This window comes from Bartonella sp. AP88XZML (assembly GCF_042195565.1).
GTDB lineage: Bacteria > Pseudomonadota > Alphaproteobacteria > Rhizobiales > Rhizobiaceae > Bartonella.
On record NZ_JBHIOQ010000040.1, the window covers coordinates 230,687 to 288,357 of the forward strand.

Sequence of the window (57,671 nt, forward strand, 5' to 3'; positions counted from 1 at the left end):
AAGCTATTCTGAATAAGCTTATTCAGGCAGAGGGATTCGAACAGTTTTTAGACACTAAATATAAAGGCACAAAGCGTTTTGGACTCGATGGTGGTGAGGCGTTGATTCCCGCTCTTGAGCAGATTATCAAATGTGGTAGTGCTTTGGGGGTTAGGGAAGTTATTTTAGGGATGGCCCATCGTGGTCGTTTAAATGTTCTTTCACAAGTTCTTGCCAAACCGCATAGGGCTATTTTTCATGAATTCAAAGGGGGATCTTACAAGCCTGATGATGTGGAGGGATCCGGTGATGTCAAATATCATTTGGGAACTACCGCTGATCTGGACTTTGATGGTAAAAAAGTTCATTTATCGCTGTTGGCCAATCCATCTCATCTTGAGATTGTTGATCCGGTTGTTATGGGAAAAGCACGTGCTAAACAAGATCAACTTATGGGACATGCGCATACTGATTTACTCCCATTAAGTGAGCGTTCAAAAGTGATGCCATTGCTTATTCATGGTGATGCCGCTTTTGCAGGACAAGGCGTTATCCAAGAAACTTTTGGTCTTTCAGGTCTTAAAGGTTATCGTGTTGCAGGCTCACTTCATGTTATTATCAATAACCAGATTGGTTTTACAACATCTCCACGTTTTTCACGTTCTTCGCCTTATCCATCAGATGTCGCAAAAATGATTGACGCACCAATTTTCCATGTGAATGGTGATGATCCTGAGGCAGTTGTTTTTGTTGCCAAAATAGCAACAGAGTTTCGCCAGATTTTCCATAAACCAGTGGTTATTGATATGTTTTGTTATCGCCGTTATGGGCATAATGAAGGTGATGAACCTTCCTTTACGCAGCCGCTTATGTATAAAGCAATACGTAATCATAAAACAACACTTCAACTTTATAGTGACCAATTGGTAGCAGAAGGAATGGTTACTTCAGAAGAGATTGAGCAACAAAAAAAATTATGGCGCGATAAGCTTGAAGGTGAACTTGAAGCAAGTGCTTCTTATAAACCTAATAAGGCTGATTGGCTTGATGGAAGCTGGACGGGACTCAAAGCTTTTAGTAGTTCTGATGAGCAGCATTCTAGAACAACTGGTGTTGAATTAAAAACTTTAAAGGAAATTGGTCAGAAAATTGTTGAAATTCCGGCAGATTTTCACGTTCACAAAACCATTCAACGTTTTTTAAATAATCGTGCTAAAATTTTTGAAACCGGTGAGGGTGTTGACTGGGCAACTGCTGAAGCTTTAGCTTTTGGTTCACTTTGTTTGGAAGGAGCACCGGTTCGTCTTTCCGGTGAAGATGTTGAACGGGGAACTTTTTCACAACGTCATTCAGTTCTTTATGACCAAGAAAATGAGGCGCGTTATATTCCTTTGAATCATTTACAAAAGGGGCAAGCGCTTTATGATGTTGTTAATTCTATGCTTTCTGAAGAAGCTGTTCTTGGTTTTGAATATGGATATTCTCTTGCTGAACCACGAGGATTAACACTTTGGGAAGCACAATTTGGTGATTTTTCTAATGGTGCACAGGTCATTTTTGATCAATTTATTTCATCCGCAGAGCGTAAGTGGCTTCGTATGTCTGGTCTTGTGTGTTTATTGCCTCATGGTTTTGAAGGGCAAGGGCCGGAGCATTCTTCTGCACGTTTAGAACGGTTTCTTCAACTTTGTGCGGAAGATAATATGCAGGTTGCTAATTGTACAACCCCTGCAAATTATTTTCATATTTTGCGTCGACAAATTAAGCGTGATTTCCGGAAGCCATTGATTTTGATGACACCGAAATCACTTTTACGTCATAAGCGAGCTGTTTCTTTTCTCAATGAAATGGGGCCAGAAACAAGTTTTTGTCGTGTGTTGCTTGATGATGCAGAATGTCTCAAAGATTCTGTCATTAAGTTGCAAAAAGATAATAAGATTCGCCGTGTCGTTCTTTGTACTGGTAAGGTTTATTACGACCTTTATGAAGAACGTGAAAAAAGGGGTATTGATGATGTTTACCTCCTTCGTGTTGAACAGCTTTATCCTTTCCCTGCAAAAGTTTTGGTGAATGTATTATCGCGCTTTTTGCAGGCGGAAGTTTTTTGGTGCCAAGAGGAACCAAAAAACATGGGGGCTTGGTCATTTATTGAGCCTTATTTGGAATGGGTTTTGACGCATATTAATGCGCAATATTCACGTGCTCGTTATGCAGGACGTCCTGCGAGTGCGTCACCGGCCTCTGGGTTAATGGTGAAACACCTTGAACAACTGGCTGCGTTTCTTAAAGACGCGTTAGGTTCTTAATTTATTACTACTCTGATGTATGGAAAAATATTATGACTACTGAAATTCGTGTTCCTACTTTGGGCGAATCGGTTACCGAAGCAACGGTTGGCAAATGGTTTAAAAAACTTGGCGAAGCTGTCGCTATGGATGAGCCTTTGGTTGAATTAGAAACTGATAAGGTAACCGTTGAAGTTCCTTCTCCTGTTGCTGGGAAATTATCTGAAATCATTGCAAAAGAAGGCGATACGGTTGAAGTAAATGCTCTTTTAGGAGTGGTGAAGGCTGGAGAAGCTGGTATCTCCCAATCACTTTCACCTTCTGCTACACTTGTTCCAGCGGCTTCATCTGAATCGGAGAAGCCTGCTTTGAGCAGTGCAATGCCTCCTTCTCCTTCAGCAGCAAAATTGATGGCTGAAAATAATGTTGCAAAAAGCGATATTTCAGGTTCTGGAAAACGTGGACAAATTCTTAAAGAAGATGTTCTTGGTGGATTAAAACAAAGTACAAATGCTCCTACACCCTCTTCTTCTGCGACGAGTTCTTCGGCAACTCCTGTCCAAGAAACACGTGAAGAGCGGGTTCGTATGACGAAATTGCGTCAAACAATTGCTCGCCGTCTTAAAGATGCACAAAATGTAGCAGCAATGTTAACCACATTTAATGAGGTTGATATGTCAGCAGTGATGGATTTGCGCAAGCGTTATAAGGATCTTTTTGAAAAGAAACATGGTGTTAAACTTGGTTTTATGGGTTTTTTTACCAAGGCTGTTTGTCATGCATTAAAAGAACTTCCTGCTGTTAATGCAGAGATTGATGGGACAGATATTGTTTACAAAAACTATGTTAATGTTGGAATTGCTGTTGGAACGGATAAAGGGCTTGTTGTTCCAGTGGTGCGAGATGCAGATCAAATGTCATTGGCAGAGATTGAAAAAGAGATTGGTCGTTTGGGGCGTCTTGCGCGTGATGGAAAATTAGCCGTTTCTGATATGCAGGGCGGAACTTTTACCATTACCAATGGTGGTGTGTATGGATCGTTGATGTCAACACCGATTTTGAATGCACCACAATCTGGTATTTTGGGAATGCATGCGATTAAAGAGCGAGCAATGGTTGTTGAGGGTCAAGTTGTGATCCGCCCCATGATGTATTTAGCGCTTTCTTATGATCATCGTATTGTGGATGGGCAAGAAGCTGTGACTTTCCTTGTGCGTGTTAAGGAAAGCTTAGAAGATCCGGAACGCCTTGTTCTTGATTTGTAAAATACAGTTTTCAGGATGAAAGGAGAAACGGATGTCTTATGATGTGGCTGTGATCGGAGCGGGTCCAGGTGGTTATGTAGCAGCAATAAAAGCGGCGCAACTGGGACTTAAAGTAGCAATTATTGAAAAGCGTACAACATTAGGAGGAACATGTCTCAACGTTGGTTGTATTCCTTCTAAAGCGTTGCTGCATGCTTCAGAAGTGTTTTCTGAAACCCAGCATGGTTTTGAAACGCTTGGTATTTCTATTGGTAAATCTAAGCTTAATCTTGAACAAATGATGGTTCATAAGAAAGCTGTGGTGACAGCCAATACGAGTGGTGTTTCTTTTTTGATGAAAAAAAATAAAGTTGATACTTTTTTGGGGACAGCCAAAATTTTGAGTGCGGGTCATGTGGAAGTTGTTGCCAGAGATGGTAATAAACAAACAATTGAGACAAAAAATATTATTATTGCTACCGGTTCAGAGAGTTCAGGCATTCCAGGGGTGAATGTTGAAATTGATGAAAAGACTATTGTTTCTTCTACGGGAGCTCTTTCACTTGAAAAAGTACCAACGCATATGATTGTAGTAGGTGCTGGTGTCATTGGTTCAGAACTTGGATCAGTTTGGAGCCGTTTAGGTGCTAAGGTGACCATTATTGAGTATCTTAATAAAGTTTTGGGCTCAATGGATGGTGAAGTTTCACGGCAATTTCAGAAATTAATGGAAAAACAGGGGATTGAATATAAAACGGGTGCAAAGGTAACAGCTGTTACACAATCTGGCTCAACTGCTCAGGTGAGCTTTGAATCTGTCAAAGGTGGTGAATCTGAAACTTTAGAGGCTGATGTTGTGCTTATTGCTACTGGACGTTCTCCTTATACAGAGGGGCTTGGATTACAAGAGGCTGGTGTTCAGTTAGATGAACGCGGATTTATTGCAATTGATGCTCATTGGCAGACGAATGTTCCAGGAATTTATGCGATTGGTGATGTCGTAAAAGGGCCAATGCTAGCACATAAAGCAGAGGAAGAAGGCGTTGCTGTGGCAGAAATTTTGGCAGGTCAAAAAGGGCATGTTAATTTTGATGTTATTCCTAGTGTTGTTTATACACAGCCGGAAATTGCGAGTGTAGGAAGGACAGAAGAAGAGCTAAAAACTGCTGGTATTGAATATAATGTTGGCAAATTTCCTTTTATGGCTAATGGTCGTGCACGTGCAATGCAAAAGAGTGATGGGTTCGTTAAAATCCTTTCTGATAAAAAAACAGATCGGGTATTAGGGGGGCATATTCTTGGATTTGGTGCTGGTGAAATGATCCATGAAATTGCAGTTTTAATGGAATTTGGAGGTTCATCAGAAGATCTGGGACGTTGTTGCCATGCACATCCTACCTTATCAGAAGCCGTGCGTGAGGCAGCTTTGGCAACATTTGCTAAACCACTTCATATTTAAAAAGCTTTTAAAAAGTAAATTTTAAAAGGTACGGGGGGCAGAAAATATTTGTGAAGCATGCAACAACATTTTAAAACTTAAAAAAAGAATATAACCAATTGTATTGAAATGTTCCATTTGTTGTATGCTTTTCGATAGTTAATGTTTTAGATATCTGTTGTGCAGTTTTGATTGATTATTCTGTTGTGCACTATCGTTTAGAGCGGTGGTGTTTAGTCTATGTAAAGTTTTATATATGGGGTAGTTTTTATACTGTTATAAAATATTTAAGATAGGATTCTGAGCCTATCTGCGTGCTTTGTGTTAAGAAAACATCTCTCAAAATGCTTAAATCTACTTCGCGATGGTGTTCATGAATGGTATAGCTGTAAAGTTCCTCTTGAAATATATGAAATTCATTCAAACTGTTATAAGACCTATTGTGCACTATAATCTTTATGTTTAGTAAAAGTACACGCTGGTATTATAATACACTTTTTCAGTTCTCAATATTGCTAAAGCTCTTTATTATTTGAGAGTTTTCATAAGAGAATTTTTATTCTGTTCTTTTATCATTTTACCTCACACGCTCGTTTTGTTTGTGATGTGCAGACAAAAGATTTTAATTGCTTCAATGTGAGAGAGTTTGTGATTAAGAGAATTTTACAGTATTCAGCGTTATAAATCAACATGTTGTATATGATGGTGAATCATATGAAGAGAGAAGCCAAGAGGAATTCACCCAAAGAAATTGAATTGTTTAATGATTGGTGTGGGTTAAGGATCTTTGTCATTTAAGATGAAGAGGGGGGAGGGATTGAATATTCTACAAAATACCGCTCTTCTTTAAAAGAGCGGTATTTTTATATCTTTTGTTTATGACACTATCTTTTTGATGATAATGACAAGTTATACAGTGTGATTAAATTAGTTTTTCTTCTCTGTTTTTCTTGATCATTGCTCGCTATGTCTTAAAAAGATGCTATGTCTCTTCTTTAGGGTTGTTAAGAAATCGCAATTTTGCCAAAATATAACGAATAGCTAAAATTTTTTTGAAAACCATAATTACACGAGAATATTAAGTTTGTTTTCATTGGGCAGTTTTGTGATAACTTAAAAAATCAAGCATATGCTTTCTATAGGTATTAAAATTGTAATTTTTTATCCTCTTGTTGTTCTCTTATAAAAGTGGGAAGCCCCATATGATCAAGATATTTAAGGAAAGGGTGGGGTGGTAATTCTTCCACATTGACCATAGTTTTAACATCCCATTCACCTGTGGCAATAAGAAGAGCTGTTGCGGCTGCTGGTACGCCAGCCGTATAGGAAATGCCTTGTGCCCCAGTTTCATGAAAAGCTTGTTTGTGATCGGCTATATTATAGATAAAAATTTCTCTCGGGTTTCCATCTTTTTCGCCTTTAATAAGATCTCCAATACAGGTTTTTCCTGTATAGTCTGGGGCGAGAGAGGAAGGGTTGGGTAAGACGGCCTTTACGACTTTCAAGGGCACGACTTCTTGTCCTTCTGCTGTCTTAATGGGCTGTTCAGATAAGAGACCAAGATTTTTCAGAACCGTAAAAACAGTGATATAACGATCACCAAATCCCATCCAGAAACGGACATTCTCTACATCAAGATTTTTGGAAAGTGAATGAATTTCATCATGTCCTGTCATATAGGCTTTTTGTTTTCCCACAACGGGAAGATCCCATTCATGGCTGACTTCAAACATTTTATTGGAAGTCCATTTTTTATTTTGCCATGACCATACTTGTCCTGTAAATTCACGGAAGTTAATTTCTGGATCAAAATTTGTAGCAAACCAACGTCCATGATTTCCGGCATTAATATCAATAATATCAATATCTGTGATTTTATCAAAATAATCATCGCGCGCTAATGCTGCATAAGCATTCACTACACCTGGGTCAAAACCTGCTCCTAAAATAGCGGTTATACCAGCTTTTTCACATTCTGGACGCCGAGGCCATTCATAATTGCCATACCAAGGAGGTGTTTCACAAATTTTCAATGGGTCTTCATGAATCGCTGTATCGATATAAGCGCATTTTGTTTCAATACAAGCTGAAAGAACAGACATATTAAGAAAGGCAGAACCAACATTAATGACAATTTCACATTTGGTCTTTTGGATGAGCTTTATAGTTTCTTCTACATTCATGGCATTGAGCGAATGGCTTTTGAGAACACCTTGCTCTTTCATTGTGTTTTTTTCTTTAATAGAAGCAATGATGGCTTCACATTTTTTGAGTGTTCGTGAAGCAATATGAATTTCACCAAGAATATCGTTGTTTTGAGCACATTTGTGTGCAACAACTTGTGCAACACCTCCAGCACCAATAATGAGAACATTTTTTTTCATTGTAGGTCCATCTCCCTTTTTAATACTGTTGTATGACGTTTTTTATGGTTTATCTTTATGAAAGGCTTTCCTGATAGTCGTTATAGCTGAATTGGCGTTGAAGTGTTAATGTACCATCGCACTCTTTGAGAACAATAGCAGGCATTGTAACGCCATTAAACCAGTTTTTCTTGACCATTGTATAACCTGCTGCATCCTGAAAAGACAGTCTATCGCCTATTTTAAGAGGTTTTTGAAATTGAAATGTTCCAAAAATATCGCCGGCAAGACAAGATTTTCCACAAATCATAATTTCGTGTGGTCCTAGATTGGGTTCTAATTTGGCATTTTCACGATAAATGAGAAGATCAAGCATATGTGCTTCAATTGAGCTATCAACGATGGCTAGATTCTTTTCATTATACAATGTGTCAAGAACACTGACTTCTAATGTGGTGCTTTTGGTAATAGCAGCTTCTCCTGGTTCTAGAAAAAGAGTGACACCATGAGTTTTAGAAAATTGTTTTAAGCGTTTTGCGAAAGCTTCTAGAGGATAATTTTCAGCCGTAAAATGGATTCCGCCGCCAAGGCTTATCCAGTCAACAGCAGAAAAAAGTTCTGCAAATTTTTCTTCCATATATCCAAGCATTTGGTTAAAAAGATTAAAGTCAGCATTTTCACAATTGTTATGGATCATCAATCCGTTGATAAGAGGCAGAACTTCTTTGATAGTGCTTTGGTTTGTTTCTCCTAAGCGGCTAAAAGGGCGAGAGGGGTTGGCAAGATCAAAATTTGATGCGCTGATTCCTGGGTTTAACCTTAAACCTCTTTGAATGGTTTTTGTTGCATCAGAAAAGCGTTGAAGCTGTTGGATGGAATTAAAGATGATTTTATCTGCATAACCACAGGCTTCATCAATTTCATCATCTGCCCAAGCCACTGAATAAGCATGGGTTTCTTTGCCAAATTTTTCTCTTCCTAAACGTAGTTCATAAAGGGATGATGATGTGGTTCCATCCATGAACTCAGACATTAAATCAAAAACACTCCATGTGGCAAAACATTTTAAAGCAAGTAAAATTTTAGCTCCGGACATTTCCCGTAAACGAGAAATTGTTTGCATGTTTTTGATGAGTTTCGATTTGTCTATAAGATAGTAGGGGGTTTTTATCATCATTTATTCATTCTTTTTTGAAGGATCTTATTGCCAAGATCAACGTTTAGTACAAAGAGTAACAGAATGTCTCAAGAAAAAAGAATCTTAAGAAAAGAATCTGTTTCTGTCTAGCAAGAGAAAGGCTTTCTGTAATTACTGTTGTTTATTATGTTGAGTTTTTTGTTATGAGTATGAAAAAAAAATTATATTATGCTTTAGCTTTTGTATTTGTTAGCAGTTTTTTCATTATAACAACCACTCTTGTTAATTGGGGGCAAAATAGAAGTGACGCTAAAGCCAAACTGGTTACTCAGACTTCTGTCCTAGATAGTTCGGTGCCTCTGATTTTTACGGGGCGTAGAGAACTTAATGGTTTCAAAGGTTATCGTCATTATCGGCGTGGTTATCGTAAATACAGTGATAATTGGTGGTATCCTGAAGTGGCATTTGTTACATCACCGCACTTAAGCACAAAAGGCGCATCATTAAAAGTTGTACCAGATGCTAAAAAAGTGTTTTTAACGTTTTCTTCGGAAAAATTAGAAAAAAAAGAGCCATGGATGCTTAAACAACATATTGAATCTTGCCGTGCGCGTTATCGCTCTTATAATAAAAATGATAATAGTTTTCAGCCTTTTCATGGGGGGCGTAGGCAGTGTTTATCCCGCTTTTTTAAAGGATAGAAATTAAATAAAATTTTAATTGCTTCTTGTCGTGGGCGTTATTGTTCTTACAATAAAGAGAAGACTTGTGTGGTGCGCAGTATTTTCATGCAAGCATTGTTTTTTTTAAAAATTTAAATGCTTTTAAGTTTTATTAAATCTTATTATCATTAAGTGTGGAATGGGGGGTGAGAATATAAGTTTTTGTTTTGTCGATGACAAAATATTAAGGTAAAATGGAGTTTAAAGAATGACAACACGGGAAGCAATGTTGGTATTGCTCGTTTTGCTTCCCTTTGGTGGAAGTGCTGTCATTGGCTTTTTTCGTTCGACAGCAAAAAATAATGAAGCGTGGTTTGCTGGGGTCGTCGCACTTTTCTGTCTTATTTTTACAATAATGCTTTATCCGGAAGTTCGCGGAAACCACATAGTGCGTTTAGATATTTCTTGGCTTCCAGAATGGGGAAGCGATTTGATTCTCCGCATAGATGGTTTGTCGTGGCTTTTTTGCTTGCTTATTACAGGGATTGGGCTGCTTGTTGTCATTTATTCACGTTATTACATAGATCCAGCGGATTCTGTACCGCGTTTTTTTTCCTTTTTTTTGGCCTTTATGGGATCAATGATAGGAATAGTTTTATCAGGTAATCTCGTCTTTTTGGTTGTTTTCTGGGAACTCACCAGTATTTTTTCTTTTTTGCTGATCGGCTATTGGTACCATAATGCAAGTGCGCGTGAGGGTGCGCGTATGGCTCTAACGATCACAGGTTTTGGCGGCTTTGCTCTTTTTATTGGAGTTTTATTGATTGGGTATACTGTTGGCAGTTTTGATTTGGATAAGGTGCTACAGTCTGGAGATATGATCCGGTCAAGTTCTCTTTATAGTCCTATCCTTATTTGCATTTTATTGGGAGGGTTAACAAAAAGTGCGCAATTTCCCTTTCATTTTTGGCTACCCAACGCGATGGCTGCTCCAACCCCTGTATCGGCTTATTTGCATTCGGCAACAATGGTAAAAGCGGGATTGTTTTTGCTTGTTCGTTTATGGCCTGTGCTCTCTGGAACAGAATCTTGGTTTTGGCTGGTTGGCTTTTCAGGACTCTCAACTCTTCTTCTAGGTGCTTATTTTTCCATGTTTCAGCAAGACTTGAAAGGACTGCTTGCGTACTCGACTATTAGTCATCTTGGATTAATTACAACACTTTTAAGTCTTGGTAGTTCACTTGCATGTGTTGCGGCAATCTTTCATATGGCTAATCATGCTACTTTTAAAGCTTCTTTATTTATGGCTGCTGGCATTATTGATCACGAGACGGGAACACGTGATATGCGTAAACTGTCAGGGCTTTATCGTTCTATGCCTATCACAGCAACTCTTGCTTTAGTTGCGAGTGCAGCGATGGCTGGGGTTCCTTTGTTGAATGGTTTTTTATCGAAAGAGATGTTTTTTGCTGAAGCTGTTGAAACGCATATGGAATCATGGCTCGATTGGATTGCGCCTTATGTGGCAACGCTAGCTAGTCTGTTTAGTGTGACCTATTCTATACGCTTTATTCATGGCGTTTTTTTAGGACAAAAGCCTGACAATTTACCCAAGACTCCCCATGAACCACCGCATTTCATGCGTTTACCAATGGAGCTTTTGGTGTTTATTTGTTTAGCGGTTGGTATTTTTCCTAATTTAACAATAGGACCTATTTTAGATAATGCGGTCGTGTCTGTTTTAGGAACAATGACAATTCCTTATAGTTTGGCTGTTTGGCATGGGTTTAACACTCCATTAGTGATGAGTTTTGTTGCATTATTAGGGGGCGGATTGCTCTATGCTGTCGGGCATCGTTATTTTTTATCCTGTGATGATGGGGCTCCTTTTTTCCGTCACTTAAAAGGACCGCGTATTTTTGAACGCATTCTCGTAATTATTTCTTGGAAATGGGCCCGTGCGGTGGAATCTGCTTTGTCAACACGCCGTTTGCAGATCCAATTGCATTGGATTTTTTGGGTCTGTTTTGCCTTTGTTGGTCTTTTACTTTGGTGCGATGGTTTCATTCCAGTGGGGACATTACCGCTTTTTCCACTTGATATTCCTTTTCTCGCTCTTTGGCTGGTTGGCGGATTATGTGCGCTTTTAGTTGCTTGGCGAGCAAAGTTTCATCGTCTTGCTTCACTTATGCTTTTAGGGGGAGCTGGTTTGATGACTTGTGCAACCTTTTTATGGCTTTCTGCTCCTGATTTAGCAATAACACAATTGGTTGTTGAGGTTGTTACAGTCGTTTTATTATTGCTTGGTTTACGGTGGTTGCCTAAACGTTTGCATGACCCTGGGCCGGCTGATGTTCGTTTTTGGGTTCGCTTGCGTCGTTTCCGTGATTTCATCATATCCCTTGTAGGAGGTGCTGGTGTAGCATGGCTTTCTTTTGCAGTGATGACACGTCCCCAAGGTACAACGATTTCTGATTTTTTTCTAACGCATGCTTACTCAGATGCTGGTGGTCGCAATGTTGTGAATGTGTTATTGGTTGATTTCCGTGGTTTTGATACCATGGGAGAAATTGTGGTTTTGGGTGTTGTTTCCCTTACTGTTTTTGCCCTATTACGACGTTTTCGTCCTGCGCCTGAGAGTATTGATGCGCCTTTTCAACAACGTATCCAGAAAGCCTTTGATATAGCACAGCCTAATCGAAATGTGGGAGATACAGTATTGAATTATTTAGCTGTTCCTGCTGTTATTATGGGTTGGCTCTTTCCGATTATTATCGCTTTTGCTATTTATTTATTCATGCGAGGGCATGATCTGCCAGGAGGTGGATTTGTCGGTGGTATTACTTTGGCAATAGGATTTATTTTACAATATCTTGCACGCGATATTCGGTGGGTGGAAACGCATTTGAGAGTTTTACCTTTGCGTTGGATAGGCTTTGGCTTATTGTTGTCAGTCGTAACGGGGATGGGCTCTTGGTTTTTTGGATATCCTTTTTTAACATCCTTTTTTCGATATATTCATCTTCCGTTAATTGGGAAAGTTTCCATGGCATCCGCTTTTTTGTTTGATTTTGGTGTGCTTTCTCTTGTGTTAGGAGCAACTGTTCTCATTTTAATTGCACTTGCACACCAGTCAATTCGGAGTTACCGAATCGGTAAGAAACCTATTTTAAAAGAGAAGGAAAATTAATGGAAATTGTTCTTTCTTTGGGTATCGGTGTTTTTGTCGGATCAGGTATTTGGCTTGTTTTGCGTCCACGTACTTTTCAAGTCATTCTTGGTTTGTCCTTGATCTCCTATGGTGTTAATCTTTTTATATTTTCAATGAGTAGACCGCGTAGTAATGCTGCTCCAATTGTTGATCCTACCCCTGTTATTAATCCAGCTAATTATGTCGATCCTCTCCCACAAGCCTTGGTTTTAACTGCAATTGTGATTGGTTTTGCAACAACAGCTTTATTTTTAGTTATCTTGTTGGTTTCACGTGGTTTAACGGGTTCTGATCACGTTGATGGACGTGAGGTGCAATAATGGAAATAGGAGTGCATCATCTCCTTATTTTGCCTATTCTTTTGCCGTTAATCACTGGAGCACTTCTTCTTTTTTATGATGAACGTCGTGCAAGACTTAAATCATTCATCAGTCTTTCTTCTGCGGGACTGTTGGTCGTTACTGCCATTTTATTGATTATACGTACTCTTGAAATAGCACCGGCTTGCGATGTTTATCGACTTGGTAATTGGCCGTCTTCTTTTGGAATTGTTTTAGTCCTTGATCGCTTAAGCGCTATGATGCTTTTACTTTCCAGCTTGTTGGTGACTAGCGTGTTGGTTTTTGCGCGGGCTCATTGGTACAAAGCTGGTTCTCATTTTCAGTCACTAATGCAATTTTTTATGGTGGGGATAAATGGTGCTTTTTTGACTGGTGATTTATTTAATTTATTTGTGTTTTTTGAAGTTATGTTAACAGCTTCCTATGGGCTTGCTTTGCATGGTTCTGGTCAGACACGCGTGCGCGCAGGGTTGCATTATGTCGTGGTTAATCTTATTGCTTCATTATTTTTTTTAGTTGGTATAGCGCTCATTTATGGAGTCGTTGGTACTCTTAATATGGCCGATTTGGCTGTTAAAATAAAATATATATCTTCTACAGATATTGTTTTGTTCGAAATAGGTGTTGCACTTTTAGGTATTGCTTTTTTGCTTAAAGCGGGTATGTGGCCGCTTAATTTTTGGTTGGTGCCAACTTACAGTGCAGCAGTAGCGCCAGTTGGAGCTTCTTTTGCACTTTTGAGCAAGGTGGGTATTTATATTATTTTACGTTTAACGTTGCTATGGTTTGGTTCTGAAAGTGAATATTTTAACCATTTTGGTCATACGGTTTTGTTTTATGGTGGGCTTGCCACTATGATTGTTGGTTTTATTGGGGTATTGGCAAGCCAAGTTTTGGTGCGTTTGGCAGCTTATAGTGTCCTTGTCTCTTCTGGTACATTGTTGGCCGCGATCGGGATCGGCAATGCAGCACTGACAGCAGGTGCACTTTTTTATATTGTTTCTTCAACTTTAGCACTGGGAGCTTTTTTTCTTTTGGTAGAGTTGGTTGAACGCTGTCAAGATGTGGCTGCAAATGTTCTTGCTGTCACAATGGAGGTGTATGGTGACGATGAAGAGGAGGAAGAAGATGAAGTTGGCATCTATTTTCCGGTAACCTTGGCAATTCTTGGAGCTTGTTTTGGTATTTGTGCCATTTTGATTATTGGATTGCCGCCTTTTTCTGGTTTTGTTGCTAAATTTATGATGTTCATGGCAATTTTAAATCACAGTAGAGAGGATTTTTCTGTCTCTCTACCGGTTTACCAAGATTGGCTTTTTGTAGTTTTTGTCACTCTCTCTGGTTTTGCGGCTTTGATTGCATTGACACGAACGGGTATCCGAACTTTTTGGGTTTCTCTTGAAGGGCGTATTCCCCGTGTGCAAGTGATAGAATTTGCGCCTATTGCCGTTCTCCTTGCTTTGTGTTTTCTTATAACAATTGTAGCCAGTCCTGTTAGTCATTATATGTCTGAAACTGCTAAGACTTTGTATGAACCTCAAAACTATATTGGGAGCGTTTTAACGGATTTTTCTCTCGAAAATAGGGAGGTGAGTAAATGAATCGTTTTTGTCCTTCCCCTTTTTTCAGTGGTGTCATTGTCCTTATGTGGCTTATTTTAAATGGTTTTAGTTTAGGGCAATTTCTTTTAGGGATTTTAACCGCTTTGTTTTGTGGTTGGATGATACGGCTTCTGGAGCCGGAGAAGGCTGTTATTAAAAGCTGGAGTGCGGTTTTTCGTCTCGTTTTTCGAGTATTTATAGATTCTATATTCTCAAATGTTTCGGTGACTTGGTTTGTTTTAACAAAAAGGTCTCGAGAGCAGAAATCTGGTTTTATTGTAGTACCTCTTCTGCTTCATAATCGCACTGCTTTGGCTATTTTAGCATGCATCCTTTCGGCAACCCCTGGAACTGCTTGGGTTGCCTATAATAGTAAAAAGGGTGAACTTTTGCTTCATGTTTTAAATTTTAAAAATGGATATGATTACAAACAGTTGATCAAACAACGGTATGAGCAATTGCTTTTGGAGATTTTTTTATGAGTATGGTGATTCTTTATTGGGGGCTTTTCTTTTCACAGTTTTTTTTAAGTTTAGCGGTGATTTTCGCGCTGTTTCGGTTGATTTGTGGTCCACGGGCGCAGGATAGAATTGTTGGTTTGGATGCCCTTTATATAACTACTATTCTTTTGTTTCTTACATTCGATATTCGTTCAGGAACAACCGCTTATTTTGTCGCAGCTCTCATTATTGGATTGTTGGGATCTGTCTCAAGCATCGCTTTGGCGAAATTTCTTATGCGGGGGGAGATTATTGAATGAAAGATGATATATCGCTTGTGGTTGCTATTGCTATCACAGTTTTCTTAATATTAGGGTCTGGATTGACATTGATCGCAACGATAGGTTTGGTGCGTTTTTCCAATTTTTATAAGCGTTTGCATATGCTTTCAGTATGTACGAGTTGGGGCGTTGGTAGTATTCTTATTTCTTCATTTCTTTATTCAATATTTGTGGACCATTATTTTGTTTTTCATGAAGTGTTGCTAATGTTTTTTTTATTTTTAACAGCGCCGGTAGCTTCTATGTTGCTCTCACATACAGCAGCTTATCGACACCATTCAGAAGAACAGTCAGAAAAACCGCTGGCTCTTTTATTACACCAGACGGAGGAAAAGTTACCCACGTCAGAAGGAACATCAAGAGATGAGAGCCAGCGCGGTTCTTGAAATGTAAGAACCTTCTTTATTCTGTGCTTTTTTCTTCTACACAGTGGATGGGCTTTTCTTCTTTTGGATCATTAATAAGATCGTAAAATATGGCTTCATTTTTAGTTATCCACCAAATGTATTGACCACCCACATATTTTCCTCCAGAAGCGGCAATTACATTAGAACCAACGATGCGCTTACCGTTCCATTTTAAATCAACAAGCGCAATATTGCCAGCATTATGATAAGTTGCCTCAACATGCTCTTTGCTTGTTCCCATGTCGCATTGATAGGAGATGGTCTCTGTTGTTGGTTCTGGATCATTTGGTACTTCAATGACTAAAGAACTTGCTAATGCATTAATTGAACCGAGAAGGAACACACTTAAAGTAATGAAAAATTGTTTAGTAAAAGAAATTTTTTTCATAATATTTCCCGTGTTATTTAAAATAATAATGTTGACTCATCTTTACATAGGATAGGTTTTTTTTCTTCTGGATCCTGAGCAAGGTCATAAAGCGTGACTTCTTTGTTCTTCTCCCACCAGATGTACTGAGCTCCTGCAAATTTTGCTCCTGTTGCCGCGATGACATTAGCAGCAATGACACGATCACCGTTCCATTTGAAATCAACCAACGAAATATTGTCAGCATTAAGATAAACTGCCTCTACGCGCTCTTTACCTGTTTCAGTATCACACTGATAGGTAATGGTCTCTGTTTTGGGCTCTGGATTGTCTGGTACTTCAATGATTAAAGAACCAGCTAAGCTATTGTTTGAGCTGAAGAGTGATAAACTTAAAGCGGTGAAAAATCCTAAAATGTGCAAAGTTTTTTTCATGATGCTTCCCTATATTCCTAATATTGTGCACAAAGAATAATTTGACTGATACGATGGTGTCTACGGCAGGATTCGAACCTGCGACCCCAGGATTCATACCACTTCGATTTTCACCGCCAGCCTTATCGGCTGTTTGTGGTCTGGACTGTCTCTTCACCTTAAAGCTTTTGCTCTTTAGGTGCTGCCCGTTCAGTCTCTACACCTTTCTCTCATTTGAAAAGAGACTTGGCTCGGGATTGGCATATAGTCGCCCATGAAGCTTTCCCCGAATTTGAGCAGATTCACTTTGAGGATTTCTCCTCAAAGTGCCCAATTTCTTTAGGAATCCTGTGCTCTATCCTACTGAGCTACGCAGACATCATCATATTTAATCTTTAATAGAAGTATAAAAACGAATCAATTATATTCAATATGAATTAACGAATTTCTGTTAATTTTTGTTCCAAAAAGGATAAAACTGCATCTGGTGAAACATTTTTTGCAATAAATGATTGGCCAAGTCCGCGTGTTAAGATGAAAGTCAAATTGTTTTGCGAAACTTTTTTATCTTGGGCAATGAGAGTCATTAAAGTTTCAGCATCTGGTAGACCCCCTGGGATATCCTTTAATTGTGTAGGCAATCCTATAAATTTGAAGTGCGCTTCAATGCGTTGTGTAAGCGTGGGGCTTATTAAATTTAATTGAGCAGAGAATTGATGAGCTAGAATCATCCCAATTGCTACGCTTTCGCCATGGATTAAACGGTTGGAGTCATAAGCGGTTGCTGTTTCAAGCATGTGTCCAAATGTATGGCCAAGATTTAAGAGTGCACGCTCTCCCGTTTCGTACTCATCGCGTGCTACAATGTCAGCTTTAAATTGGCATGAGCGAACAATGGCCTCTGTTCGCATAGGGCCATTAGAGAAAATTTTCTGCCCATTTTTTTCAAGCCACTCAAAAAAGTCAGGTTGGTTAATGAGACCGTATTTTACTATTTCTGCGTAACCAGCGCGAAATTCGCGCGGCGGCAGGGTATCAAGAAGACACGTATCAGCAATAACGCATTGTGGTTGATAAAAAGCACCGATAAGATTTTTGCCATATTGGCTATTGATTCCAGTTTTTCCACCAACAGAGGAATCAATTTGTGCAAGAAGCGTTGTGGGCATTTGAATGAAGTTCATACCACGGCGGATTATACTTGCCGCAAATCCTGCTAGATCGCCAATGACACCACCGCCAAAAGCAATAACACAGTCGCCTCTTTCTAAACGCGCAGCAAGAATTTGATCGATGACAACTTGCAGGGTTGAAAATGATTTTGATTGTTCTCCCGCTTCTACAATAATAGGGACAGTATGAATTTTATTTTTTGTTAATTCTGCTTGCAATATCTCCAAATGAAGGGAAGCAACATTTGTATCTGTAACAAGCGCCAAGCGCGTTTGATGAGGATCTTTTTTATTAAGAGCATGTTTAATTTGTGAAGCAGCTTGTGTAATCAGACCCGGACCAATGATGATATCGTAACAGTGTTTGTCCAGTTTAACAGTAACGGTTTTGGTTTGCATGCTGGTTATCCCTATTGTTAATTTCTGTGTATAGGTAGTGCTGTACGGATCGTATAACATTTTGTGCTACGGTATGACGGCTTTCTTTATGACTGTTAATTGTTAAGTTTGCCTTTGCATAGATAGGATAACGCTGTTCCATGAGTTTTTGCATGGTTTCTTTAGGATTGGCTGTTTGAAGCAAGGGACGTGTCGGGTGCTTTGAGACACGTTGCATGAGGATATCAAGATCGACTTTTAGCCATATGGATATACCATTTTTGTGAATGGCTTTTCGGATATTTTCATTTATATAGGCACCACCACCTGTTGCTAAAACAAGGGGATTTTTTTTCATGAGGTTTAGAATAACACGCTGTTCAAGAGCACGAAATTCGGATTCACCATAAATTTCAAAGATTTCCGTAATTGTCATTTGTGCAGCTTTTTCAATTTCTTGGTCAGAATCATAAAAAGGTAAACGGAGCATGGTGGCGACGCGTTTTCCGATCACTGATTTGCCTGCCCCCATAAGACCAACAAGGACAAGTGCTCTTTTATCAAGGGACGATAAGAGCTGATTCTTTATTTGTGTTATGGGGACGCGTTTTGGTCGATTGCTTTTCATAACTTTATTTCGGCATTTATCCATCTTAAAGTCAATTCCTGTTAATCTTTGTGAGGCATAATACGAGATAGAATATTTTTGGGTAGGTTATTGTCTTATGCCAACATTGACTAGATTTTTGATGATTCTTTTCATTTTGCTTTCTGTTCTTTTCATTATAATGGGTGCTCTTGTGGTTTGGGTTGAACCAGTAACTGTGGATATGTACATTGATGTTCCCTTGGATTCATGGAATCTTTCTACGGAAGCGAATCAATGAAATGAAAAGTGGTGCTGTGATAGATCATTTTCTTGAGATGATGAGTGCGGAGAGAGGGGCTTCGTCTCATACGCTTGCGGCTTATCAGCATGATTTGCAGTGGGCACAAGACGAATTGTCTTCACACTCTGTTTCGCTTTTTTCAGCACAAAAAGAAGATTTAATTACCCTTTTGTCGCTTATGCATACTTTTGGTTTTGCGGCATCGTCGCAAGCGCGCCGTTTATCAACTTTGCGTCAGTTTTATCAATTCCTTTATGCTGAAGGGTTGAGAGCAGATGATCCCTCTCATGATATTGATGCACCTCGTCAGAGGCGTCCTTTGCCCAGAATCATGAGTGAAGATGCAGTGATAAAATTGCTTGATTTTGCGGAGTTAGAAGTCAATCAAGCAGACTATGGGTCCAAAGGTTATTTCCGTGCACTGCGTCTTCAGCTATTGATTGAAATGCTTTATGCAACAGGGTTACGTATTAGTGAGTTGGTGAGTCTGCCGGTTCAGTCTGTTCGAAGGAAGGAATACAGCGTTTTGGTTCGTGGTAAAGGCAAAAAAGAACGAATGGTGCTGTTATCAAAAAAAGCATGTCAAGTTCTTTCACAGTGGTTAAACTTGCGTGATCAGGGAAAGGATGCTACGAGTTCTTATCTTTTTCCTGCGCATTCCGAGACAGGATATATTGCTCGTCAAGTCGTTGCACGAGAGTTGAAAAATCTCGCTAGAAGAGCAGGGATAGGAAGTGATAGCTTTTCTCCCCATGTGTTGCGTCATGCTTTTGCTAGTCATCTTTTGCAAAATGGTGCTGATTTGCGTGCCGTTCAACATTTGTTAGGTCATTCTGATATTGCTACCACTCAGATTTATACCCATGTGTTGGAAGAGGGACTTTATCGTTTAGTCAATGAGCATCATCCACTTGCCGATGAGCAAAAGGCTCGTTAAAGAAAAGGTGATGTTTTTGAAAAAGACTTTATAAAGCAAATTATAAGTGTATAAGTGACACTGAATGAGTTGATACAAATGTATAATTATCTTGATTTTGAAAAACCAGTTGCTGATCTTGATGGGAAAATTCTTGAATTAAAAAAAATTTCTCAGGAAAAAGGCAGTCTTGATATGAGTGACGAGATTGCTCGTCTTGAAACGCGTTCCCAAACAGCGTTGCGCGATATTTATAAAAAATTATCGCCGTGGCAAAAAACACAAGTCGCTCGTCATCCGGATCGTCCCCATTTTATGGACTATTCTAAACGCCTATTGAGTGATGTTACGCCTTTGGCCGGAGATCGCAAGTTTGCTGAAGATGAGGCTATTCAAGCGGGGTTTGCACGCTTTAAAGGTGAGGCCATTGCTTATATCGGTCAAGAGAAAGGTCACGATACGGAAACACGTTTGCGCTATAATTTTGGTTCTGCACGTCCAGAAGGCTATCGTAAAGCTGTACGTATTATGGAAATGGCTGACCGCTTTGGTTTGCCACTCCTCACTTTTATTGATACAGCAGGTGCTTATCCTGGGGTAAGCGCTGAAGAACGTGGGCAAGCGGAAGCAATTGCTCAATCAACAGCTACAACTTTGCGTTTGAAAGTTCCTGTGGTTTCCGTTGTTATTGGAGAAGGCGGTTCTGGAGGGGCGATAGCAATCGCGGCTGCCAACAAAGTTTATATGTTGGAGCACGCAATTTACTCTGTTATTTCACCAGAAGGAGCAGCTTCTATCTTATGGCGTGATCCAGCTCGTGCAAAAGATGCTGCAATGAATATGCGTATTACCGCTCAAGATTTGTATCGCTTAAAGATTATTGATGGCATTATTTCGGAACCTTTAGGGGGAGCGCATCGTGGCAAAGAGATTGTCATTGATGCAACGGGTGATGTTATTTCAGAGGCTTTAAAAGCTATGGCTGGAAAAGATGGTCAAGTGCTTAAACAAGAGCGAAGGGAAAAATACCTTCAAATTGGTCGATCTCTAACATAGATTATTTTTTGTGAGGGGTGTTGGATTGGAGTTTTATTCGATGACATTTAGCAGATTCCTCGCTGTGTGTGTGTTGTTTGTAATGGGACTATTGACAGCATGTGAAGGAAGATTACCAGCCTCTATTCGCGCTAAAGTTGAGCAGCCGTTGCCGCAAGAAATCAAAAATAGAATGGTTCTGTATGATATAGATCCCTATGCACCGATTATGATGCGGTTTTTTAAGGAAGAAAATCTTGCTGAAGTTTGGAAGCAATCTCGTTCAGGACCTTTTATCTTGGTTGCTCGCTATGGCATTTGCAAATGGTCTGGTAAGCTTGGACCTAAATATAAAGAAGGGGATCTTCAGACACCAGAGGGTTTTTATACTATTAGCGCAAACCAAATGAATCCTTATTCAAAATATTATCTCTCTTTTAATATAGGATTTCCTAACCTTTATGATCAGGAAAATGGTCGCACAGGAAGCAATCTTATGGTTCATGGTTCTTGCTTTTCCGCAGGTTGTTATTCTATGAGTGATAAGAACATGGCTCAGATTTATGCGTTTGCACGGGATGCTTTTAAAGGAGGACAAAGAGAGTTTCAGTTGCAGGCTTTTCCTTTCCGCATGACCGAGGATAATATGTCACGTCATAGCAAGAATCCTCATTATCAATTCTGGATTATGCTTAAGAAAGGTTATGATTTTTTTGAAAAAAATCGTCAACCTCCAACTGTTGAGGTTTATGGAAAACGTTACGTTTTTAATCGCGATATTGATACAAATTCAGTTTCTCTAATGCAGTGAGTGGTATTGTATCCTACTGCACCGTAAACACTATCACTTAATAATGGTGATACAGGATATGCAAAAACTTTGCACATAAGATGTTTAAGTGAGTGGTCAATATTTTAAAGTGCAGAGTTTTTTCATAGAGCTTTATGTAAGTAAATCATATGAAGTGGGAAGCCAAGAGGAATTTTCTCAAAGAAGTTGGATTGTTTGCACATCGTTACTGGTATCAATCTTCGTTTTTAGTGAAGAGTAAGTTAATATAAAATGTACCTCTCTTTTTATTTCTTTCAAAGAGTTTTATTCTTTTATGCTGTGAAATATTGTCTTGTCGTGCTGTTATATAAGATACATTCACATATTTTAAAATGCGATATTGCCTCTGTCTAATTTTGGTTTTTTTCTTAACAGGGATTTTGATTTCAATTAGCTTGAATAAATATAGAGTTGAGCAGAATATTTTAGAACCAAGAATTTGGCCAATCGGTCTGTGAAATGAATCACATGAAATGGTTTGCAGATGAAGCGCATTTAGAGAGAAAACAATCTATTTGCAGATTGATGGGTATTAAATTTTGTATCATAACAATTTGATTTATAATGATAATTTAGTTTTTAAGTCAAATTAGAACCCTGAATACCGTAAGCTTCTCTCATTTCAAAGCCGTTCCATGTTGAATAAATTAAAACCATTTGCTTGCACGTTACAAGCGGGGATAGCCGCGTGGGTGAAACTGTGCAAGAAAGACTAAAATGCTTTTTACAAACCGTCTCAAGTACCAAGAGCTGTTTCAACATTGGGAATTAGCAAAGTGTGTAATGGTGCCGGTTTGCTCCTTTAAAAGCATAAAGATGGTGGTGCTAATGAATTTAATGTTATATCATTGAAGGGGAGAAAAAATTAAAATTTTATTCCTGGAATGACCAGGGGATTTTCTAAGAGAGCTGTTTTGTCTGCAGTATCTATTGCTGGTTTATTAAAAAAAGCATTGAGGAGCTTTTGTATTGCGTCTTTTTCAACACCATCGGCAATGATGACGAAACGTGTTTGTTTTATTCCTTTTGGCCATGCTGGCAATCTTATGGGAGGATGAAAAAATGTTTGTACGCCATGTAATACAAGTGGGCGATAAGGGTCATCACGTAATGCGATAATTGCTTTAATACGTAATAATTTTGTACCATAACGCTCTTGTAGGAGATCTAAAAAAGCCTCAATTGTGGCGTAATCAACAGGACCCTCACAGTTTAGTGAAAAGGTACGAATGGTTTTATGGGGGCTATGATCATGTGGGGTAGTCGTAAGATTTTGTTTAAGTTTTGTATTTTCTACTTTTTCATCCCATAATGTGTTATTTATTAATAGATTTGAACAGAAATCTTTAGAATGGGCGTCAATGATTTGTGCTGTAGGATTCATTGTTTTAAGTGTGCTAAGGAGTGCATCTGAAAGCGTTTGTGGGTCTCTAAGATCTGTTTTGGTGAGAATGATTTTATCAGCAAATATTAATTGTTTATATATTTCAGGATAGCGCTCACATATGGAAAGTGGGCTTAATGTATCAAATGTTGCAAGAACAGCATTTATGGACAATGTTTGAATAAACAATGGGTGGCTTAAAAGTATTTGTAAAATAGGGGCGGGATCAGCCATCCCTGTGGTTTCAATGATAATATGATGGAGTTGTTTGATCTGTCCTGTCTGAACGCGATTTATTAAATCAATTAATGTGTCGATGAGATCACTGCGTAAATTGCAGCATAAGCAACCATTGGCAAGCTCAATAATTCCTTCTGTTGTTTTTTCAACCAGAAGGTGGTCAATACTGATTTCGCCGAATTCATTGATGATAACAGCACATTCTGTTAGAAGAGGGTCTTGTAGCATACGGTTGAGCAAAGTTGTTTTGCCAGAGCCTAAAAAACCCGTAATAAGCGTGAGAGGGATGCGCTTTATTTTCATGTTAATCATCAATCATAGTTTTGTTTTTAAAAAATATATCTCAGTATGTCTAACCAATTTATAATGATGTCCGTGAGGGATGTAATGGTTAATCCCTCATGAGATCCATTGTACCACTATCTTTACGCTTATAAAGGTAGGTGCACGTGGGTATATTATACACTTTTTAGCGTCAATGTTATGATAATTCTTGGTTCTTGAAAGGACTTATAGGAAGGATTTTTATTCCTTGTTTTAATTATTTTATCTACATGTTCATCCACCTTGTGGCGCGCAAGAGACTGGTTTTATTGATTCAACAAATACAGATTTGAAATGAGAGAATCTTACAATACTTGTGGTTTTGACATAAGGTACAAAATAATTAATTATCATTATAAATCAAAGTATTATAATTAATTGTAGATTATGATTTATGGCTTTTTATAGAATGGTTTGCGTGCCTTTTATACGGAATATAGGGTTTTCTTAGTGGTTTTACTGTCATTTTAGGTGTTTGTGGCGTACGAATGAGGTGTACTGATAAAGGATGAGAAAAAGAAGGTGGAGCAATGATAAAAGGTGAGGTGAGAATAATATTTCCTTGATCATCATATGATTTTGCATGCATTTTTATGGCTTCAGGTGTGCATGTTTGTTGTCTCATATTGTTGGCTTTTGTTATGTTGCTCCCATAAGGTTTTAATGTTGCTAGTGTTAATTGGGGGTTTCCTTGGTGCAAAAATCCTATTTCAAGAAGTTGTGCAGCTTTTTCTTCTCTTTCACTTATGTTGTTAGCACCTAGAATGACAGCAATAATTGTACGTTTATTGCGGGTGGCTGAGGCAACAAGATTAAAACCAGAGGCACAAATAAAGCCTGTTTTCATACCGTCTATCCCATAAAAACGGCCAATGAGGTTGTTTGAGTTATGTTGGATTTTTCGATTATTACCAAAATCAATGGCTGGAATAGAAAAATAATGAGCATATTGTGGAAATTCTCTACGTATTTGAACGGCTAAAAGAGCAATATCGCGTGCCGTGGAATAGTTTTGAGGATCTGGTAAACCACTTGCGTTCGCAAAATGGGTGCCAAACATGCCTAAACGTTTAGCTTCGCTATTCATTTTATGTACAAAATCTTTCTGTGAACCCGCAACAGCTTCACTCATGGCAATGGCTAAATCATTGGTAGATTTAACCATGGTGATACTTAAGGCTGTATCAAGTGTGAGTACAGAACCAGCTTTATAGCCTGAACGATATGAGGGAGCTTTTGCGGCGTATTCGCTGATGGTGATATGTTTGTTTGGTGAAACTTCTCCTCGGCTCATGGCACGAAAAATAACATAAGCGGTCATTAATTTTGTCAAGGAAGCAGGATACCAACGCTCAAAAGCTTGATTATGTTTTAAGATACGCCTCGTTGTAACATCAACAGAAATAAAAGGCTGCGCTAAAGCAACAGCGCTGGATAAACTCAAAATCACAGAAAAAAATAAATTATAGAAGAGACGTTGCATTAATTTAAATCTAGTTCCCTCTTATTCGTTATTTAGAATTGTTTTAATGTAGCACACAAAGCTTTTAAGTCTAGGATAGGGAGGAAAGATGGTTAATTGCTGTATCCGTTGTGTCTGTGGGATAAAAACCAACACTCATTTTTATTTTCCCCTTGAATTTGGTTTGATGACTTAAGTATCTCAAGAAATACTTTTTAAATAATGAAGATTGTACAAGATTTCATGTTCTTGGAGGGATTGAATTTCTCAGAAAGGAATGAATCTGTATAATCATGCATTTTTCTTGCTCTCCTGTTAGGATAGCCCTTGGCACTTGAGACGGTTCGTAAAAAGCATTTTAATCTTTTCTTGTATCGTTTTATTCACACAGATATCCCCGCTTGTAATGTGTAAGAAAATGATTCTAATTGATTCAACCTAGAATAGATTTGAAATGAGAGAATCTTACGGTATTCAGGGTTCTCATTCAAGTTGAATAACGCTAAAACATCCTTATAAGTCAATGAGATGTATGTTATTTAAATGATTTTAAAGAGAGGAAGAATTCTTTTTCAAAAAAATTTACACATTGATTATTTCTTATCATGTACATGTGTTTTATAATTTTGAATTAGAAAGTTTGAAGTATCTTTCTTATATTTTTGTTCCCTATACTCCGCTCAATATACAAAGTTATGCATTATTCTTATCAATTAGTGCATTGTTTCATGATGATTTAGTTTTTGAAGTTTCTGAACAGCGTATGGTGGCATAGGAGGAGGGGTAGGATCTTGAGCTGCTAAGAGAAGCAGTTCATCACACGCTTTTTCAGTTTTTTGGACAAGTTGATCTAGAAAATCACGTTTGCTTAAACCCGCTTCTATCGGGGGAAGAATACGGACACGAATTGTTCCGGGATAGCGGCGAAAATTATTGCGTGGCCAATATAAACCCGCATTGTGTGCAATAGGGACAACTTGAAGTCCTAATTCATTATAGAGCGCGACAATTCCTGACTTATAATCTGGTTCTTGACCGGGTTGTCGGCGTGTTCCTTCGGGAAAAATCAAGATTTGGCGCCCTTGTTTTACTTTCTCTTTTGCTTTTTGTATAATCATTTTTAAAGCTTTGATGGGTGTTGTGCGGTTAATGGGGATAATTTGCGTTTTTGCCATATACCAGCCAAACAATGGAATCCACATCAATTCACGTTTTAAAATGAGAGTGGGATCATCAAAATAAGGAACAAGACTGAAAGTTTCCCAAGCTGATTGATGCTTTGGAGCAATGATATAGGGGCCTTTGGGAAGATTTTCTAAACCTTCAATCTCATAACTTGTGCCTGCGATGTATTTTTGCAAAAAGAGTGTAACGCGTGCCCATGTTTTAGGGACAATCCATGCCTTTTTGCGGGGCATTAAAAAATAAACGGGAGCGTAAAGAATCATTTGTATGAAAGTTGTTGTATAAAAAGCGAACGTAAAAAGAATAGAACGAAGGATAAGCACTACATTTTCCATTTTATATCTATAAGAAGACTTCATATATAATATAATTCACATGAGAAAACATCTTCTTTATGTTTTCTCAAGCATCTATTTTTTCGGTAACTCATTTTCCGATATTTAAAAACAGAAGGAAAGAGGTTAATGGAATTACAAAAAGATAAACTTTTTATTCCACGGATTTTATCTATTGCGGGAACAGATCCTTCTGGTGGCGCTGGAATGCAGGCGGATTTGAAGGTTTTTTCAGCTATGAAAACTTATGGTATGAGTGTGGTTACAGCTGTTGTTGCACAAAATACTCAGGGTGTGCGTTCTTTTCAGGCATTAGATGCTTCTTTTGTTGCAGATCAAATTGATTCTGTTTTTGAGGATATCCATGTTGATGCCGTTAAAATTGGTATGGTTGCAAATGCTCAGATTGCACAGGTTATTGCAGAACGTCTTGCTTATCATAAAGTGCGTTTCATTGTTTTTGATCCGGTTATGGTTGCAAAAAGTGGTGATGTTCTTTTAAAGTCTGATGCAATTGAAATTATGCGTGATGTTCTTGTGCCGATGTCAACTTTGATCACGCCAAATTTGCCTGAAGCTGCACTGTTATTGGGGGGTGAAGTGCAATGGTCTTTAGAGACTATGTATCAATATGCTCCACGACTCTTGGCGCTAGGGTGTCATGCAGTTTTGTTAAAAGGGGGACATTTGAATACGCTTACCAAAAATAGCACAGAAAATTACGATTGTTCTAGTCCAGACCTTTATTGTGATTGTGAAAACCTTTTTATACTTGAAGCTTCTCGTCTTTCAACTACTCATGATCATGGGACAGGGTGTACCATTTCTGCTGCCATTGCAGCTCTGTTACCTACTCAACCTTTGGATTGCGCTGTTAAACAAGCAAAAGATTATTTGCATGGCGCTTTAACTGCTTCAGATGCTTTAAAAGTAGGGAAAGGGCGAGGGCCGCTTCATCATTTTTATGCATTATGGAAAGATTAATACAACGATTGATTGTGAAAAATCTTCACTCTATGAATTTGTTTTGTCATTATATGATGTTTTGGACTTATGACTGATAAGTGTTAGCGCATTGTAGCTTAACAGTTATTTTGTATTAAGAAGGATAAGAAAAAATGTTATAATTTGCTTCTTTTATATATTTTTTACGATTAATCTATCCTGTTTCAGAGGCAATTTTGAGTATAAAAAAGAGAGCAAGGAATTGTAAAATCAGGATTTGATAGCAAAAAGAGTAGAGGGAAAGACCTTTTACAAGGCGATATTAAAGCTGGCGGATCCTGCTATATTCGCTGTTTCTTATATTGGTGGCAAAACAGGGTGAGTCAAAATCGTCATCAAAATTATTATATATCTAACATTTACATAGTTTTTGTCAGCATGGATAGGGTTTTCTAAATAGAAATTGATACTTCCTGATGGAATTATTAATGATCTTTCAGGTGATGTGGTAAATTTTTTTCGGATATTACAACGTCATTATCCTTTTTTATGGAACTGCTTTATAGAATTATTGGCGTTTCAGATGAGTAGCTATGAGGAGTTTCAACATTTAATACAGCAAGATCTAGAAACTTTTACGAATTTAGAGCGGATTTTAAGGTTTTTATATTTATAGTGATTCAGTTTTAGCGAGAAGGTAGTCGATTGCACAATCGGAGTTTCAATAGACCTGTAGCGTATGGTTTAATCTTTTCAAAATTGAATTTTTATTCTGTTGTTTAGCTGATGTTACCATTAAACATTTAAAATGGTCTGATTTTATTGTGCACTATGACGGTTTCAATACTTTATGTTACCTTATCTTGATTTGAAGTTATGTTCCTCATGTAAAATAGAATGCACTTAATATTGTTAATTCACATGTCTATTTTAAAGAGATTTCTCTCAAAGTGTGTCACATCCATTTTATAATAACGTTCGTGAATGGTCTAAAGCCTTTATGAAGTGTATAAAGCTATTATGCTTCCCATTTTTACGTTTTCAAGGTGAAAGGGGTACCTCCCTATACTATTTTAGCTCCCAATGTTGCGATAATCTTTGGTATTTCAGAGCGTTCAGAAGAAGAGTTTTTATTCCTTTCTTCAAGTGAATTTTATTGATGCCTCAATTTTTCCTGTTATGCGTGAGTAGATGATTGTGAGTGATTTTAATGTATAGAGATTTGAAATGAGATAATCCTATGATATTTGAGACGCTTGCTCAATATGAATAATGATAAATTATCTTTATAAATCAAGTTATTAATTTATTTTTGTGTTGAAGATTATTCTGGATAAGAATTTGTTCAAGAAAGAGGATTATCAAATGATGTGCCAGAAATCCCAAAAACTTAATTTACTCTAAATAATAGGTGAAAACAGTTTATTTCGTTTGAAAATAATTACAATTAGCGTGAGGGATTTTTCATCATCAACTGTGACATAGAAAAAGAAACAATACACATAAAGGACCTTTAAATGATCTTTGAAAGATTTTTTAAGCTCCTTTGGTTATTTTATAAAGCGAAAATTTTTTCTATTAATTAACTAACAGACTAACCATCTAACAAATTATGATGCAACTGTCGTTTTAAATGTTTGCTTTCGAGCTCTTCATAAATATCAGTAACAGACAGTAGATTATCGATCATATAAAAAAATTACATTTGTTCAACTTAGATTTGTGATAGATATATTTATTTAAGACAAAGTAAAAAATAAGAAAATTTGAGTGAGCCATTTGAAACAATTATGTTTATAAAACTGATTTTAGCTTTTCACTATCAGTATTAAAGGCGATTGGCCAAGCTTTCTTGGTTATATCGATTGCTTGATCATATTTGAGTTCTGCTGAAAATAATAAATTCTTTTAATTGATGAGCAAAAAAGAATTCAGAGCTAAACCACTATGTGTTTATTGGAATAAATTTTAAATTCACCAAAGTTTGTAAAGCCCAATTTTTTATAAATGCTAATTCCCTCGTGAGAGGCTTGCATACCAATAACATGATATCTCTTTCTTTTTAAATGCTCAATAGCAATTTTTGTCATGAATGTCCCAATACCTTTTTTCTGAAAATCTGGCTTGGTGACAATATCATACAATCCACCAATCCCATCCGCTTTAATACAAAAACATATTGCTATAGGATTGTTATTTATATAACCAACGAACATCTCTACATCAGAGTCTTTTTTATAACAACGCCCTATTGTTTCATAAAATATAACTGCTTCTTCATTAAAAGGCTCGAAGACTGATGCCATAACATTTCCATAATCTCTAAAATCTTGAAGTGATTCAACTTCCTTGATTTTGAAGCTATCTGGCATAGAAGTAACATGTGAGTCTATATCTTGCGCTAAAGCTGCCATTCCTACCTCTGTTTCAACATGCTCTAAGCCAATAGATAAGAGAACTTCATCAACTTTATAATGAGATGAATGAGGTCCAACCCACTAAACTAAAGGTAGTTTCTGCGCATTAAAGGAAGCGATTATAGATTTTGCCTGCTCTACAGGTATAGTTTCTTGTAAATTTTTAGAAGAGATAATATTGAATGTATCTGAAGCGAATGTTGAATTAATAGAAGACACGCCATTTGAAAAATCAACAACCTTCATTTTAGGGCACAATTTTGGTAAAAAACGTACTTTTGAACAAAAATTATTCATCTAATGATAAGTCAATTTTTGATTTGTTTAACATTTGTTTTTCTTGTCATTGCTCATCATTTCTAATTAATCTTTTATACGGGGGCTGTAAAAAATCCGTCTAAGTTAAAAATTATTATCTTAAATCTAAGCCCCCAATCCAATAGATGCTTCATAAGAAATTACGAATCTTAGAAAAACTTTGAAAAAAAATAAATTGATACAAGATCGAGTGGAAAAATATACAAAACCTGCTGGCAAGCTACATACAGCTACAACAACCGATGACAAGCTATAACTCCACACAAGAACGAATAAATACAAAATTCAATGGAGCGGGCGATGGGATTCGAACCCACGACCCCAACCTTGGCAAGGTTGTGCTCTACCCCTGAGCTACACCCGCTTACCGATTCGATATATGTCTTGTCTGTATGGCGTAGGCTTCTACGAATTGCAACAAAAAAATATCATTTTAGTTTGATTTATTTTGTCCATGTTTAAATAAAATGAAATAAAGATTGATTTTAGAAAATTCTTCAGTAATAGATTATTCTTTTTTTAATTTTTGCATGGAGAGGGGTGGAATATAATGTTGAAGAGAATAAATATATTAGGGATTATCATTGCAACTGTTTTTATGATGAACAGTGTTGCAAAGGCAGATGACCAAGTTAAACGCGTTAAAGTTGCAATAACGCAAATTATGGTCCATCCTGCTGCGGATGCCGTTCGTAAAGGTGTGGAAGATGTTCTTACAGAAAATGGTTATAAGCAAGGTGAAAATTTTCAACTTACCTTTTTATCAGCGCAGGGTAATATTTCAACAGCAACGCAAATTGCACGTAAATTTGTTGGTGATAAACCCGATGTTATTGTAGCAATTACCACGCCTTCAGCACAAACGATGCTTGCGGCAACAAAAACAATTCCTATCGTTTTTGCGGCGATTTCTGATCCTATCGGAGCTAAAATCGTTTCTTCGCTTACCAAACCTGGCGGTAATATGACGGGGAGTTCTGATCGTATAGATGTTGCAGAAAGTGTTAAACTTTTACAAGAAGTAAAACCAGATTTGAAAAAAATTGGTTATCTCTATAATGCTTCTGAAGCAAATTCTGTTTCAACACTTAAGGTGTTAAAAGATGCGGCAAAAAAAGTTGGAATTGAAATCATTCCTTCATCAGCACCAAAACCTTCAGATGTTCAGGCGGCAACACGGGCTTTAATAGGTAAGGTAGATATCATTTTTATTCCCGCTGATAATACGGTTCTTTCTGTTTTAGAGGGGGCAGTAAAGGTCTCACAGGAAGCAAATGTTCCTGTATTTACTGTTGATGCTAATTCTATTGGACGCGGTCCCTTTATGACGCAAGGTGTGAATTTCTATGATGTAGGGGTTGATGCTGGGAAGTTGGTTGTGCGTATTCTAAAGGGTGAAAAGCCTGGTGATATTGATGTTGTGCAGGCGGCTAATAATGACATTCGAATTGATATGAAAGCAGCAAAAAAAGCGGGGATTGTTATTCCGCAGGCAGTTATTGATCGTGCAACAAAAGTGATTCAATGACTTTCATTGATAGGATGTTGATACAATAAAATACGTTAAGTTTTCATGGGGATTGTCTTTACATGAATATATTTGCGTTTTCTGGCGCTGTAGAATTAGGTCTTATTTATGCGTTTGTGGCTATAGGGGTTTATCTCTCTTTTCGCGTTTTGGACTTTCCTGATTTAACAGTTGATGGCTCATTTCTTCTTGGGTCTTGTGTCTGTGGCGTCTTGATTCTTTTAGGTTTTAATGCATGGACAGCTATGGCATGTGCTTTTTGTGCAGGCATGGTAGCTGGTTTATTAACCGCTCTGTTGAGTTTGCATTTTGGTATTTTGAATCTTTTAGCTTCTATTTTAACAATGTCGGCACTTTATACGGTTAATCTTCGTATTATGGGAATTATGGGAGGGTCTAATGTTAATTTAGCTCTTGCTGATACGGCGTTAACGCCCTTTTATAATCTGTTTGGTTTGTCTGATATTTTTGTGCGTCCTCTTTTCGTTGGTATTGTGTTGCTCGTTATGGCGTTTTTGATTTGGCGCTTTTTGGAAAGTGAGATTGGTCTTGCTATGCGTGCAATGGGCGCTAATCCACGCATGGCGACGGCGCAAGGTGTTCATACATCAGCATTGATATATTTTGGAATGGGGCTTTCCAATGCGTGTGTGGCACTTGGTGGTTCTCTTTATATTCAAACTGCGATTGCAACAGATATTACCGGTGGAATTGGAACAATTGTTTTTGGATTGGCAGCCGTGATTATTGGTGAAACTCTCTTTCGTACGCGCAATATTTTTTGGATTATAATCAGCTGTATTGTAGGGTCTGTACTTTATCGTGTGGCGGTGCAATTTGCATTTGAAGCAAATGGCATTGGTATTGATACGTCGACAGATCTTCAGTTTATTACTTCGTTGTTGGTTGTTTTAACCCTTATTGTGCCACGCTATTGGAGGAGGCATAAACGTGATTGAATTTTTTCATGTTGGGGTCACATTTAAACCGCAAACACCTTTGGAAAAACAGGCTTTAATTGATATTAACCTGAAAATTGATCAGGGTAGTTTTGTTACGGTTATTGGTTCAAATGGTGCTGGTAAATCAACTTTGCTCAGTGTTTTAGCGGGTGCAACGCTTCCCTCAACGGGGAAAGTGGTTATCAATGGACAAAATGTTTCTAGGCAATCAGTCAGTGAACGCGCTGGAAAGATTGCTTGTGTTTTTCAAGATTCTTTAGAGGGAAGTTGTGGTTCTTTAACAATTGAAGAAAATTTGGCTCTTGCTGCTCTTCGAGGAAGTCGTCGTGGTTTACGTGCGGCTTTAAATCATGAGAAACGGCAATTTTTTCGAGAGAAAATTGCTCAATTAGGCATTGGTCTTGAAGCATATATTCATAATCCTATGGATAGTTTGTCAGGTGGGCAACGCCAAGCAGTTTGTCTTGTGATGGCAACATTAGCACATGCGGATGTTTTATTGCTTGATGAACATACCTCAGCGCTTGATCCTGGAATGGCTGATTTTGTGATGCGGTTGACTGAAAAAATCGTTGAAGAGAAAAAATTAACGACTATCATGGTGACTCATTCTATGCGTCAGGCTCTTGATTATGGCGATCGTACCTTGATGTTGCATGGTGGAAAAGTGATTTTGGATGTCTGTCATGAAGAGCGTAAGGGCTTGGATGTAAATGATTTAATTGGCATGTTTCAGAAAGTTCGCGGGGAAGTTCTTGATGATGATGAACTGTTAATGGATTAATAGTGTGGCTCAGAAAAAAGCACATGAAGTTGATCAGTTTCTAATGCGCTTTTCACGTGCTTTTCCTATTGTTCTCATTTATGGGCCAGATCGTGGTCTTATTTGTGAGCGTGCACAATGTTTTGCAAAACTTACACGGGTAGCAATAGAAGATCCATTTTCGACAATTCGTTTGGATGCTGCTGAAATTGATAAAGATCCTGCACGTTTAGAAAATGAAGCGCGTACGTTATCGCTTTTTGGGGGAGATCGTTTGATATGGATCTCTAATGCTGCTAACCAAAAAGGTTTTCTTGCTGCCTTAAAGCTTTTAATTGAGAAACCACCAGAAGCTTGTTTTATTCTCATTGAGGCAGGGGATTTAAAAAAAGGAACAGGGTTGCGCAATGCTGTTGAAACAGCATCAAAAGCGATGGCTTTGCCCTGTTTTGCCGATGATATGCGTTCTCTTGACGGTTTGATTGATGAGGTTTTAGGACAGTTTAAGAAGACTCTTTCTTTAGATGCACGTAGATGGTTGCATGAATGTTTAGGGGCGGATCGCCTTGTATCACGAGGTGAATTAGAAAAGCTTTGTCTTTATGCTGCAAATGTTCGTATTACTCTTGAAGATGTGAAAGCTGTTGTAAGCGATGTCAGTGCTCTTTCTCAAGATGAAGTCATTGATGCTCTTTTATTGGGCGATATATCAGGCTTTGAAGCGCATTTTAACCGACATGCAGCAGTGCAGGGGGCACTTTTTTTAATTTTGAGTACAGCTCAAAGGCATTTTCAGCAATTACAGCTATTGCGTTATCAGGTAGAGGTTGAAGGAAATTCACCTTTTACGGTGGTTTCTCAGGCACGTCCTCCCATTTTTTTTCAACGGAAAAAGATCGTTGAACAAGCTTTAAAATATTGGAAGTTAGAACAAATTTCTTATGCAATGGAAAGAATTCAGAGTGCTGTTTTAGACAGTCGTAAAAATCCACTTTTGGGCGAAGCTATCATTCGTCAAGTTTTGTTAGGGCTTACAATTATTGCACGACGCCAGATGGCAGCTTAACAGCCTAGAAATATAATGATTTTTTATTTTTGGTATACCACAGAGGTATTTTCAGTAATTAAAACTGTTATGCTATCAAGTAGAGGTTGAGGGAACTTGTATTTTTGAGGATGTATTTTAGGAGCTTGAAAGCTTGATAGAAATTTTTCTTCAAAAGAAATAGTTTATTTTCAAAAGGCCATTTTGAAACAGTTTTATTATTTTGTTGTGTCGTAAAATACTGTTTTTTAGGGTAGTGATACGAGGCCCATATCAAATTTTATGTGTTCGATGTTTTTTTGTGTGGGTATTTGGTGAATATTAGGTTGGTTCATAGAGTCTTAATGGAGTAACACCCCCGTGTAAAAAAGAGTATCTCAAACAACAGAAGACACTTGTATGGTAGATTCATACGCTTTCTTAGAAATATTTTTCAATGCGCGTCATATCTATTTTGCGGCGGTGTTTATGAATGGTGTAGAAGTAAAGTTCCTTGTGAAGAATATAAAACCCATAGAGCAACTCTATCTTTATGCTTAATAAAAGTGCAAGTCGACACTCATTATATACTTTGCTAGCCTCTAATGTTGCTACAGTTTTTAGCATTAGAAAGCGTTTTTCATCATTTTTGCTCACATGTCTTCTTGTGATGTGTAGACAAGAGATTTTAATTGATAAGAGGGTTTGTGATGGAAGAATTTTACAGTATTCGAAGTTATGATTCAAATTGAAAAAAGTATTATTTTTATAAATCAATGTATTATAGATTAATTGAATCACATAAAATAGTGAGCCAGAGGAATCTTTTAGACAAGAAAATGAATTATTTGCAGATTGGTATGAATTAAGAATCTTCGTGGGATGAGGAGAAAGTCAAAATAGATTATGATGAAAATGACAACACCTATGGGGAAACTTTTATGTTTGATATAGAGATGATTATCTTAGCAATGAATGTGTCTCATAAACAGAGCTAGCCATTGTTTATTATTAATAATTTATTATTTTTCATATTGAATCAATCAGAACAATGTCTTTTGCACGTCATAAGTGGGGGCGTGTGGATAAAAATTGTGCAAGAAAGCACTAAAATGCCTCTTATGAATGCTCTCAAATTCCAAGGTTTTTTGCAACATTGGGGGTAGGAAAATATAATGATAGTGTTTTATTAAGTGTGAAGAGGGTCGTGCTTAATAGATTTATAGTTATAACATTTACGAACACTGTCGTGAGATAGGCTAGAGAGCGAGATGCCTTTTTAAAACAAACGCATGAATTTGTAATCCAAATCTATTCTATTTAGGGCGTTCTGTTTTACGTGAGGGGTGTGATTCCATTAAAGGGATATTCGGTGTTTTTATTATCAAACTTTTTCTTTATTGAGAGGTCGTGTTTTTCTCATATTTATTTGATTTATGGTATCCGGAATCTGGAGAGGAAAATGTTTTTAATGGTATCTTTTGGTATGCGTTGTTTTACGGTGTTTTCAATATTCGCGAAACTTATGTTGTTGTTGTAGGTGGAGGCTTAATACGTTTTTATATAGGTCTGATGTACAAATTAATGAACGTATCGGGATAATTGGAGAAGAGCTAGTGTCTGCTTACGCTTTTGATGTGTTTTTTTGTGAGTAAAATTAGTAAGATAAAGTAAACTGATGGGATTTTATGTAGAGTCGTTGTTATCCTCATTGAGAGTGCATTTTATTTTGTTTCGGTGATGCGCTTTGATCAGTAATTAAGAGGGAGTTTTAGAGCGTGATGTTAGATTTCTCGTCATTTATTTTTTATGTGTTTTCTAGGTAAAGTGATCTGTTGTCAGCTTGCGCAGGTGATAATTGGTAAACTGCGTTATTCTTTATTCCCTAGTTGTCATTTTTTAATGTTTTACGCATAACTCTTGAACAAACAAACAAGAAAATTGTGATTTTACAATTAGTCTTTATTGCCATTTGCAAAGAATCTTTGAAGGTGAAAGATGCTCCATATTCAGTTTGAAAAAATAGCACTCATTGGGATCGGTCTGATTGGGTCTTCTTTAGCAAGAGTGATTAAAAAGAAAAATCTTGCGGCTCAGATTTCTATTGCAACACGTCGTCCAGAAACCCTGAAAAGAGCGCGTGAATTGGAGCTTGGGGACTTTTATACGACAGATAATACAAAAGCTGTTGAAGGAGCAGATTTGGTTATTCTTTCTGTTCCTGTTGGGGCTAGTGCAGAAGTGGCAAAAACCATTCGTGATCATTTAAAACTTGGAGCGATTGTGAGTGATGTTGGTTCTACGAAAGCGTTGGTTATTGCGGAAATGGCACCTTTATTGCCAAAAACGGTTCATTTTATTCCAGGGCATCCAATTGCTGGAACGGAATATTCAGGACCGGATGCTGGTTTTGCTGATTTATTTATGAATCGTTGGTGTATTTTAACGCCTTTTGCGGATAGCGATGCTGCTGCTGTCGCACAATTAACAGCGTTTTGGGAAGCTTGTGGTGCGCGTGTCGAAAAGATGGAACCTAAGCATCATGATCTTGTTTTGGCTATTGTTTCACATTTACCCCATTTGATTGCGTATAATACTGTTGGGACAGCGAGTGATTTAGAAAAAGTAACAAATTCGGAAGTAATTGCTTATTCCGCTTCCGGTTTTCGTGATTTTACGCGTTTAGCATCTTCTGATCCCGTTATGTGGCGAGATATTTGTTTGCATAATAAGGATGCTATTTTAGAAATGTTGAGCCGTTTTAGTGAGGGGCTTGCTTTTTTAGAACGGGCAATTCATTTAGGAGATGGTGAGACACTGTTTAACTTTTTTACACGTACGCGTGCTGTACGTCGCAATATTATTGATGCTGGACAGGAAATTGATGCTCCTGATTTTGGACGTCAGAGTGTTTCTAAAAAAGGGTGAATAAAAGCAAGGGGTTTTTGTTGAATTTCGTTGGTTTTTTCTAGAAATCGATAAGAAGTTTTTTCTTTATTCAGTCATAGATTGCAATAAAAAAGAGTGACGATTGCTCCGATACAGATAACCATGACTTTAAAAGGTTTTATGTGTGCACGATCATCTTGCTTAGCTCTCTATAGGGCATATAATGTACAGAAGAGGTTACTGATCTGTAGAAGTAACAAAAAAATGAGGTTGTTGTAGAACTTCATAGAGTGGGTTATTGTTTTTGTTTTGGTATAAAGTCGGGCTTGACCGTATTGATTATTGACCGTTATATTGCAACATTGCAAAATGTTTATTTGCAGAGCTTTGATGATTTTTATAAAACTTGAAATAGACTGAGGAAGAGTTTTACCAGAAAGTATTGAGTTTTGTTAAAAAATATCTTTTGGTATAGCTATCGTATTTTGGGTGACGCAGTAAGTCATTATTGGCGTGATAATGGGAGTGCTTTTGCAAGCCATGTTGCGCTATCGGGGCTTTTAGCATTTTTCCCTTTTTTTATTTTTGGAACATCGTTTGCTCGTTTTCTAGGTGCTTTTACCTATACACCGCAAAAAATTAAAGCACTGGTGCAGTTATTGCCTGATGTTATCGCAGAGCCTTTATCTCAGGAAATTGTCAATGTTTTAACCATTCATCGAGGAGGTGTGTTGACGCTTTCTGTCATTGGAGCGGCTTATTTTGCTTCTAATGGGATAGAGGCTTTGCGTACGGCTTTAAATAAAGCTTACCGTGTTACTGATCGACGGAGTTTGTTGTTTTGTCGTTTTCAAAGTCTGTTTTTTGTAATCCTTGGAGCTGTTGGTCTTGTTGTGATTAGCTTTTTATTGATTCTGGCGCCTTTGTTGATCAAAATTATGCAAAATCATTCTTTTTTTATGACTGAATATATTGCTGCTATTCGTGTATGGCGTTATACAGTTGCAATCATTATTTTGTTTATCAGTCTTTTGATTGTTCATAAATGGCTTCCAGCAGGGCGGCGGAAATTTATAGATATTTTACCAGGAATAGTGGTGACAATGTTTATATGGTTTATGGCTTCTATCGCTTTTGCGCAATATTTAACGATGTTTGATTATATTTCTACCTATGCAGGGTTGGCATCTATTATGGTTGCTATTATTTTTCTCTACATATTGAGTGCAATTTTTATTTTGGGAGGAGAAATAAACGCGGCGATAATGTTTTATCGCAAGGATTTGCAACATTCAGATGAATGAAAGAGTTTATTATTACTTGAAAGCCAAGGTATGAGTATCCCAATAAAGCCTGCTATCACTTTGTTGATTGATGCAGATGCTTGTCCCGTAAAAGATGAAGTTTATCGTGTGATGAATCGTTATCAGCTTAAGACATTTGTTGTGGCAAATCGTTCTTTGTCCCTTCCAGATGAAGCACTCATTGAAAGAGTGGTCGTTGCTGGTGAATTCAATGGTGCTGATGATTGGATCGTAGAACATGTGCATGAGGCAAGTATCGTTATTACCAGTGATATTCCTTTAGCAGCGCGGGTTGTGCAAGCTGGGGGTTTTTGTCTTTCGCCAACGGGGCGTATTTTTGATGTAAATTCAATTGGTCAGGCTTTGGCGATGCGCAATTTGATGGAAGATTTGCGTGGACAGGGTAGTATAATAGGTGGTCCCCGTCCTTTTTCTCGTAAAGACCGTTCTGCTTTTTTGTCAGCACTGGATATTGTTATACAACGTTTAAAAAGACGCGGTTATTAAAGTTATAGGGCTTCTTTAATGATTGCTTTTATAAGTGCTTTGGCATCGTCATTGGCCCATGGAGCTGCACCATTGAAAGAAGCAATGAGATATCCTTCTTTATCAATGAGCAATGTAATGGGGAGTCCTAAAGCGAGCCCCTGTTTTCTAACATTGTTGAAAATATCCATTGTTTCATCGCGATAGTAAAGCAAATTGTCTGAATGAAGATTCTGTAAAAATTGCTGAATTTTTTCAGGAGAAGCAGTTTTATCGATATTAATAGCTATGACATCAAAGTTTTCTCCACCTAATTCACGTTTTAATTGCGCAAGTTCAGGCATTTCTGTGCGGCAAGGTGCACACCAAATAGCCCATAGATTGACCAGCATTGGTTTTCCGGTAAATTCGCTGAGTGTGCGCTCTTTTCCTTGAATATCCTTGAAAGAGAGTTTGTTCATATCTGAGAGCGTATCAGCAAATCGTATGTGGCTAAAAAAGCCTTTTGCTGCTTTTCGTATCGCCATCATTTTTTCTGCTCGTGCTTTATTAATGTTTATTTCTTGTGCTTGTGCTGCTGAAATGAAATTGAAAAGAAAAAACTCTCTTTTGGTATCGTAGTTTATGGTTGCGTATAAACTCAGTGCAATGATAAAGAATGCAAGGGAGAGTTGCCTTTTTTTATTGTTTTTTTCGCTGATGAAAATTTGAAAAATCATAATTTTGTCCTTTGGATGGGTGTTTTCAGAATATGACAGATGAGAAGTTAAAGAACCAAATGTGGGGTGGTCGGTTTGCGGCAGGTCCTGCTGCAATTATGGAAGAAATTAATGCCTCTATTGATTTTGATCAAAAACTTTATCGACAAGATATTGAAGGTTCTCTTTCTCATGCAGCTATGTTAGCGCAAACGAAAATCATTTCACAATCAGATTATGAAAAAATTGTTCATGGTTTGAAACTTATTCGCCAAGAAATTGAAGACGGTAAATTTGTTTTTTCACGAAAGCTTGAAGATATTCATATGAATATTGAAGCGCGGTTGAGTGCGTTGATTGGTCCTGCAGCAGGACGTTTGCATACGGCGCGTTCACGCAATGATCAAGTTGCTGTTGATTTTCGCTTGTGGGTACGTGAAGCAACGCAAAAAATAGCACAAGCTTTAAAAGGATTGATAGAGCAATTACTTATTCGCGCAGAACAACATGTTGATACCTTTATGCCAGGCTTTACGCATTTACAATTGGCTCAACCCGTAACATTGGGTCATTATATGATGGCTTATGTTGAAATGTTTGGTCGAGATTTATCGCGGATGCGTGATGCTGTTGAGCGAATGAATGAATCGCCTTTAGGGGCGGCTGCTTTAGCGGGGACAGGCTTTCCAATTGACCGTTTTATGACAGCAAAAGCGCTAGGCTTTCGGGAACCTACACGCAATTCAATTGATAGTGTTTCAGATCGTGACTTTGCATTGGAATTTTTAAGCGCTGGCGCTCTTTGTGCAACACATCTTTCGCGATTGGCGGAAGAAATTGTTCTTTGGTCAAGTGCACAGTTTTGTTTTATTCATTTATCAGATGCTTTTTCAACAGGGTCTTCCATTATGCCACAAAAGAGAAATCCTGATGCGGCAGAGTTAGTACGAGCGAAAGCAGGTCGATTGAATGGTGCACTTATGGGATTGTTAACGGTGATGAAAGGATTACCGCTTGCTTATTCAAAGGATATGCAAGAAGATAAGGAATATGTGTTTGATGGGGCTTTGAGTTTGGAATTATCACTAGCAGCAATGACAGGGATGATTGCTGATTTGAAAGTGAGTAAAAAAGCCATGAAACAAGCAGCGGATTTAGGGTATGCAACAGCTACAGATTTTGCGGATTGGCTTGTACGCAATTTAGGGATTCCTTTTCGCAAAGCACATCACATCACAGGGTGTGCTGTGGCATTGGCAGAAAAAAAACAGTGTCGCCTTCATGATTTATCATTAGATGAACTTCAAGCAATTTGTCCTGATATCAATGCGACACTTTTTGATGTTTTGACCGTTGAAAAATCTGTTGAAAGTCGTAAAAGCTTTGGAGGAACAGCGCCTTCAGAGGTTCTTCGGCAAATTGCGTATTGGAAAAAGCGTCTCGTGAGCGCTTGAGTGATTGTATTTTAAAGGTAAAAAAGAAATCGAGATGAGGAAAGAGGACAAATGAAAATTATATTAAAGGGGTTGGTGATTGTCCTTTTGGGGGGCTTGGGTATTGTTGGGTGTGGGCGTAAAGGGTCATTAGAGTTACCTCCTTCAACAGGAGTGAATTCTTCACAAGGAACTTTTGTTTCTCAAGGCAAAACAGATAAACCTTTTATTCTTGATCGGTTAATACAATAGGAATTTTTATGCGTTTTTTTTCTTATCATCAGGGTGTGCTTCACGCTGAAGGTCTTTCTCTTTTGGAACTTGCGCGGGAAGTTGGAACACCTTTCTATTGTTATTCAGCTAGCGCAATCGTTGCACATTTTAAAGATTATCAGAATGCATTTCATGATATGCCGAGTTTAATTGCTTATGCGGTTAAAGCGAATTCCAATCAAGCAGTTTTACAACTTTTAGCTAACAATGGAGCGGGAGCTGATGTGGTCTCAGAAGGGGAATTACGGCGTGCACTTGCTGTTGGTATTCCTGCGCAGAATATTGTTTATTCTGGTGTTGGTAAAACAGTGAGAGAAATAGATTTTGCTCTTGCACAAGATATTTATTGTTTTAACGTTGAATCAGAGCCAGAACTTGAACAATTATCGGCGCGGGCTGCTGCGCTTTCAAAAACGGCTCGTATTTCTTTACGCATTAATCCTGATGTGGATGCTAAGACTCACAAGAAAATTACAACAGGTAAGTCTGAGAATAAATTTGGTATTCCACTGTCTTTGGCGGGTGATGCATATAAAAAAGCAGCCCAATTGCCCGGTCTTCATGTGTGTGGTGTTGATCTCCATATTGGCAGTCAAATTTGTGATTTAAAACCGTTTGAAGATGCATTTGTTATTGTTGCAGATTTTGTGCGTCAATTATGGAATAATGGTTATGCGATAACCCATATCGATATTGGGGGTGGGCTTGGTATTCCTTATGGTTATGAGCAGCATCCAGTACCTTCTCCTTTTGAGTATGCAGCACTGGTAAAGAAACATATTGCGCCTTTAGGGATCAATATTATCCTAGAACCTGGGCGTAGTATTGTTGGTGAAGCCGGTGTATTGGTAACATCGGTTGTGTATTTAAAAAAGGGGGAAGGACGAAATTTTGTTATTGTTGATGCGGCGATGAATGATTTCATGCGTCCAACGCTTTATGATGCGTGGCAAAATGTAATGCCAGTGAAAAAAACACCAGTAGATGCCCCTCTGATTAATGCTGATATTGTTGGTCCTATTTGTGAAACTGGTGATTATTTAGGCTTGGAACGTTCTTTACCAGTGTTGAAAGCGGGTGATGTTTTGATGTTAACAGGAGCAGGGGCTTATGGCGCAGTGATGGCAAGCACTTATAATAGTCGACTTTTGGTGCCGGAAGTTCTGGTTCAGGATACGCGTTATGCAGTCATTCGTCCACGCCTTGATTATGCACAATTGATAGGCTGTGATCATATTCCAGATTGGATTGAGCCCAAATTAGATTGAGCATTATTAAATATTTTGGGTCTTATTTTTACTAAACTTTGATGAAACAATTTATTTTCTAGAAATTGTTTTGTATGGGGTTTATGATCTTAATGCACCACGATAAAAGGGGATAAATGCTTGTTTATGAAAAATAAAAACATCAAAGGTTTTGCAATGAAGCTTTTGTGTGTGCGCATTTTGATGTGGGGGATCCTTTCATTTGAACGGATGTGGGTACGGTTGTTGCCATTTTTCCTCGTTCTTAGTCTCTTTTGTTCGTTTAGCTGGTTGGGACTTTTTGGTATTTGGGGCTATTGGTCACATTTGCTCTTACTTGGGGTTATACTTATTTGTGCTGGGGCGAGTTTATTTTTTCTTATTCGTTTTCGGTTTCCCACAATGCGGGAAGTAAATTGCCGCCTTGAACGCGTCAATGATCTTAGACATCAGCCTTTGAATATTCAGACAGATCGTTTATGTTCTGAAAATGATGAAGATTTTAGTGCTGTTATTTGGCGTGAACATCAACGCCGAATGGCAAAGCAATTATACCATTTAAAAACGGGATTTATCTCTCTTAATAGTGCGGATTATGATCCTTTGGCTTTGAGGGCTTTGTGTGCTCTTCTTTTTGTGTGCGCTTTTAGTTTTTCTTTTGGTTCACAAGGGGGGCGTTTGGCTGATGCCTTTGATTTTCGTCCTGTCGTTGATGAAAAACTCATGCGGATTGATGCTTGGGTAACACCACCTGCTTATACCGGTGTGGCACCGATTTATTTGACAAAAGATGAGAAAACACAACTAGAAATCCCTGAAGGGAGTAATGTTGTTGTGCGTGTTGTCAATGGGGCTGGCATTACAGTAAAAGCAAAATCTGTAGAAGATGGGAGGGAAGTTTCGTTTTCAGAGAAAACGGAACAAACAGCTTTGAATGATCCAATTGTTCATTTTGAAACACATTTAAAGCATTCAATAAATTTATTTGTATCATCACGTCGTAAAAAACAGCAATGGCACTTGCAGATAATTAAGGACACGCTTCCAACAATTCATTGGTTGGAAAAACCAGGGAGGATTTTAACAGGATCATTGGAGTTACGATATGTGGTGGATGATGATTATGGTGTGACAAAGGCTTTTGTTGAAATAGAGCCTTTTCTTCCTCAGAATAAAAGTGCTTCTTCTCTTTATAATGCTCCGGAAATAGAGCTTCTTCTTCCGCGTGGTGGAAAGGGGAAAATGCGAATGGTGCAGGATATATCAGCGCATCCATGGGCGGGTTCGCAAGTCAAAATTACTTTGGTGGCAGAAGATGGTGCGGGGCAGAAAGGGCGTAGCAAAACTTTTGTTATGATATTACCACAGTGTGTTTTTTCGAATCCTGTTGCACGCGCAGTGGTTGAACTGCGTCGTTTATTAGCTCTTAATCCTTTAGCGCGAGAGCGGGTACTTGATATGCTTTCTGCTTTGCTTGTGCGTCCAGAAAAGGGGTTGCAAAATGCATCGCATTTTATTGTTCTACAAAGTGCGTGGACAAGACTTTCTTTAGCACAAACAGACGAGGATTTGCGCGATGTGGTGGATTATTTATGGCAAATTGCTTTGGGTATTGAAGGCAATCAACTTGAATCCGTGCAAAAAAAGTTAAAACAAGCACAAGCTGCTTTACGTGATGCATTGCGTTACGGTGCTTCAGCGGCAGAAATTGAACGGCTTATGGCAGATTTACGTCAAGCTATGGATGAGTATATTCGTGCTTTGGCTGAAAAAGCACCGGATAGTCAAGTTTCTAAAAATTCTAAAAGCTCAAAAAGTCCTAATCTTTCTGAAGCTACATTACAAGAAAAGCTAAATTTAATTGAGGAAATGGCTAAAACAGGCTCTTCTTTAGCAGCTGAACAACTCTTGGCGGAAGTTGAACAGACGCTTGATCATTTGCATGTGCAAAAAGGCAATCAAAATGAGGGAGAAAAAAGCCAATCTGCACAAATGAAAGAAAAGATGGACCAGCTTGGAGATTTAATGCGTCGTCAGCAAGAAATTCTCAATGAAACACATCAGTTAGAGATGGAACAAAAACGCGGAGAAAATATACCGGAAACACAAAAAAAATCTTTAAAAAAACGTCAAGCTGAATTGCAATCTGAATTATCAACATTAGAAAAAGAATTATCAGAACGAGGATTTGAAACAGGGGGCGCATTGAAAAGGGCAGAAGAAAAAATGAATTCTGCGGAAAATGCGCTTGATAATGGAAATCATCAGGTATCTATACAAAATCAGTCTGATGCTTTGGAATCTTTGAGGCAAGGTGCACAAAATGTTTTGAAAAAAATGCGCGAAACACTTAAAGAAACGGGAGATGAGCAAAATGCTGATTCTGGTCCTAAAGATCCGTTAGGACGTCCACTTTCTTCAAAAACAGATGAAGAACAAGAAGGCGAGGCACTACCACAAGAAAGTGATCAAATGCGTACGCGGCAGATTTTGGATGAAATTCGCAAACGTCTTGGTAAAGAGCATCTTTCAGAAGAAGAAAAAAACTATCTTGAAAGATTGCTTCATTTTAATTAACCAGTGTTGTTTTTTTTCTTAATTGATGTCAAAAACAGTGTATGAAGAATCTCTATGGGGTTTATCTCCAAAAAAATGATTAAAGTGCTTGTAAGGCAATAATCATCCTGTTGTACTGATTTTTTAATCATTTAAGTTTAAAATATGCAATATTGAAATGTTCGCTATTGCGGAAAAAAAGCAGAAGTCCATATAGGTTTGGTATATGAAAATCTGTAATGTTTGAAATTTGTTTCTACATGGTATGTTGAGTTGGATATCGTTACGCTGAAAGATTTTTATGCTTCTGCACTTGGACTACGTGTGCAAAAGACGCTGTGTGACCAATTGAATTTATGGTGGCCTGATCTTACGGATAAACGGATTATGGGATTGGGTTATGCACTTCCTTATCTTTCTACATTGCGTGAACGTGCCCAACAATGTTTTGCTTTTATGCCTGCTGCTCAGGGTGTTTCGCCTTGGCCTTGTTCTGAGCAAGTTGCTACAGCGCTTGTTTTTGAAGAAGATTTGCCGCTTCCTGATGCGTCAGTTGACTGTATTTTATTAGTACATGCATTAGAATATACAGAAAATTCATTTGAAACGTTGAATGAAATATGGCGTGTTTTAGCACCTAATGGCCACTTGATCGTTATTGTACCTAATCGCTCTGGCTTTTGGGCGCGCAATATTACTACACCCTTTGGTTATGGCGAACCCTATAGTCGGCAACAAATTACTCGTTTGTTCGAAAAAACAAATTTTGTTTCTGGGCCAATACAAGAAATTGTACACTATATGCCCTCTACGGGGTATTTTTCGCGGTTGTTCTCATTTTTTTACGAGCCATTTGCTCGCTATCTTTTGCCTTATTTTGGTGGACTCTTAATGTGTCAGGCACAAAAACGTGTTTATCAGGGTTTGCTCGTACAGCGTCGTCAGTCGCGACGTATTTTTATTCCTGCTTTATCGCCACAGACAAGAAATATTTTAATTTATAAAGATAATTAATCATTTTGTCATTGTCATAAGAACCGCAAGTATAGAAGGATTCTCTTATTTCAATTTTTTGCATTTACAGTTTAAAAATATTCTTTTGTACATTAATATGTGGAATTGGTATGTGAATAAAAATCTCAAGTATCTATATACCGAACCATATTTCATGAATAGTGGAAACATTTTAAAAGAAAAAAATACTGGTATCTTCGTAAAAATAGCAGAGATCCAAGGGATCTTGCATAATATGGTTTATGGTGGTTAAAAACTGTACAAGGAAGGATTAAAATGCTTCTTATGAACCATCTCAAGTATCAAGGGCTCCTCTGCAACATCTAGATCTAACATAAGTGTGTGATGGTGCTGGCTTATTCTTTGTATAAACGTAAAGATGGTGGTGCTCAGTGGCTTTATCGTTAGGATAAACATTTAGCGTTATATCATTAATTATATAACCTCTTAAGAGGAGATAAAATCATAAAGAATAGAAGAAAATTATAAAGATAAAAAACATCTCTCAATTTAGGCTAGTGAATGTGAGATAAAGCAGTGCGTGGAGCGGTTTTTCTGAAAAAATAATCATAAATAGCACTCATCTAAAGATGATAGTTATGATCAAGAATGTTGCTAAAAGATATCACGATTATTTATATGCGAAACATATTAAAAACTTTAGAAAGAACAAAAGCATGTGAAACAGAAGTTACAAAGTATATCGTGAGGGTTGAAAGCATTTTTGTTTTTGGTTCTCATGTTGGAATATTTCGTTTTTTATTCATAATGTTATATATTTTGTCATAAGAGTACAGATAAGAGTAAGTTCTATGTATATGTAATAGCATTCGAATTATACGTGAAGTTTTTTCATCTCGTTTCTGTTTTCATTTAGGATATTAAAATTATTTTTGAAACAGAAAATCTCGAATTAAAGATTTAAACGGTAACCATTTTGATCTGTTATGAGAATTTGCGCATTGGACGGATCGTTTTCGATTTTTTGTCGCAAACGATAGATATGGGTTTCTAAAGTATGGGTGATAATATTTTCATTATATCCCCAAACTTGTTCTAACAATGTTTCACGGCTGACAATTTTATCATTGGCATGATAGAGACATTTAAGGATTGCTGCTTCTTTTTCTGTGAGACAGATTTTATTGTTGCATTGATCAAGAAGAAGTTTTTGTCTTAGTTTAAAAGTATAGGGACCAATATGAAAGGTTGCGTCTTCATTTTGTTCATATTGGCGCAACTGTGCCCGAATTCTCGCTAATAGCACCGCAAAGCGAAAGGGTTTTGTTACATAATCATTGGCGCCTGTTTCAAGATCTAAAATATTATCACAGTCTGTATCATAATTTGTTATCATGATAATGGGGGCACGAAATCCTTGGGTGCGTAATTGTTTAACGGCTTTGTAGCCATCAAGATCAGGAAGTTGAAATCCCAAAATAGTGAGATCAATATTTTCTTCTTGGATTATTCTCATTCCCGCTTCTGCTGTTTTTGCTTGGAAAATTTTAAACTCTTGATGCATTTGAAATTGTTCTACTAAAATGGGGCGTAGATCATCGTCTTCAACGATTAAAAGAGTATAGTGGTTCATGTTTTTCCTTATAGGCATGTTGATGCACTGATTGATATAGTTTCATGAAAAATGAGATTTCATGCAAGAAAAATTAAAAGAGGAAAATTAAAAAAGAACGCTTCTAAAAAATAAACTTTTATAATTTCTAATGGTTGCTTGCTGAAAAGAAGGTATTCCGTCTGCAGAGTATTTTACGTATTGGTTGGAAGCGTTTTTTATGTTCTAGAAGGTGTTTTAGCTATTGAGTGTCATCATCTTTACGCTTATGGAGAAACAAGCTGGCACTATCATTCACTTTGCCAGCTCGTGGGTGTTGCGGACAGTCCTTGGCATTTGAGACGATTCATAGGAGGAATTTTTAGTGCTTTCTTTCACGTTTTTTATCTATATGGGACTTTCTCCGCTTAGAATGTGCAAGCCAATAGCTTTTGATTGATTCAATATAAAACAGGTTGGGAATGAGAGAATCCTGCGGTATGAGGTGCACTCGTCCAACATGCAAAACAATAAACACGCAATATGATGCGTTTTTTAAGCGTGAAGAGAATTGTGCAACACTTAGCACATATGCACTGTTTAGGAGAACTTCACGATCGTTTTTATTGTTTTTATCCACGTTCAGTTTTGTTTTTTTGTTGCATTTGTGTGCGAAGGGGATTGTGTGTTATGTTCGTGGTGTTGCTTATTATAATCGTTGAGCAAGCTTTGCCTTTAGCAATGCCGAAAAGATGCATCATAAAGAGGTTTTTTGTGTAATTTGGAAGGAGACTGTATTGAGAAAGAGTGCAGGATAAAAAATGACAAAGAAAAATATCATATTTATGCATTTAGCATGAGAATACCTCAACAGAAGGATGTGTTGAGCTTATTCTTCTGCGCTATGAAGCATCTTTTTATATGAGTTAATGAATAAAAATTATTGTTTTAAGATAAAAGCATTTCCTCCTTAAGGTTGCCCATTAAACAGACTTCTTTCCATTCATCTTCTGTTACGGGTTGCACTGATAAGCGGCTGGCTTTGACCAGCACCATATTTGCTAGTTTGGGATTGGCTTTAATTTGTTTTAATGAAACAGGTGTTGGCATGTCACAAAGTGCACGGATGTCCACACATTCCCAGCGTGGATCAGAGCTTGTAGAATCAGGGTGCGCTTCAGCACATATTTCTACAATTCCTACAATTTCTAAACCTTTATTTGAATGATAAAAAAAACCTTTATCACCATATTTCATAGCGCGCATATTGTTACGGGCTTGATAATTGCGTACACCATCCCATTGTTCGCCATCAGCTCCTTTTTTCTTTTGCATCTCCCATGACCATTTATGGGGTTCAGATTTAAAAAGCCAATAAGCCATGAGTTCTCCTTTTTCATAGACTGTTATGCATTTTTATAAGCATCTTTGTAATACCATCAACGATGATTTTTAAAATGGGGTAAAGAACGACTATTATCTATTTTTTCTTGTTTCAAAATAATGTGTAGTAGAGAGACACGCTCCATTGATATTTCATGTTGTATAAAAGTATTTTGCTCTTTGCTTATCTTTTCAGCTATGGTTTGAAATGCGGTTACTATAAGAGTTTGTTGGAAAAAATTAAGAAAATTGGTTCTAAAAAGCTTTAAGATTACAATGACAATGAAACGAATAAATGATCAAAGATGATGAGGTCAACGAATGGCATTCATATCTATGCTTCGTGGGAGAGAGTAGATCTTATTATGCTGTAAAATACCGTCATTTGAAGTGTAATGATATAAGGTAGTTTTTTGAAACATGAAGTTTTTAAGAATGTGTGGTGAATATTTAGGTTTACGTGTCGATCTTTGGGTTAAGTGAATTGTGTTAGTGGGAAGCAGGTGGAATCTGCTCGATAGAGAATTCGGACTATCTATAGACCGGATTGAGTAGAAATCTTCGTTCTTTAAGATGTGTGTAGGACGTCAATTTTATTATGCTTTTGTTCCACGGCGTCCCATCCCGATCAAGGGCGGGGCTTTTTCATCTAATGGCCAGCGTGAGCGGGGTGCAATGTCAAGAGAGTTTGTTTCTCCTCGTACGAGTTTTTGTGCACCGGCAAAAGCAATCATTGCAGCATTATCGGTACACAAGGAAAGAGGAGGGGCTATAAATTCAAAACCATGTTGATGGGCAAGTTTTTGCAACGTAGAGCGAATGGCTTGGTTTGCGGCAACACCGCCTGCGACAACCAAAGCAGGAGAACGCTTTTCTTGATCATGAGAGAGAGGATATTGGTGGGCAAAGTGCTGTAGAGCGAGGTGAACGCGATCACGTACTGTATCGGTTACGGCGGCTTGAAAACTTGCGGCAATGTCAGCAATATCATTTTCTGTAAGAGGAGCTATGGCTGTTGCGGCTTGTCGAACAGCAGTTTTGAGTCCTGAAAAAGAAAAATCTAATCGTTTTTCACCTTTTAAAGGACGTGGAAGAGGGATGCGATTTTTATCACCAAATAAAGCTGCTTTTTCAAGTGCTGGTCCACCAGGATAAGGAAGACCTAAAAGTTTTGCTGTTTTATCAAAGGCTTCTCCTAATGCATCATCAATAGTGGTTCCTAAACGTTGGTAGTTGCCTACTCCATGAACAATGATTGTTTGTGTATGACCCCCTGAAACTAAAAGTAATAAATAAGGGAAGCTGACGTTGTGCGTTAACACAGCTGTTAAAGCATGTCCCTCTAAGTGATTTACCGCAATAAATGGTTTGCCAGTGGCAAGAGAGAGTGCTTTTGCGCTCATAACGCCTACCAACAATCCTCCTATCAAACCAGGTCCACTGGTGGCTGCAATGCCATCAATATCTTTTAATTTTGTGTTTGCTTCTGTTAGTGCTTGCAGAATTAAATGATCAAGAACTTCAACATGGGCACGAGCAGCAATTTCAGGAACAACACCGCCGTAAGGTGCATGGTGATCAATTTGACTCCAAACAACATTGGAAAGAATTTGGCTGTTTGATTCATTGTTATACTCAATGACAGCTGCTGCCGTTTCATCACAACTTGTTTCTATTCCCAGCAGACGCATTTTAAACAAAACCTTATATTGAAGCTTCTTTCCTGCGTGCGTACCATGAACAGAAAAAGATGCAAAGTATTTCTCTTAGAATTGATTTTTCTATGAAAAATATGTGTTTTGGCATTTTCTTTGAATTTTATGATATCATGGATTAAAAAATAAAGCTGTATTTTCGAGTATAAAATGCAAATGTTTTTTTTAAAACTTGTCTATTAAAGGCGATAATTGTAAATATTATTGAGAAAAGCTGCGTTTTTAAAACTTTTTTCATTTTATTATTTTATCATTAAAAAAAGTGTGCACGAAAAGTGACAGAGATGGTCGATTCTTCAAAACCAAAAGTTAAACCACATTATGCTGGTACGCGCCGTAAGAAACCAGTTATTGAACATGAAGCTGTTCCCCATGATTCAGAGGAAAAAATCCATAATTCTGTAGAATCTCATGCGCGAGAAAAACAGAATATGCAAGGTCAGGATAAAAGTATCTCTAGTACAACTTGGCTTTTCTTGTCCCTTTCTGGGATTTTGGGAGGATTCATTGCTTTGGGAGTTTTTATGGGGCTTCAATGGGCTGGTTTTTTTCCTTCTCCTTTTGTGGAAAATTCTGCTGGAGGAGAAAAAGCTTTGCAGATTGCTGAAGCCGCAAAAAGTCAAGGTGAAGACACAAAGGAACAATTGAGGCGGGTCTTTCAAGAAATTGATACGTTAAAAACAGAGTTTTCTTCTTTTTCATCACAACAGTTTAAAACAACGAAAAATGATGAACTATCGAAAGAAGAAAGCAAAAAAGCTTTTGCGATTTTAGAGGAAAAAGTAAAAGCTCTTGAAGAAACTGTACAAACTTTTGTTAGAAAGTCGAAAGAGATAGAGACGGCTTTGTCTGTTGGGCAGAGCAATGCAAATGATCTTGCTGCGTTAAAACAACAGTTAGAAGCACTACAGGAAGAAACTGCTGTTAAAAATAGTGAGAAAAAAGAAATAGATACCGCGCTCTTTACTGCAATTAGTTCATTAAAAAATGCTATAGAGCGTGGTGGATCTTATAATAATGAATTAAAGCTGTTGCGGCAATTATCGCCTTCGATTAATGGACTTGATGTGTTGCAAAAAACAGCTACTGTGGGTCTTCCAAGTTCAGCACAACTTTCAGTTGATTTTGCTCATGTTGCTGATGCAATTGTTGGTACGCAAAATCTTGTTGCGTCAGATGCTGGTTTTTTTGACCGAATTTTAGCGTGGATAAAAGGGCTCATTGTTTCGCGACCGATTGGAAATGTTGAAGGGACAACGCTGGGGGCTATTGCGGCACGCATGGAAGTTGCCATTCAAGCTGGTGATTACGAAAAGGCTTTGAGCGAATGGCAATCATTGCCCCAAAGTGCAAAAGATGTTTCAATGGATTTTGTTAAGCAGCTTGAAAGACATATTGCTATTCAACAGTTGTTGCAGCAATTGTTATTGTCTGTGCAACAAGGATCTTTTAAAGCAACAAAGATGTAAATAGGCCCAAGATGATACGTGTTTTTATTTATATTTTTGTTGTTTGTATCCTCGGTTTAGCTTTCACGTGGGTTGCTAATCACAATGGTATTTTTGTTCTCACATTTTTGCATTTCAGATTTTCTGCTTCATTTCTTACAGTGTTAAGTGTGCTTATTTTATTTTTTGTAACGCTGGTGCTTTTATGGTGGTTATTGTCTTTCTTTTTTTCCATACCGAATGCTCTTTCCAATTATTTTTATAAACGCCATCAAAAGCGTGGTTACGAAGCTCTTTCAAAGGGGATTCTTGCAACTTTTGCTGGTGATAGTATGGTTGCGCAAAAAATGGAAGCACGTGTTGCTAAATATCTTGCAGGGAAACAAGAGCCATTGGTAAAACTCTTACAAGCGCAAACCTTGTCTTTACAAAATGACTCTGTTCGCGCCATCGGTCTTTATGAAGAGATGAGAAAGGAAGATCCGACAAAACTGGTTGGACTTTATGGTTTGTTTCGTGAAGCAATGAAGAGTAAAGCTTATGAGGCAGCGCAACAATATGCTGAAGAGGCACTGACTTTATCGCCAGCACTTTTATGGGCGCATCAGGCGGTGCTTGATCGGTTAAGTACTGAGGGTAAATGGGATAAGGCACTTACTATTTTTGAAAGAACGCAAAAAGCTCTCCCGCGTTCTATTCGCGCGATTCCAGAGCGGCAGCATATACAGGTTTTACTACTAAGTGGGCAGGCACTTTCTTTGTTTGATACACATCCTGTACAAGCACGTGAAGCTATTTTGAAAGCCCATAAATTGGCGCCTGATTTTGTTCCAATAATAGTTATTGCTGCTGATATTCTTTATAAATTAAACGAAACGCGTAAAGCGGATAAAATGATTATAGCGGCTTGGCAAAAGGAGCCTCATCCTGACTTGGGAGCGCTTTATCTTGAAAGAGAAGAAGGAGCCATTGGGCGATTGAAAAGGGCTAAGACACTTGCTTCTTATAATAAAGATGCATTTGAGTCGGCTTTCCTTATTGCTAAAGCAGCTTTGGATGCTGGTGAAACAGCATTAGCAAGAGAGAAGGCACAAAAAGCATTACAATGTCATCCACGGGAAAGTGTTTATTTATTGTTGGCAGATATTGAAGAGGCACAGGGAAACAATCAAGGTGCTGTGCGTCAATGGCTTTCTTTAGCACTTCGTGCTGAACGTGATCCAGTGTGGATGTGTGATGGGGCCATTTTTTCTTCTTGGTCAGTGGTTTCTCCAATCAGTGGACGTTTGGGCTGTTTTGAATGGAAGGCGCCTCCTTGTATGCCTTCTCTCACATTAGAGGCGGACAATATTGTGTCGAAAAGGCAAGACAAAGAGTATGTTATGGGAAAAAGTGATGATGTTGGAGATAAGAAGCTTGAAAAATTAACACCTGTAGATGATTCTCTTTTGCATAATGTGCAGGTGGAGAAACAAGATATAAAAGAAAAAGATGTAAAAATGTTCAGTCAAACTCACTTAAATGTTGATGATCCAGGGGTTAAAACAGAAGAAGAAACATCTTTATCGAGGAAAAAATTTCGTTTATTTTAAATTGCACCAATGTTGATAATACGAATGTTTTCTCAGAAGAAACAATTGACCTAGAAGAAAAAATATCGTTAGTCTTGTCCAATAAAATTATTCTCTTATGCTTTAAAAATAAAGTTTTGCTTGGTAGCAGAGGTGATTGGTTAAAAAATGTTTTTAAATCAGAGATGTCTTGATAAAAAACAAAAAAATAACAAACCAAGGATTGCTGTCGTTATTCATCGGCGCTCTACTTATACTGGTCGGTTGGGAAAATTTTTACAACAAAATGGTTTTGTTCTTGATATTTATCGTCCTATTTTTGGACAAAAACTCCCTGATACATTAGAGCATTATGCCGGCGTTGTTATTTTAGGGGGACCGATGAGTGTGAATGACAGCGAAGCCTATATTGGTGAGGAAATTGATTGGATTTCGTTATCACTAAAGGAAAATAAGCCTTTTTTGGGTATTTGTCTTGGAGCACAAATGTTAGCGCGAAATCTAGGGGGGCGCGTTGGTACAAGAAGTGATGGGACTGTTGAAGTCGGCTGGTATCCACTAGAAGCAACCCCACAAGGGAAGGAATTGATGAATTGGCCAGAGATGGTCTACCATTTCCATGATGAAGGTATTTATGATTTACCGAAAGAGGCAATGCTTTTGGCAACAGGGAATACATATCCTACACAAGCTTTTCGTTATGGAAACAATGCATGGGGCTTGCAGTTTCATGCTGAATTTACACGCGCTATGATGCGGCGTTTGGTCGTGCGTTCGGCACATAAATTGACTGAAAAAGGTGCTCAACCTGCTTGTGCACATTTGAAAGGTCGTTTAATCTATGATCGAGCTTTGAGCCAATGGTTTGAAAGCGCATTACACCAGATTTTTTGTACACCGCCCGTACTTGTGTGATTATTGACAAAGCATTGATTTATATAGGTAATTCATGGTTTTATATATTGAATGAGAACTCCGAATATAGTAAGGTTTTCTCATTCCAAATCTGTGTATGTTGACTCAATAAAAACTTCTTGCTTGCATGTCACAAGTAGGGCTGGTATGTGGGCAAAAACTGTATAAGAAAAGACTAAAAATGCTTCTTATGAACTGTCTTAAGTGTCAAGGGTTGTCGCAACATTTGGGGGCTAGCCAAATATAATGATGGTGCTGGCTTGGCTCCTCCATAAGCGTAAAGATGGGGGGCTCAATGGCTTTATCGTTAAGAGACACTATTCATTATCATTTTTGTTGTGCTGTAAAACAGTATGGTTTAAGGCAGAGGTAGAAAATCTATGTAAAACTTTACACATGAGGTGTTTTTTGTTAAAGGGTGTAATGGGTTTTTTTTAAGAAAATCTTGTTTATTAAGCTTATGAGATACTATACTTTAGAACGATGTATAGGGGCTTCTTGAAGTGATCAGTAGATAAAATCCGATCGATTAAGAAGTTGGATTGTGTATAAACTGAACGTGGTTGGGAATCTTTATCCTTTTTAGGGTGGGGAGGAAGTTAAGAGATAAAGAAAGTTTGAATATTGTCTAAATCCTTTCAAATACCATCATCACAAAAAAGTTTTTCTTTGAGTTATTTAATTTGTGGGCTCTTTTGTCTTGCTCTGATATTTATTTATAGCGCACTCTGGTTTTTTTTTCACGTAAAATAGAAGACTATGTTTCTGATATATTCACAAAAGTATCTTCCCATAATATGGCGGCGGTATGTGAGAATGTGCACAAGGATGGTTATCCTTTACGTGTCGGTGTTGTTTGTGACAAGTTTCAATTTTCTTGGCCTTTACATGGGGTTTCTTTATCGACGGGGCGTTTGACAGCTGGTACACCAATTTACGCACCTCATTTGGTCGAGTTTAATGTTCATTCTCCTGCATTAATTGTTTTTTCCGGAAAAACTCCCATAGTATCGCATTGGCGCAATTTGGTGATTGAAACAGAGCCTTATTGGAAAACGGGTAAAACATTGAAATTTATAGCTGAAGGGCTTGATATTTCATCTTTTTCCTCTTCCCCTGAAGATCAAAAGCTTCAAGAAGCATTAAGAGCACAAACGGCAGATAAAAAAACGACACAAGAAAATATTGAAGATCCGGCATCTTTGCAAAATACGCATGACGTGATTATTCAGCCGTTAGAGCCACAAGATATGCCTCAAAAAATAACGGCAGAATTTTTGCGTTTTGATCTAAAACATGAAAAGAATAATTTATCGGGACATATAACTTTTGACGGTTTTGATGCTTCTCCTTTTTTAAAATCTTCTTTTGTTGATATTCCTAAAATTGATGGCAATTTGAAATGGATTTTAAATGACATCTCTTTTCAGTCTGAAGATGAAGAAAAAAATTGGCAACAGCGACTGTATGGAAAAAGTGGACTTTTAAAGCAAGGTGAATTGACTTTTCATACAGGTGGTGCAGTGCGTATTAGTGGACCTTTTTCTTTTGATGATGAAGGATATTTGACAGCAAAATTTGAACTTGTCCTTATTCAGTCCATGAAGCTTCTTGACACTCTGCAGCACTTATTTCCCGCGCAAGCCAATAATCTTCAAGCGTTATTTTTTATTCTGGGTGTTTTGCCTAAAAATGCGGACGGCACTCCCGTTCTTTCCTTGCTCATTAACAATGGGTGGGTAAAATTAGGCTTTTTAAAACTTGGTCGTCTTGCTCCGCTTTAGGTGTTGTACCAAAGTCTTTTTTCATTTTTACTACCAAATTTCGATTTTTTCTGATTTTCATACTTTTTTTGCAATTTTAGAGTGTCAAAATCTATTTTAACAAAATGCGTATTTAATGGTAAAAAAATAGCTATAAAAATAAAAAATTACCACCTACTCCTAATTCGTCCAACCTCTTTTCACTTAGTACAAAATCTTATGTCAAACTACATATAGCAACAGTGTTTGTATGGAAAAAGTGGCATTTTAAAGTATGCTGAATTGCCTTTTTATACAGGTGGTGTGGTTTTTGTTAGGAACCTTTTTCTTTATATATGGAATGAGCATATTGCATATATTTGTTTGGGTGTAACCTCTTAAAACAAGTAAATAGCCTAGTTGGAGGAAGATATGAAGTTGTAAAGGGGAAAATCAACATCCATCTTTACTGTCATTTTTTATTCGATTTTATGCATTTCAAAAGCAGTTACAGTTATATCTTTTAAATAATGGATTAAACTTATCCTTTTATTTCTGATATTTTTTAATGAAGCCATATGTCTTCCACGTAAAACAGAATATATTTGTATTGCATATTTACGTATTTATTAAAACAATATTTCTCAGTGCTTCTTATTTCACGATGTCGCCTATGAATGGTATAACGATAAAGCCATTAAACACCACCATCTTTTCGGTTATGGAGTAATAAGCTAGGGGGCAACACCATCATATTATATTTGCTAACTCCCAATGTTACTGCAGCTTTTGGCACTTGGGGCGGTTTATGAGGGGCATTTTTAGTCCTTTCTTTACTGTTTTTATCTATTCGGTTTTCCCATTTGCAATATGCAAGGGGAAATGGGGTTAATTGACAGTAAAATTTGAATTTATTTTTTATTTTGAGTGCTCTGTCTAAAAATGCAGGATAGGGCTTCCGTTCTTCCCTTGCTGATTAGTCATGGATGGATAGAACGGAGCAAAAGCTTAGCTGTTTTGTACAGCTTTTAAGTCTGAAAGTTTATGTTTTTAGGGTGAAAAATAAATCCTGTTGTTTGTTTGAAATTGTTGCAAACAATTCTAT

45 protein-coding genes and 1 tRNA gene (1 of these 46 cut by a window edge) are annotated in these 57,671 nt (G+C 37.7%); 31 read left to right on the top strand and 15 right to left on the bottom strand.

What is annotated here, in order from left to right; genetic code table 11:
* The 3 genes in view from ACFIK2_RS05100 to lpdA are tightly spaced (at most 32 nt apart) and all read left to right on the top strand, a layout consistent with a single transcriptional unit that may run on beyond the window.
* Nucleotides 1-2,285 carry the 3' portion of a 2-oxoglutarate dehydrogenase E1 component gene (locus ACFIK2_RS05100; protein ID WP_375633940.1) on the top strand. It extends 715 nt beyond the left edge of the window, so only the last 2,285 of its 3,000 coding nucleotides appear in the window; its start codon lies off the left edge, out of view; its stop codon occupies nt 2,283-2,285.
* A gap of 32 nt (nt 2,286-2,317) precedes the next feature.
* Nucleotides 2,318-3,529 (top strand): 2-oxoglutarate dehydrogenase complex dihydrolipoyllysine-residue succinyltransferase, encoded by a 1,212-nt coding sequence (odhB, locus tag ACFIK2_RS05105; RefSeq protein WP_375606076.1) that lies wholly within the window; start codon nt 2,318-2,320, stop codon nt 3,527-3,529.
* Between the two features lie 31 nt (nt 3,530-3,560).
* Nucleotides 3,561-4,967, top strand: coding sequence for a dihydrolipoyl dehydrogenase (gene lpdA / locus ACFIK2_RS05110; RefSeq protein WP_375633625.1), 1,407 nt, complete (start codon nt 3,561-3,563; stop codon nt 4,965-4,967).
* A gap of 1,124 nt (nt 4,968-6,091) precedes the next feature.
* On the opposite strand, the gene ACFIK2_RS05115 is transcribed toward lpdA, so the two are convergent.
* Together ACFIK2_RS05115 and ACFIK2_RS05120 are read right to left on the bottom strand one after the other, a co-directional pair.
* On the bottom strand, nt 6,092-7,330 hold the full coding sequence (locus tag ACFIK2_RS05115; RefSeq protein WP_375633624.1) for a saccharopine dehydrogenase NADP-binding domain-containing protein: 1,239 nt from the start codon (nt 7,328-7,330) through the stop codon (nt 6,092-6,094).
* Between the two features lie 55 nt (nt 7,331-7,385).
* A complete protein-coding gene (locus ACFIK2_RS05120) occupies nt 7,386-8,483 on the bottom strand; it encodes a carboxynorspermidine decarboxylase (RefSeq protein WP_375677042.1) in 1,098 nt (365 codons plus the stop codon).
* A gap of 167 nt (nt 8,484-8,650) precedes the next feature.
* Here ACFIK2_RS05120 and ACFIK2_RS05125 point away from each other — a divergent pair, with 167 nt between their 5' ends.
* The 7 genes from ACFIK2_RS05125 to mnhG all read left to right on the top strand — a co-directional run bounded on the left by ACFIK2_RS05125 (nt 8,651) and on the right by mnhG (nt 15,429).
* On the top strand, nt 8,651-9,148 hold the full coding sequence (locus ACFIK2_RS05125; RefSeq protein WP_375633623.1) for a BA14K family protein: 498 nt from the start codon (nt 8,651-8,653) through the stop codon (nt 9,146-9,148).
* 229 nt (nt 9,149-9,377) lie between these two features.
* A complete protein-coding gene (locus ACFIK2_RS05130; protein ID WP_375676945.1) occupies nt 9,378-12,299 on the top strand; it encodes a monovalent cation/H+ antiporter subunit A in 2,922 nt (973 codons plus the stop codon).
* Nucleotides 12,299-12,640 carry a Na+/H+ antiporter subunit C gene (locus tag ACFIK2_RS05135; RefSeq protein ID WP_375617427.1) on the top strand — a complete coding sequence of 114 codons (342 nt, stop codon included), beginning with the start codon at nt 12,299-12,301 and terminating at the stop codon, nt 12,638-12,640. The genes ACFIK2_RS05130 and ACFIK2_RS05135 overlap by 1 nt, the downstream gene beginning before the upstream one ends.
* Complete coding sequence (locus ACFIK2_RS05140; RefSeq protein WP_375654830.1) at nt 12,640-14,262, top strand: monovalent cation/H+ antiporter subunit D; 1,623 nt, start codon at nt 12,640-12,642, stop codon at nt 14,260-14,262. The genes ACFIK2_RS05135 and ACFIK2_RS05140 overlap by 1 nt, the downstream gene beginning before the upstream one ends.
* Nucleotides 14,259-14,744, top strand: a complete 486-nt coding sequence (locus tag ACFIK2_RS05145; protein ID WP_375617425.1) for a Na+/H+ antiporter subunit E — start codon at nt 14,259-14,261, stop codon at nt 14,742-14,744. Before ACFIK2_RS05140 ends, ACFIK2_RS05145 begins: the two co-directional genes overlap by 4 nt.
* Nucleotides 14,741-15,022 carry a K+/H+ antiporter subunit F gene (locus ACFIK2_RS05150; protein ID WP_375617424.1) on the top strand — a complete coding sequence of 94 codons (282 nt, stop codon included), beginning with the start codon at nt 14,741-14,743 and terminating at the stop codon, nt 15,020-15,022. The genes ACFIK2_RS05145 and ACFIK2_RS05150 overlap by 4 nt, the downstream gene beginning before the upstream one ends.
* On the top strand, nt 15,019-15,429 hold the full coding sequence (gene mnhG, locus ACFIK2_RS05155) for a monovalent cation/H(+) antiporter subunit G (RefSeq protein ID WP_375614351.1): 411 nt from the start codon (nt 15,019-15,021) through the stop codon (nt 15,427-15,429). Before ACFIK2_RS05150 ends, mnhG begins: the two co-directional genes overlap by 4 nt.
* A gap of 16 nt (nt 15,430-15,445) precedes the next feature.
* Here the strand turns inward: mnhG and ACFIK2_RS05160 are convergent, their stop codons facing one another.
* The 4 genes from ACFIK2_RS05160 to ACFIK2_RS05175 all read right to left on the bottom strand — a co-directional run bounded on the left by ACFIK2_RS05160 (nt 15,446) and on the right by ACFIK2_RS05175 (nt 18,408).
* Entirely contained in the window at nt 15,446-15,838 is a 393-nt protein-coding gene (locus tag ACFIK2_RS05160) for an MliC family protein (protein WP_375617423.1), read from the bottom strand.
* Between the two features lie 17 nt (nt 15,839-15,855).
* Entirely contained in the window at nt 15,856-16,251 is a 396-nt protein-coding gene (locus tag ACFIK2_RS05165) for an MliC family protein (RefSeq protein WP_375617422.1), read from the bottom strand.
* A 416-nt stretch (nt 16,252-16,667) separates the two neighbouring features.
* Nucleotides 16,668-17,801, bottom strand: a complete 1,134-nt coding sequence (aroB, locus tag ACFIK2_RS05170) for a 3-dehydroquinate synthase (protein WP_375617421.1) — start codon at nt 17,799-17,801, stop codon at nt 16,668-16,670.
* Nucleotides 17,776-18,408: a shikimate kinase gene (locus ACFIK2_RS05175; protein WP_375633735.1), complete on the bottom strand. Its 633-nt coding sequence runs from the start codon at nt 18,406-18,408 to the stop codon at nt 17,776-17,778. The genes aroB and ACFIK2_RS05175 overlap by 26 nt, the downstream gene beginning before the upstream one ends.
* Before the next feature lie 260 nt (nt 18,409-18,668).
* On the opposite strand from ACFIK2_RS05175, the gene ACFIK2_RS05180 reads away from it, so the two are divergent.
* The 3 genes from ACFIK2_RS05180 to ACFIK2_RS05190 all read left to right on the top strand — a co-directional run bounded on the left by ACFIK2_RS05180 (nt 18,669) and on the right by ACFIK2_RS05190 (nt 21,432).
* Nucleotides 18,669-19,607 (top strand): site-specific tyrosine recombinase XerD, encoded by a 939-nt coding sequence (locus ACFIK2_RS05180; RefSeq protein ID WP_375617420.1) that lies wholly within the window; start codon nt 18,669-18,671, stop codon nt 19,605-19,607.
* 78 nt (nt 19,608-19,685) lie between these two features.
* The gene (locus ACFIK2_RS05185) at nt 19,686-20,642 is read left to right on the top strand and encodes an acetyl-CoA carboxylase carboxyltransferase subunit alpha (RefSeq protein ID WP_375633734.1); all 957 of its coding nucleotides are present in this window, start codon (nt 19,686-19,688) and stop codon (nt 20,640-20,642) included.
* A gap of 40 nt (nt 20,643-20,682) precedes the next feature.
* The gene (locus tag ACFIK2_RS05190; protein WP_375617418.1) at nt 20,683-21,432 is read left to right on the top strand and encodes a L,D-transpeptidase family protein; all 750 of its coding nucleotides are present in this window, start codon (nt 20,683-20,685) and stop codon (nt 21,430-21,432) included.
* A gap of 886 nt (nt 21,433-22,318) precedes the next feature.
* On the opposite strand, the gene ACFIK2_RS05195 is transcribed toward ACFIK2_RS05190, so the two are convergent.
* The 3 genes from ACFIK2_RS05195 to ACFIK2_RS05205 all read right to left on the bottom strand — a co-directional run bounded on the left by ACFIK2_RS05195 (nt 22,319) and on the right by ACFIK2_RS05205 (nt 26,383).
* A complete protein-coding gene (locus ACFIK2_RS05195) occupies nt 22,319-23,380 on the bottom strand; it encodes a CobW family GTP-binding protein (RefSeq protein WP_375633924.1) in 1,062 nt (353 codons plus the stop codon).
* A gap of 406 nt (nt 23,381-23,786) precedes the next feature.
* Entirely contained in the window at nt 23,787-24,884 is a 1,098-nt protein-coding gene (locus ACFIK2_RS05200; protein WP_375633922.1) for a D-alanyl-D-alanine carboxypeptidase family protein, read from the bottom strand.
* Between the two features lie 692 nt (nt 24,885-25,576).
* Nucleotides 25,577-26,383: a 1-acyl-sn-glycerol-3-phosphate acyltransferase gene (locus ACFIK2_RS05205; protein WP_273790137.1), complete on the bottom strand. Its 807-nt coding sequence runs from the start codon at nt 26,381-26,383 to the stop codon at nt 25,577-25,579.
* Between the two features lie 129 nt (nt 26,384-26,512).
* Between ACFIK2_RS05205 and thiD the strand changes: the two genes are divergently transcribed.
* Entirely contained in the window at nt 26,513-27,367 is an 855-nt protein-coding gene (gene thiD, locus ACFIK2_RS05210; RefSeq protein WP_375617415.1) for a bifunctional hydroxymethylpyrimidine kinase/phosphomethylpyrimidine kinase, read from the top strand.
* Between the two features lie 1,898 nt (nt 27,368-29,265).
* Here thiD and ACFIK2_RS05215 read toward each other — a convergent pair.
* The gene (locus tag ACFIK2_RS05215; protein ID WP_375633918.1) at nt 29,266-29,742 is read right to left on the bottom strand and encodes a GNAT family N-acetyltransferase; all 477 of its coding nucleotides are present in this window, start codon (nt 29,740-29,742) and stop codon (nt 29,266-29,268) included.
* A gap of 181 nt (nt 29,743-29,923) precedes the next feature.
* Between ACFIK2_RS05215 and ACFIK2_RS05220 the strand changes: the two genes are divergently transcribed.
* The gene (locus tag ACFIK2_RS05220; RefSeq protein ID WP_375633916.1) at nt 29,924-30,046 is read left to right on the top strand and encodes a hypothetical protein; all 123 of its coding nucleotides are present in this window, start codon (nt 29,924-29,926) and stop codon (nt 30,044-30,046) included.
* A 306-nt stretch (nt 30,047-30,352) separates the two neighbouring features.
* On the opposite strand, the gene ACFIK2_RS05225 is transcribed toward ACFIK2_RS05220, so the two are convergent.
* Nucleotides 30,353-30,427, bottom strand: a tRNA-Gly gene (locus ACFIK2_RS05225).
* A gap of 186 nt (nt 30,428-30,613) precedes the next feature.
* Here ACFIK2_RS05225 and ACFIK2_RS05230 point away from each other — a divergent pair.
* From ACFIK2_RS05230 to ACFIK2_RS05260, 7 genes are all read left to right on the top strand, one after another.
* Nucleotides 30,614-31,591: an ABC transporter substrate-binding protein gene (locus tag ACFIK2_RS05230; protein WP_375633609.1), complete on the top strand. Its 978-nt coding sequence runs from the start codon at nt 30,614-30,616 to the stop codon at nt 31,589-31,591.
* Between the two features lie 62 nt (nt 31,592-31,653).
* The gene (locus ACFIK2_RS05235; RefSeq protein ID WP_375676946.1) at nt 31,654-32,550 is read left to right on the top strand and encodes an ABC transporter permease; all 897 of its coding nucleotides are present in this window, start codon (nt 31,654-31,656) and stop codon (nt 32,548-32,550) included.
* Nucleotides 32,543-33,337 carry an ABC transporter ATP-binding protein gene (locus ACFIK2_RS05240; RefSeq protein WP_375618340.1) on the top strand — a complete coding sequence of 265 codons (795 nt, stop codon included), beginning with the start codon at nt 32,543-32,545 and terminating at the stop codon, nt 33,335-33,337. The genes ACFIK2_RS05235 and ACFIK2_RS05240 overlap by 8 nt, the downstream gene beginning before the upstream one ends.
* 4 nt (nt 33,338-33,341) lie before the next feature.
* Nucleotides 33,342-34,382, top strand: coding sequence for a DNA polymerase III subunit delta (gene holA, locus ACFIK2_RS05245; RefSeq protein WP_375633607.1), 1,041 nt, complete (start codon nt 33,342-33,344; stop codon nt 34,380-34,382).
* Nucleotides 34,383-36,338: 1,956 nt separating this feature from the next.
* Nucleotides 36,339-37,268 carry a prephenate/arogenate dehydrogenase family protein gene (locus tag ACFIK2_RS05250; RefSeq protein WP_375634321.1) on the top strand — a complete coding sequence of 310 codons (930 nt, stop codon included), beginning with the start codon at nt 36,339-36,341 and terminating at the stop codon, nt 37,266-37,268.
* Between the two features lie 410 nt (nt 37,269-37,678).
* On the top strand, nt 37,679-38,533 hold the full coding sequence (locus tag ACFIK2_RS05255) for a YihY/virulence factor BrkB family protein (RefSeq protein WP_375633605.1): 855 nt from the start codon (nt 37,679-37,681) through the stop codon (nt 38,531-38,533).
* Nucleotides 38,534-38,563: 30 nt separating this feature from the next.
* Entirely contained in the window at nt 38,564-39,040 is a 477-nt protein-coding gene (locus ACFIK2_RS05260) for a YaiI/YqxD family protein (protein WP_375634323.1), read from the top strand.
* Nucleotides 39,041-39,042: 2 nt separating this feature from the next.
* Here the strand turns inward: ACFIK2_RS05260 and ACFIK2_RS05265 are convergent, their stop codons facing one another.
* Nucleotides 39,043-39,738, bottom strand: a complete 696-nt coding sequence (locus ACFIK2_RS05265; protein ID WP_375634325.1) for a TlpA disulfide reductase family protein — start codon at nt 39,736-39,738, stop codon at nt 39,043-39,045.
* A gap of 32 nt (nt 39,739-39,770) precedes the next feature.
* On the opposite strand from ACFIK2_RS05265, the gene argH reads away from it, so the two are divergent.
* The 5 genes from argH to ACFIK2_RS05290 all read left to right on the top strand — a co-directional run bounded on the left by argH (nt 39,771) and on the right by ACFIK2_RS05290 (nt 46,240).
* The gene (gene argH, locus ACFIK2_RS05270) at nt 39,771-41,171 is read left to right on the top strand and encodes an argininosuccinate lyase (RefSeq protein ID WP_375633603.1); all 1,401 of its coding nucleotides are present in this window, start codon (nt 39,771-39,773) and stop codon (nt 41,169-41,171) included.
* A gap of 51 nt (nt 41,172-41,222) precedes the next feature.
* Complete coding sequence (locus ACFIK2_RS05275) at nt 41,223-41,402, top strand: LPS translocon maturation chaperone LptM (protein ID WP_375618333.1); 180 nt, start codon at nt 41,223-41,225, stop codon at nt 41,400-41,402.
* 8 nt (nt 41,403-41,410) lie between these two features.
* Nucleotides 41,411-42,691: a diaminopimelate decarboxylase gene (gene lysA / locus ACFIK2_RS05280; protein WP_375634328.1), complete on the top strand. Its 1,281-nt coding sequence runs from the start codon at nt 41,411-41,413 to the stop codon at nt 42,689-42,691.
* Nucleotides 42,692-42,817: 126 nt separating this feature from the next.
* Nucleotides 42,818-45,247, top strand: coding sequence for a TIGR02302 family protein (locus ACFIK2_RS05285; protein ID WP_375676947.1), 2,430 nt, complete (start codon nt 42,818-42,820; stop codon nt 45,245-45,247).
* Between the two features lie 222 nt (nt 45,248-45,469).
* Nucleotides 45,470-46,240, top strand: coding sequence for a class I SAM-dependent methyltransferase (locus ACFIK2_RS05290; RefSeq protein WP_375632423.1), 771 nt, complete (start codon nt 45,470-45,472; stop codon nt 46,238-46,240).
* Nucleotides 46,241-47,153: 913 nt separating this feature from the next.
* Here ACFIK2_RS05290 and ACFIK2_RS05295 read toward each other — a convergent pair.
* The 3 genes from ACFIK2_RS05295 to tsaD all read right to left on the bottom strand — a co-directional run bounded on the left by ACFIK2_RS05295 (nt 47,154) and on the right by tsaD (nt 50,866).
* Nucleotides 47,154-47,834, bottom strand: a complete 681-nt coding sequence (locus tag ACFIK2_RS05295) for a response regulator transcription factor (RefSeq protein WP_375633600.1) — start codon at nt 47,832-47,834, stop codon at nt 47,154-47,156.
* Between the two features lie 906 nt (nt 47,835-48,740).
* Nucleotides 48,741-49,175, bottom strand: a complete 435-nt coding sequence (locus ACFIK2_RS05300) for an EVE domain-containing protein (protein WP_375634332.1) — start codon at nt 49,173-49,175, stop codon at nt 48,741-48,743.
* A gap of 596 nt (nt 49,176-49,771) precedes the next feature.
* Nucleotides 49,772-50,866, bottom strand: coding sequence for a tRNA (adenosine(37)-N6)-threonylcarbamoyltransferase complex transferase subunit TsaD (gene tsaD, locus ACFIK2_RS05305; RefSeq protein ID WP_375671992.1), 1,095 nt, complete (start codon nt 50,864-50,866; stop codon nt 49,772-49,774).
* Between the two features lie 308 nt (nt 50,867-51,174).
* Here tsaD and ACFIK2_RS05310 point away from each other — a divergent pair, with 308 nt between their 5' ends.
* The 4 genes from ACFIK2_RS05310 to ACFIK2_RS05325 all read left to right on the top strand — a co-directional run bounded on the left by ACFIK2_RS05310 (nt 51,175) and on the right by ACFIK2_RS05325 (nt 56,608).
* Entirely contained in the window at nt 51,175-52,359 is a 1,185-nt protein-coding gene (locus ACFIK2_RS05310; RefSeq protein ID WP_375671991.1) for a COG4223 family protein, read from the top strand.
* 11 nt (nt 52,360-52,370) lie between these two features.
* Nucleotides 52,371-53,930 carry a heme biosynthesis protein HemY gene (locus tag ACFIK2_RS05315; RefSeq protein ID WP_375642816.1) on the top strand — a complete coding sequence of 520 codons (1,560 nt, stop codon included), beginning with the start codon at nt 52,371-52,373 and terminating at the stop codon, nt 53,928-53,930.
* A gap of 147 nt (nt 53,931-54,077) precedes the next feature.
* On the top strand, nt 54,078-54,824 hold the full coding sequence (locus tag ACFIK2_RS05320) for a glutamine amidotransferase (protein ID WP_375606037.1): 747 nt from the start codon (nt 54,078-54,080) through the stop codon (nt 54,822-54,824).
* 797 nt (nt 54,825-55,621) lie between these two features.
* The gene (locus tag ACFIK2_RS05325; protein WP_375676948.1) at nt 55,622-56,608 is read left to right on the top strand and encodes a DUF2125 domain-containing protein; all 987 of its coding nucleotides are present in this window, start codon (nt 55,622-55,624) and stop codon (nt 56,606-56,608) included.
* The last annotated feature ends 1,063 nt before the right edge of the window (nt 56,609-57,671 follow it).

Bases quoted from the DNA above. Each gene is read 5' to 3' on its own strand.
- thiD (WP_375617415.1), top strand. From the start codon at position 26,513: ATGGAATTACAAAAAGATAAACTTTTTATTCCACGGATTTTATCTATT.
- ACFIK2_RS05175 (WP_375633735.1), bottom strand. From the start codon at position 18,408: ATGAAAAGCAATCGACCAAAACGCGTCCCCATAACACAAATAAAGAAT.
- ACFIK2_RS05205 (WP_273790137.1), bottom strand. From the start codon at position 26,383: ATGGAAAATGTAGTGCTTATCCTTCGTTCTATTCTTTTTACGTTCGCT.
- ACFIK2_RS05160 (WP_375617423.1), bottom strand. From the start codon at position 15,838: ATGAAAAAAATTTCTTTTACTAAACAATTTTTCATTACTTTAAGTGTG.
- ACFIK2_RS05310 (WP_375671991.1), top strand. From the start codon at position 51,175: ATGGTCGATTCTTCAAAACCAAAAGTTAAACCACATTATGCTGGTACG.
- ACFIK2_RS05275 (WP_375618333.1), top strand. From the start codon at position 41,223: ATGAAAATTATATTAAAGGGGTTGGTGATTGTCCTTTTGGGGGGCTTG.
- ACFIK2_RS05180 (WP_375617420.1), top strand. From the start codon at position 18,669: ATGAAAAGTGGTGCTGTGATAGATCATTTTCTTGAGATGATGAGTGCG.
- lpdA (WP_375633625.1), top strand. From the start codon at position 3,561: ATGTCTTATGATGTGGCTGTGATCGGAGCGGGTCCAGGTGGTTATGTA.
- tsaD (WP_375671992.1), bottom strand. From the start codon at position 50,866: ATGCGTCTGCTGGGAATAGAAACAAGTTGTGATGAAACGGCAGCAGCT.
- aroB (WP_375617421.1), bottom strand. From the start codon at position 17,801: ATGCAAACCAAAACCGTTACTGTTAAACTGGACAAACACTGTTACGAT.
- ACFIK2_RS05135 (WP_375617427.1), top strand. From the start codon at position 12,299: ATGGAAATTGTTCTTTCTTTGGGTATCGGTGTTTTTGTCGGATCAGGT.
- ACFIK2_RS05140 (WP_375654830.1), top strand. From the start codon at position 12,640: ATGGAAATAGGAGTGCATCATCTCCTTATTTTGCCTATTCTTTTGCCG.
- ACFIK2_RS05120 (WP_375677042.1), bottom strand. From the start codon at position 8,483: ATGATAAAAACCCCCTACTATCTTATAGACAAATCGAAACTCATCAAA.
- ACFIK2_RS05230 (WP_375633609.1), top strand. From the start codon at position 30,614: ATGTTGAAGAGAATAAATATATTAGGGATTATCATTGCAACTGTTTTT.
- ACFIK2_RS05150 (WP_375617424.1), top strand. From the start codon at position 14,741: ATGAGTATGGTGATTCTTTATTGGGGGCTTTTCTTTTCACAGTTTTTT.
- ACFIK2_RS05250 (WP_375634321.1), top strand. From the start codon at position 36,339: ATGCTCCATATTCAGTTTGAAAAAATAGCACTCATTGGGATCGGTCTG.
- ACFIK2_RS05300 (WP_375634332.1), bottom strand. From the start codon at position 49,175: ATGGCTTATTGGCTTTTTAAATCTGAACCCCATAAATGGTCATGGGAG.
- ACFIK2_RS05195 (WP_375633924.1), bottom strand. From the start codon at position 23,380: ATGAAAATAAAGCGCATCCCTCTCACGCTTATTACGGGTTTTTTAGGC.
- ACFIK2_RS05215 (WP_375633918.1), bottom strand. From the start codon at position 29,742: ATGGCAGCTTTAGCGCAAGATATAGACTCACATGTTACTTCTATGCCA.
- ACFIK2_RS05130 (WP_375676945.1), top strand. From the start codon at position 9,378: ATGACAACACGGGAAGCAATGTTGGTATTGCTCGTTTTGCTTCCCTTT.
- ACFIK2_RS05145 (WP_375617425.1), top strand. From the start codon at position 14,259: ATGAATCGTTTTTGTCCTTCCCCTTTTTTCAGTGGTGTCATTGTCCTT.
- ACFIK2_RS05260 (WP_375634323.1), top strand. From the start codon at position 38,564: ATGAGTATCCCAATAAAGCCTGCTATCACTTTGTTGATTGATGCAGAT.
- lysA (WP_375634328.1), top strand. From the start codon at position 41,411: ATGCGTTTTTTTTCTTATCATCAGGGTGTGCTTCACGCTGAAGGTCTT.
- ACFIK2_RS05295 (WP_375633600.1), bottom strand. From the start codon at position 47,834: ATGAACCACTATACTCTTTTAATCGTTGAAGACGATGATCTACGCCCC.
- ACFIK2_RS05315 (WP_375642816.1), top strand. From the start codon at position 52,371: ATGATACGTGTTTTTATTTATATTTTTGTTGTTTGTATCCTCGGTTTA.
- odhB (WP_375606076.1), top strand. From the start codon at position 2,318: ATGACTACTGAAATTCGTGTTCCTACTTTGGGCGAATCGGTTACCGAA.
- ACFIK2_RS05320 (WP_375606037.1), top strand. From the start codon at position 54,078: ATGTTTTTAAATCAGAGATGTCTTGATAAAAAACAAAAAAATAACAAA.
- ACFIK2_RS05185 (WP_375633734.1), top strand. From the start codon at position 19,686: ATGTATAATTATCTTGATTTTGAAAAACCAGTTGCTGATCTTGATGGG.
- mnhG (WP_375614351.1), top strand. From the start codon at position 15,019: ATGAAAGATGATATATCGCTTGTGGTTGCTATTGCTATCACAGTTTTC.
- ACFIK2_RS05265 (WP_375634325.1), bottom strand. From the start codon at position 39,738: ATGATTTTTCAAATTTTCATCAGCGAAAAAAACAATAAAAAAAGGCAA.
- argH (WP_375633603.1), top strand. From the start codon at position 39,771: ATGACAGATGAGAAGTTAAAGAACCAAATGTGGGGTGGTCGGTTTGCG.
- ACFIK2_RS05325 (WP_375676948.1), top strand. From the start codon at position 55,622: ATGGCGGCGGTATGTGAGAATGTGCACAAGGATGGTTATCCTTTACGT.
- ACFIK2_RS05285 (WP_375676947.1), top strand. From the start codon at position 42,818: ATGAAAAATAAAAACATCAAAGGTTTTGCAATGAAGCTTTTGTGTGTG.
- ACFIK2_RS05115 (WP_375633624.1), bottom strand. From the start codon at position 7,330: ATGAAAAAAAATGTTCTCATTATTGGTGCTGGAGGTGTTGCACAAGTT.
- ACFIK2_RS05125 (WP_375633623.1), top strand. From the start codon at position 8,651: ATGAGTATGAAAAAAAAATTATATTATGCTTTAGCTTTTGTATTTGTT.
- ACFIK2_RS05165 (WP_375617422.1), bottom strand. From the start codon at position 16,251: ATGAAAAAAACTTTGCACATTTTAGGATTTTTCACCGCTTTAAGTTTA.
- ACFIK2_RS05235 (WP_375676946.1), top strand. From the start codon at position 31,654: ATGAATATATTTGCGTTTTCTGGCGCTGTAGAATTAGGTCTTATTTAT.
- ACFIK2_RS05200 (WP_375633922.1), bottom strand. From the start codon at position 24,884: ATGCAACGTCTCTTCTATAATTTATTTTTTTCTGTGATTTTGAGTTTA.
- ACFIK2_RS05190 (WP_375617418.1), top strand. From the start codon at position 20,683: ATGACATTTAGCAGATTCCTCGCTGTGTGTGTGTTGTTTGTAATGGGA.